54 protein-coding genes and 1 tRNA gene (2 of these 55 cut by a window edge) are annotated in these 56900 nt (G+C 62.8%); 41 read left to right on the top strand and 14 right to left on the bottom strand.

Translation table 11 applies throughout. From position 1 onward, the window contains the following. The 20 genes in view from KIH45_RS02675 to KIH45_RS02770 are tightly spaced (at most 24 nt apart) and all read left to right on the top strand, a layout consistent with a single transcriptional unit that may run on beyond the window. On the top strand, positions 1–415 hold the 3' portion of the coding sequence (locus KIH45_RS02675) for a hypothetical protein (RefSeq protein ID WP_213174426.1). Its footprint begins 122 nt before the window's first position; the window shows 415 of its 537 coding nt (coding positions 123–537); the start codon falls outside the window, past its left edge; its stop codon occupies positions 413–415. Then, a complete protein-coding gene (locus tag KIH45_RS02680; RefSeq protein ID WP_213174427.1) occupies positions 412–1623 on the top strand; it encodes an NADH-quinone oxidoreductase subunit D in 1212 nt (403 codons plus the stop codon). Before KIH45_RS02675 ends, KIH45_RS02680 begins: the two co-directional genes overlap by 4 nt. Next, positions 1620–1844 (top strand): hypothetical protein, encoded by a 225-nt coding sequence (locus KIH45_RS02685; RefSeq protein WP_213174428.1) that lies wholly within the window; start codon positions 1620–1622, stop codon positions 1842–1844. The genes KIH45_RS02680 and KIH45_RS02685 overlap by 4 nt, the downstream gene beginning before the upstream one ends. 10 nt (positions 1845–1854) lie before the next feature. Then, positions 1855–2208 carry a nuclear transport factor 2 family protein gene (locus KIH45_RS02690; protein ID WP_273544027.1) on the top strand — a complete coding sequence of 118 codons (354 nt, stop codon included), beginning with the start codon at positions 1855–1857 and terminating at the stop codon, positions 2206–2208. After that, positions 2208–2876 carry a complex I 24 kDa subunit family protein gene (locus KIH45_RS02695; RefSeq protein WP_213174429.1) on the top strand — a complete coding sequence of 223 codons (669 nt, stop codon included), beginning with the start codon at positions 2208–2210 and terminating at the stop codon, positions 2874–2876. Before KIH45_RS02690 ends, KIH45_RS02695 begins: the two co-directional genes overlap by 1 nt. Further along, positions 2870–3040 (top strand): hypothetical protein, encoded by a 171-nt coding sequence (locus KIH45_RS02700; protein WP_213174430.1) that lies wholly within the window; start codon positions 2870–2872, stop codon positions 3038–3040. Before KIH45_RS02695 ends, KIH45_RS02700 begins: the two co-directional genes overlap by 7 nt. Continuing rightward, positions 3040–3177 (top strand): hypothetical protein, encoded by a 138-nt coding sequence (locus KIH45_RS02705; RefSeq protein WP_213174431.1) that lies wholly within the window; start codon positions 3040–3042, stop codon positions 3175–3177. Before KIH45_RS02700 ends, KIH45_RS02705 begins: the two co-directional genes overlap by 1 nt. Continuing rightward, positions 3177–4466: an NADH-quinone oxidoreductase subunit NuoF gene (gene nuoF, locus KIH45_RS02710; RefSeq protein ID WP_213174432.1), complete on the top strand. Its 1290-nt coding sequence runs from the start codon at positions 3177–3179 to the stop codon at positions 4464–4466. The genes KIH45_RS02705 and nuoF overlap by 1 nt, the downstream gene beginning before the upstream one ends. Continuing rightward, entirely contained in the window at positions 4466–6472 is a 2007-nt protein-coding gene (gene nuoG / locus KIH45_RS02715) for an NADH-quinone oxidoreductase subunit NuoG (protein WP_213174433.1), read from the top strand. The genes nuoF and nuoG overlap by 1 nt, the downstream gene beginning before the upstream one ends. Further along, the gene (gene nuoH, locus KIH45_RS02720; RefSeq protein WP_213174434.1) at positions 6469–7512 is read left to right on the top strand and encodes an NADH-quinone oxidoreductase subunit NuoH; all 1044 of its coding nucleotides are present in this window, start codon (positions 6469–6471) and stop codon (positions 7510–7512) included. Before nuoG ends, nuoH begins: the two co-directional genes overlap by 4 nt. After that, positions 7509–7994 (top strand): NADH-quinone oxidoreductase subunit NuoI, encoded by a 486-nt coding sequence (gene nuoI / locus KIH45_RS02725; protein WP_066762016.1) that lies wholly within the window; start codon positions 7509–7511, stop codon positions 7992–7994. The genes nuoH and nuoI overlap by 4 nt, the downstream gene beginning before the upstream one ends. A gap of 24 nt (positions 7995–8018) precedes the next feature. Beyond that, entirely contained in the window at positions 8019–8636 is a 618-nt protein-coding gene (locus tag KIH45_RS02730; protein ID WP_213174435.1) for an NADH-quinone oxidoreductase subunit J, read from the top strand. Then, positions 8633–8938 carry an NADH-quinone oxidoreductase subunit NuoK gene (nuoK, locus tag KIH45_RS02735; RefSeq protein WP_213174436.1) on the top strand — a complete coding sequence of 102 codons (306 nt, stop codon included), beginning with the start codon at positions 8633–8635 and terminating at the stop codon, positions 8936–8938. Before KIH45_RS02730 ends, nuoK begins: the two co-directional genes overlap by 4 nt. Then, entirely contained in the window at positions 8938–10932 is a 1995-nt protein-coding gene (nuoL, locus tag KIH45_RS02740) for an NADH-quinone oxidoreductase subunit L (RefSeq protein WP_213174676.1), read from the top strand. The genes nuoK and nuoL overlap by 1 nt, the downstream gene beginning before the upstream one ends. Positions 10933–10953: 21 nt before the next feature. Continuing rightward, complete coding sequence (locus KIH45_RS02745; RefSeq protein ID WP_213174437.1) at positions 10954–12501, top strand: NADH-quinone oxidoreductase subunit M; 1548 nt, start codon at positions 10954–10956, stop codon at positions 12499–12501. Continuing rightward, positions 12501–13982 carry an NADH-quinone oxidoreductase subunit NuoN gene (gene nuoN, locus KIH45_RS02750; protein ID WP_213174438.1) on the top strand — a complete coding sequence of 494 codons (1482 nt, stop codon included), beginning with the start codon at positions 12501–12503 and terminating at the stop codon, positions 13980–13982. The genes KIH45_RS02745 and nuoN overlap by 1 nt, the downstream gene beginning before the upstream one ends. Positions 13983–13994: 12 nt before the next feature. Beyond that, positions 13995–14735, top strand: a complete 741-nt coding sequence (locus KIH45_RS02755; RefSeq protein ID WP_213174439.1) for a biotin--[acetyl-CoA-carboxylase] ligase — start codon at positions 13995–13997, stop codon at positions 14733–14735. A 1-nt stretch (position 14736) separates the two neighbouring features. Next, positions 14737–15525, top strand: a complete 789-nt coding sequence (locus KIH45_RS02760) for a type III pantothenate kinase (RefSeq protein ID WP_213174440.1) — start codon at positions 14737–14739, stop codon at positions 15523–15525. Next, positions 15522–17171 carry a ribonuclease J gene (locus KIH45_RS02765; protein ID WP_213174441.1) on the top strand — a complete coding sequence of 550 codons (1650 nt, stop codon included), beginning with the start codon at positions 15522–15524 and terminating at the stop codon, positions 17169–17171. Before KIH45_RS02760 ends, KIH45_RS02765 begins: the two co-directional genes overlap by 4 nt. Positions 17172–17182: 11 nt before the next feature. Next, complete coding sequence (locus KIH45_RS02770) at positions 17183–17497, top strand: DUF1467 family protein (RefSeq protein WP_213174442.1); 315 nt, start codon at positions 17183–17185, stop codon at positions 17495–17497. Between the two features lie 10 nt (positions 17498–17507). Here the strand turns inward: KIH45_RS02770 and KIH45_RS02775 are convergent, their stop codons facing one another. Next, positions 17508–20732 carry a hypothetical protein gene (locus tag KIH45_RS02775; RefSeq protein ID WP_213174443.1) on the bottom strand — a complete coding sequence of 1075 codons (3225 nt, stop codon included), beginning with the start codon at positions 20730–20732 and terminating at the stop codon, positions 17508–17510. Positions 20733–20871: 139 nt separating this feature from the next. Between KIH45_RS02775 and KIH45_RS02780 the strand changes: the two genes are divergently transcribed. The 3 genes from KIH45_RS02780 to KIH45_RS02790 are packed head-to-tail and all read left to right on the top strand — an operon-like array spanning position 20872 to position 24482. Further along, positions 20872–22155 (top strand): hypothetical protein, encoded by a 1284-nt coding sequence (locus tag KIH45_RS02780; protein ID WP_213174444.1) that lies wholly within the window; start codon positions 20872–20874, stop codon positions 22153–22155. Between the two features lie 34 nt (positions 22156–22189). After that, complete coding sequence (locus KIH45_RS02785; protein ID WP_213174445.1) at positions 22190–23152, top strand: hypothetical protein; 963 nt, start codon at positions 22190–22192, stop codon at positions 23150–23152. After that, positions 23139–24482 carry a sensor histidine kinase gene (locus KIH45_RS02790; RefSeq protein ID WP_213174446.1) on the top strand — a complete coding sequence of 448 codons (1344 nt, stop codon included), beginning with the start codon at positions 23139–23141 and terminating at the stop codon, positions 24480–24482. The genes KIH45_RS02785 and KIH45_RS02790 overlap by 14 nt, the downstream gene beginning before the upstream one ends. Here KIH45_RS02790 and KIH45_RS02795 read toward each other — a convergent pair. The 3 genes from KIH45_RS02795 to gltX are packed head-to-tail and all read right to left on the bottom strand — an operon-like array spanning position 24479 to position 27513. Next, a complete protein-coding gene (locus KIH45_RS02795; protein ID WP_213174447.1) occupies positions 24479–24682 on the bottom strand; it encodes a hypothetical protein in 204 nt (67 codons plus the stop codon). The two genes, KIH45_RS02790 and KIH45_RS02795, sit on opposite strands and share 4 nt — an antisense overlap. Positions 24683–24708: 26 nt before the next feature. After that, entirely contained in the window at positions 24709–25983 is a 1275-nt protein-coding gene (locus KIH45_RS02800) for a citrate synthase (RefSeq protein ID WP_213174677.1), read from the bottom strand. Between the two features lie 30 nt (positions 25984–26013). Then, the gene (gene gltX, locus KIH45_RS02805) at positions 26014–27513 is read right to left on the bottom strand and encodes a glutamate--tRNA ligase (protein ID WP_213174448.1); all 1500 of its coding nucleotides are present in this window, start codon (positions 27511–27513) and stop codon (positions 26014–26016) included. Between the two features lie 228 nt (positions 27514–27741). On the opposite strand from gltX, the gene KIH45_RS02810 reads away from it, so the two are divergent. Beyond that, a complete protein-coding gene (locus tag KIH45_RS02810) occupies positions 27742–29742 on the top strand; it encodes a ComEC/Rec2 family competence protein (RefSeq protein WP_213174449.1) in 2001 nt (666 codons plus the stop codon). Between the two features lie 15 nt (positions 29743–29757). Here KIH45_RS02810 and lexA read toward each other — a convergent pair whose 3' ends face one another. The 9 genes from lexA to KIH45_RS02855 all read right to left on the bottom strand — a co-directional run bounded on the left by lexA (position 29758) and on the right by KIH45_RS02855 (position 39046). Then, positions 29758–30441, bottom strand: coding sequence for a transcriptional repressor LexA (gene lexA, locus KIH45_RS02815; protein WP_213174450.1), 684 nt, complete (start codon positions 30439–30441; stop codon positions 29758–29760). Between the two features lie 82 nt (positions 30442–30523). Beyond that, the gene (locus KIH45_RS02820; protein WP_213174451.1) at positions 30524–31711 is read right to left on the bottom strand and encodes a molybdopterin molybdotransferase MoeA; all 1188 of its coding nucleotides are present in this window, start codon (positions 31709–31711) and stop codon (positions 30524–30526) included. Further along, a complete protein-coding gene (moaC, locus tag KIH45_RS02825; protein WP_213174452.1) occupies positions 31708–32199 on the bottom strand; it encodes a cyclic pyranopterin monophosphate synthase MoaC in 492 nt (163 codons plus the stop codon). The genes KIH45_RS02820 and moaC overlap by 4 nt, the downstream gene beginning before the upstream one ends. Further along, a complete protein-coding gene (gene trpC / locus KIH45_RS02830) occupies positions 32199–33005 on the bottom strand; it encodes an indole-3-glycerol phosphate synthase TrpC (RefSeq protein ID WP_213174453.1) in 807 nt (268 codons plus the stop codon). The genes moaC and trpC overlap by 1 nt, the downstream gene beginning before the upstream one ends. Positions 33006–33013: 8 nt before the next feature. Continuing rightward, a complete protein-coding gene (trpD, locus tag KIH45_RS02835) occupies positions 33014–33979 on the bottom strand; it encodes an anthranilate phosphoribosyltransferase (protein ID WP_213174454.1) in 966 nt (321 codons plus the stop codon). Beyond that, positions 33976–34575, bottom strand: coding sequence for an anthranilate synthase component II (locus KIH45_RS02840; RefSeq protein ID WP_213174455.1), 600 nt, complete (start codon positions 34573–34575; stop codon positions 33976–33978). The genes trpD and KIH45_RS02840 overlap by 4 nt, the downstream gene beginning before the upstream one ends. Continuing rightward, positions 34572–35531 carry a prolyl aminopeptidase gene (gene pip, locus KIH45_RS02845; protein ID WP_213174678.1) on the bottom strand — a complete coding sequence of 320 codons (960 nt, stop codon included), beginning with the start codon at positions 35529–35531 and terminating at the stop codon, positions 34572–34574. Before pip ends, KIH45_RS02840 begins: the two co-directional genes overlap by 4 nt. 13 nt (positions 35532–35544) lie before the next feature. Further along, positions 35545–37074: an anthranilate synthase component I gene (gene trpE / locus KIH45_RS02850; protein ID WP_225899592.1), complete on the bottom strand. Its 1530-nt coding sequence runs from the start codon at positions 37072–37074 to the stop codon at positions 35545–35547. Positions 37075–37114: 40 nt separating this feature from the next. Further along, positions 37115–39046: a peptidylprolyl isomerase gene (locus KIH45_RS02855; RefSeq protein WP_213174457.1), complete on the bottom strand. Its 1932-nt coding sequence runs from the start codon at positions 39044–39046 to the stop codon at positions 37115–37117. 193 nt (positions 39047–39239) lie between these two features. Here KIH45_RS02855 and tpiA point away from each other — a divergent pair, with 193 nt between their 5' ends. The 3 genes from tpiA (at position 39240) to KIH45_RS02870 (ending at position 42214) form a co-directional block, all read left to right on the top strand. Further along, positions 39240–39983 (top strand): triose-phosphate isomerase, encoded by a 744-nt coding sequence (gene tpiA / locus KIH45_RS02860; RefSeq protein ID WP_213174458.1) that lies wholly within the window; start codon positions 39240–39242, stop codon positions 39981–39983. Positions 39984–40079: 96 nt separating this feature from the next. Then, complete coding sequence (secG, locus tag KIH45_RS02865) at positions 40080–40466, top strand: preprotein translocase subunit SecG (protein WP_213174459.1); 387 nt, start codon at positions 40080–40082, stop codon at positions 40464–40466. Between the two features lie 116 nt (positions 40467–40582). Next, positions 40583–42214: a CTP synthase gene (locus KIH45_RS02870; protein WP_213174460.1), complete on the top strand. Its 1632-nt coding sequence runs from the start codon at positions 40583–40585 to the stop codon at positions 42212–42214. A 767-nt stretch (positions 42215–42981) separates the two neighbouring features. Here KIH45_RS02870 and KIH45_RS02875 read toward each other — a convergent pair. Then, the gene (locus tag KIH45_RS02875) at positions 42982–43455 is read right to left on the bottom strand and encodes an Hsp20 family protein (RefSeq protein ID WP_213174461.1); all 474 of its coding nucleotides are present in this window, start codon (positions 43453–43455) and stop codon (positions 42982–42984) included. A 190-nt stretch (positions 43456–43645) separates the two neighbouring features. On the opposite strand from KIH45_RS02875, the gene grxC reads away from it, so the two are divergent. The 14 genes from grxC to nirB all read left to right on the top strand — a co-directional run. Beyond that, positions 43646–43918, top strand: coding sequence for a glutaredoxin 3 (gene grxC, locus KIH45_RS02880; protein ID WP_337925389.1), 273 nt, complete (start codon positions 43646–43648; stop codon positions 43916–43918). Positions 43919–43937: 19 nt separating this feature from the next. Next, on the top strand, positions 43938–44762 hold the full coding sequence (locus KIH45_RS02885; protein ID WP_213174680.1) for a carbon-nitrogen hydrolase family protein: 825 nt from the start codon (positions 43938–43940) through the stop codon (positions 44760–44762). Further along, positions 44759–45250, top strand: a complete 492-nt coding sequence (locus KIH45_RS02890; protein WP_213174462.1) for a DUF1178 family protein — start codon at positions 44759–44761, stop codon at positions 45248–45250. Before KIH45_RS02885 ends, KIH45_RS02890 begins: the two co-directional genes overlap by 4 nt. 73 nt (positions 45251–45323) lie before the next feature. Next, positions 45324–45400: transfer RNA gene (locus tag KIH45_RS02895), tRNA-Arg, on the top strand. 209 nt (positions 45401–45609) lie between these two features. After that, the gene (locus KIH45_RS02900; RefSeq protein ID WP_213174463.1) at positions 45610–46191 is read left to right on the top strand and encodes an ANTAR domain-containing response regulator; all 582 of its coding nucleotides are present in this window, start codon (positions 45610–45612) and stop codon (positions 46189–46191) included. Beyond that, positions 46188–47390: an ABC transporter substrate-binding protein gene (locus KIH45_RS02905; protein WP_213174464.1), complete on the top strand. Its 1203-nt coding sequence runs from the start codon at positions 46188–46190 to the stop codon at positions 47388–47390. Before KIH45_RS02900 ends, KIH45_RS02905 begins: the two co-directional genes overlap by 4 nt. Before the next feature lie 223 nt (positions 47391–47613). Further along, entirely contained in the window at positions 47614–49044 is a 1431-nt protein-coding gene (locus KIH45_RS02910) for a CmpA/NrtA family ABC transporter substrate-binding protein (protein WP_213174465.1), read from the top strand. Between the two features lie 39 nt (positions 49045–49083). Beyond that, complete coding sequence (locus KIH45_RS02915) at positions 49084–50139, top strand: ABC transporter permease (protein ID WP_213174466.1); 1056 nt, start codon at positions 49084–49086, stop codon at positions 50137–50139. A 29-nt stretch (positions 50140–50168) separates the two neighbouring features. Continuing rightward, positions 50169–51854: an ABC transporter ATP-binding protein gene (locus tag KIH45_RS02920; RefSeq protein ID WP_213174467.1), complete on the top strand. Its 1686-nt coding sequence runs from the start codon at positions 50169–50171 to the stop codon at positions 51852–51854. A 292-nt stretch (positions 51855–52146) separates the two neighbouring features. Next, the gene (locus tag KIH45_RS02925) at positions 52147–53376 is read left to right on the top strand and encodes an alginate export family protein (protein WP_213174468.1); all 1230 of its coding nucleotides are present in this window, start codon (positions 52147–52149) and stop codon (positions 53374–53376) included. A 25-nt stretch (positions 53377–53401) separates the two neighbouring features. Further along, positions 53402–54232, top strand: coding sequence for a formate/nitrite transporter family protein (locus tag KIH45_RS02930; protein WP_213174469.1), 831 nt, complete (start codon positions 53402–53404; stop codon positions 54230–54232). Positions 54233–54275: 43 nt separating this feature from the next. Then, positions 54276–56066, top strand: a complete 1791-nt coding sequence (locus KIH45_RS02935) for a bifunctional protein-serine/threonine kinase/phosphatase (RefSeq protein WP_213174470.1) — start codon at positions 54276–54278, stop codon at positions 56064–56066. A 26-nt stretch (positions 56067–56092) separates the two neighbouring features. After that, a complete protein-coding gene (gene cynS, locus KIH45_RS02940) occupies positions 56093–56536 on the top strand; it encodes a cyanase (protein ID WP_213174471.1) in 444 nt (147 codons plus the stop codon). A 263-nt stretch (positions 56537–56799) separates the two neighbouring features. Further along, on the top strand, positions 56800–56900 hold the 5' portion of the coding sequence (nirB, locus tag KIH45_RS02945; protein ID WP_213174681.1) for a nitrite reductase large subunit NirB. 2386 nt of this gene lie beyond the right edge of the window; 101 of the gene's 2487 nt are visible here — the first part of the coding sequence; the start codon lies at positions 56800–56802; the stop codon falls past the right edge of the window.

A 56900-nucleotide genomic window follows, 5' to 3' on the forward strand; every position in this document is an offset into this window, starting at 1 on the left:
CCTTGACGAAACGCTTCCCGGTGCTGGCAGTGAATATGCCTATGCCGATCTTCTCGCGCTTGAGCCCGACGACGGTGTCGTCATTGCTGACAGCACGAAAGGCGCAGGGTTCTGTACGTTCACTGACGAAGGTGGCCGTGTAATCCTTTCCGCCGGCGCGCCGACCGAAGAGGAAAAGGCCGGTGCCGCCGTCGTACGCCCGAACGGCCAGCCCGCGACTGCGCTCTACGCACAGGCGGGTGGCAGCGAGTACATCACCACAGGACCCATCTTTGAACGTGAAGCCGTTGACGGCGCACTCGGCATGACCGTTACCATCGTGAAGGCCGACGATACGGGCGCTGCCACGCTGACGTTCGATGTCGCCGATGGCGAACGGGATCCGTACAACGGAACGTGGAGCTGTCAGGCATGACGATGCAGCTCGAACAGTCGCCGACTACCGGCGACGAAGTGATCACGAACTACACGATCAATTTCGGTCCGCAGCACCCTGCGGCGCACGGCGTTCTTCGCATGGTGATGGAGCTTGACGGCGAAATCATCGAACGCGTCGATCCGCACGTCGGCCTGCTGCACCGCGGCACCGAAAAACTGATCGAGTACAAGACCTATTTGCAGGCGCTGCCGTACTTCGACCGGCTCGACTACTGCTCGCCGCTGGCGCAGGAATACAGCTACGTTCTGGCGATCGAGAAGATGCTGAACGTCGAGGTTCCGGAGCGCGCACAGTACCTGCGCGTGCTGTTTGCCGAGCTGACGCGCATCTGCAACCACATGCTGAACCTGGGTTCGCACGTCATGGACGTCGGCGCGATGACGCCGAACCTGTGGATGTTCGAACTGCGCGAGGACTGCCTCAACTTCTTCGAACGCGCTTCGGGCGCGCGCATGCACAGCGCGTGGTTCCGTCCCGGCGGCGTCCACCAGGATGTTCCGCTCAAGCTGCTGACCGACATCGGTGACTGGGTTGATGGACGCCTGCCCGAACTGTTCGGCGACGCGATGAGCCTTGTTACCGGCAACCGCATCTTCAAGCAGCGCAATGTCGATATCGCGCATGTTTCGAAGGAAGACGCGCTGGCATGGGGCTTCTCGGGCCCGATGATCCGCGCGGCCGGCATCGCCTGGGACCTTCGCAAGAGCCAGCCTTACGACGTCTATGACCGTATGGACTTCGAAATTCCGGTCGGGACGAATTCTGACTGCTTCGACCGTTTCATGGTCCGCGTGCAGGAAGTCTACCAGTCGGCCAAGATCATCAAGCAGTGCATCGCCGAGATGCCCGAAGGGCCGATCGCGAGTACCGACCGTAAGGTCAGCCCGCCCAAGCGCGGCGAGATGAAGAGCTCGATGGAAGCGCTGATCCATCACTTCAAGCTCTACACCGAAGGCTTCCACGTGCCTGCGGGCGAGGTTTACGTCGCGACGGAAAGCCCCAAGGGCGAGTTCGGCGTCTATCTGGTCTCGGACGGTTCGAACAAGCCGTACCGCTGCAAGATCCGCCCCACCGCGTTCAGCCACCTTCAGGCGATGGACATGATGTGCAAGGGCCACATGCTGCCCGATGCCACCGCCATTCTGGGTGCCATCGACGTCGTGTTCGGGGAGTGTGACCGGTGAGGCTGACTGCGAACCAGCAGATGAGCGTCCTGGCCTCGGCAACGGGCCTGATCCTTATCGCCGTCTATTTTCTGGGACTTTACTTCGGTGCCGATACGGCCCGATGGTTGCCGGACATGATCGCGGGCATCGCCGGTTTCGAACTTTTCATGTTCGGCCAGGGCCAGTGGGAAGCATTCCGCCGCCGCCGCGCCAATGGGCAGGGAGGCGAACGTGGCTGACGCTGCCGTGATGATCGACCGGACCGCCATCGCCCGGGCCATGATCGACGCCTACAATGCTCAGGACGTGGACGCCTATGTCTCGTTCATGACCGACGATGCCTGCGAAGCGAACTATCGCGGCGAGGTCGTGCGTGAAGGCAAGGACGGCACGCACAGCGGCCTTTCCGCCGCGTTTGCACGCTGGCCGCAAAACCGCGCCGAAATCCGCGATGAGCAGGAAATCGGCAACTACGTCATTTTCCGCGAACACGTCACGCGGGGCCCCTCGACCGACGGCTCGCCGCTGGTCGAACCCTTCGACGTCGTCGCGATCTACACTTTCGAAGGCGACAAGTGCGCTCGAGTGGAGTTCGTCCGCTAATGGCTGACCGTTACATCGAACCCGTCACCGCCGAACTGCGCGAACGTTGGGGCGCTTTTGCCTTCACGCCCGCATGGGACAAAAAGGCGAAGGCGGCGATTGCCCGCTATCCCGATGGCCGCCAGAAGTCGGCCGTCATGGCCCTGCTCGACTTTGCGCAGCGCCAGGTGGGCGAAGAAACCAATACGCAAGGCTGGCTGCCGATTCCGGTCATGGAATACGTTGCCGGCTATCTCGACATGCCGGTCATCCGCGTGGTCGAGGTCGCGACCTTCTACACCATGTACAACCTCGTGCCGGTGGGCCGTTTCCACGTGCAGGTCTGCGGCACCACGCCGTGCTGGCTGCGCGGGTCTGACGAGGTCATGGAGACCTGCAAGAAGCGCGGGATGAAGAAGGGCCACACGACCGAGGATGGCCTCTGGACGCTGACCGAGGTCGAGTGCATGGGCAACTGCGCCAGCGCTCCCATGGTCCAGATCAACGACGACAACTTCGAGGACCTGACGGGTGAGCGCCTCGATGCCGTTCTCGACGCACTGGCCGAAGGCAAGTCGCCCAAGGCCGGGACGCAGGAACCGGGCCGTCACACGGTCGAGCCCGTTGGCGGACCGACCACGCTCACCGAGATGGTCGATGCCAACCATGACTATCGGGGCGAATGGTGATGCCGGTCACCGGACGCAACTTTGTGTTGGCAGGCGCGCTCTTCGTGATCGCGGCGCTGCTTTTCTACGCGACCGGTAACAGCGGTCCCGTCGGCGCGACGCTGCTGGCCGTGGGCATTGCCTTTCTCGCTTTCGGTCTGATCAAGCGGAAGGACCGCTCCTGATGGACTCGCTGCTGATCATCATCGTGGCGCTGGTCGCCGTTTTCATTGCCTGGAAGGTCCTGAAAGGCATCGTGAAGACGCTGGCGCTCGTCGCGATCCTGATCGTGGCTGCAATTTTCGTATTCGGAGTTTTGTGATGCTGGCTGACAAGGACCGCATCTTTACCAACGTCTACGGTTACCAGCCGTGGAACCTCGACGCGGCACGTGCGCGCGGCGACTGGGACAACACGAAGGACATTCTTGCCAAGGGGCAGGATGCCATCATCGACGAGATCAAGGCCTCGGGCCTGCGCGGTCGCGGCGGTGCGGGCTTCCCCACCGGCATGAAGTGGTCGTTCATGCCCAAGGAAAGCAAGGACGGTCGTCCCAGCTTCCTCGTCATCAACGCCGACGAATCCGAACCCGGTTCGTGCAAGGATCGCGAGATCATCCGCCATGATCCGCACAAGCTGATCGAGGGTGCACTGGTTGCAGGCTTCGCAATGCGTGCGCGGGCGGCCTACATCTACATCCGCGGCGAATACATACGCGAGGCAGAGACGCTGTTCGCTGCCGTGCAGGAAGCCTACGACGCGGGCCTGATCGGCAAGAACGCCTGCGGTTCGGGCTACGACTTCGACGTCTTCGTCCACCGCGGCGCGGGCGCCTACATCTGCGGTGAAGAAACCGCGATGATCGAAAGCCTTGAAGGCAAGAAGGGCCAGCCCCGCCTGAAGCCGCCGTTCCCGGCAGGCGCGGGCCTCTATGGCTGCCCGACCACCGTGAACAACGTCGAATCGATCGCAGTCGCGCCGACTATCATGCGTCGCGGCGGTGCCTGGTTCTCCAGCTTCGGGCGCGAGAACAACAAGGGTACCAAGCTGTTCCAGATCAGCGGGCATGTCGAAAAGCCCTGCGTGGTCGAGGAAGAGATGGGCATCCCGTTCAAGGATCTCATCGAGAAGCATTGCGGCGGCATTCGCGGCGGTTGGGACAACCTGCTGGCGGTGATCCCCGGCGGTTCGTCGGTTCCGCTGGTTCCGGCCTCGGAAATCATGGACGCGCCGATGGATTTCGACGGCCTCAAGGCTGTCGGCTCGGGCCTTGGCACCGCGGCGGTTATCGTCATGGACAAGTCCACCGACATCGTGAAGGCGATCAGCCGGATCAGCTACTTCTACAAGCACGAGAGCTGCGGCCAGTGCACGCCGTGCCGTGAAGGCACCGGGTGGATGTGGCGCATGATGGAACGCCTGCGCGTCGGCGATGCGCAGCCGGAAGAGATCGACATGCTGTTCCAGGTGACCAAGCAGGTCGAAGGTCACACGATCTGCGCCCTTGGCGACGCGGCCGCATGGCCGATCCAGGGCCTGATCAAGCACTTCCGCCCCGAACTCGAACGCCGCATCGCGGACGCTGGCAACATGGCAGAGGCAGCTGAGTAATGCCGACAGTTAAGGTAGACGGTCAGGAAATCGAGGTTCCCGCAGGCGCCACCGTCCTGCAGGCCTGCGAACTTGCAGGTAAAGAAATCCCGCGTTTCTGCTATCACGAACGCCTGAGCATTGCGGGCAACTGCCGCATGTGCCTCGTCGAGGTGAAGCCCGGACCGCCCAAGCCGCAGGCTTCGTGCGCGCTTCCGGCCACCGAAGGCCAGGAAATCCGCACCGACAGCGAGATGGTCAAGAAGGCGCGCGAAGGTGTGATGGAGTTTCTCCTCATCAACCACCCGCTCGACTGCCCGATCTGCGACCAGGGCGGCGAATGCGACCTCCAGGACCAGTCGATGGCCTATGGCCGCGGCGCGACGCGCTATGACGAGAACAAGCGCGCGGTCACTGAAAAGTACATGGGCCCGCTCATCAAGACGACGATGACGCGCTGCATTCACTGCACACGCTGCGTGCGTTTCTCCGAAGAGATCGCCGGCGTGGACGAGATCGGCGCGCTCTATCGCGGCGAGAACATGCAGATCACGACTTATCTCGAACACGCGGCCAAGCACGAGCTTTCGGCCAACGTGATCGACTTGTGCCCTGTCGGCGCGTTGACTTCGCGGCCCTATGCCTACGAAGCGCGTCCGTGGGAGTTGAAGAAGACGCTCGGCATTGACGTGATGGACGCGATGGGTGCGAACATCCGCATCGACAGCCGCGGCCGCGAAGTGCTTCGCGCGCTCCCCCGCGTGAACGACGACGTCAACGAGGAATGGCTGTCGGACAAGTCGCGCTATGCGGTCGATGGTCTTACCCGCCGCCGTCTCGACAAGGTCTGGATCCGCAAGCGCGGCAAGCTCGAAGCCGCGACCTGGGACGAGGCGTTCAAGAAGATCAAGGCGGCCAAGCCGGGCAAGGACATTGCCGCGGTCTATGGCGACCTGCTCGACTGCGAAACGATGTTCGCGGCCAAGGCGCTGCTCGGCGCGATGGGTTCGACCCTGATCGAAGGTCGCCAGACCGGCATGACCTACGACACGTCGAACCTTGCTGCGGTGAACTTCAACACGACGCTGTCAGAGATCGAGAACGCCGACGCGGTCCTGATCGTCGGCAGCCAGATCCGCCACGAAGCTCCGCTGCTCAACGTCCGCCTGCGCAAGGCGGCGAAGCGCGGCGCGAAAGTCTTCATCGTCGGGCCCGAGTGGGAAACGACTTATCCGGCGACTTTCCTCGGCAACGATCTCGCCGTTCTCAACTCGCTGTCGAGCGATGTGACCGATGCCTTCTCCAAGGCCGAGCGTCCGGCGATCATCGTCGGCGGTGCAGCTCTGGGTCGCGGCGCGCTGGGCAAGGCGCTCGCGCTCGCCAAGGAATGGAACGTCGTGAAGGACGGCTGGAACGGGTTCAACTCGCTCCACTTCTCGGCCTCGCGCATGGGCGGGCTGATGCTTGGGCTCGCGCAGAAGGGCGGCATGGCCGATCTCGCCGCGGCAAAGCCGAAGGTGCTTCTGGCTCTCGGCGCGGACGAGGTTGACTTCACGAAGTTCCCCGACGCGCTGAAGGTCTTCATCGGCCACCACGGTGACAAGGGCGCACACGCGGCGGACATCATCCTGCCGGCGGCGGCCTATACCGAGAAGGCGGGCACTTACGTCAACATCGAAGGCCGCGTGCAGCGTAGCGAAAAGGCCGTCTTCGCACCGGGCGATGCCCGCGAGGACTGGACGATCCTGCGCGCATTGGCCGATGCGCTTGGTGTGACCGTCGGTTTCGACAGCTTCGACCAGCTTCGCGCTGCCATGTTTGCCGACACTCCGGCGCTGGCGAACGAGGGCCTGGCCGATCTGGGCGGCGAGCTTCCGGCAGGCGGCGGTGACGCATCGGGCGTTATCGAGGCCTATCCTGTCGCCGACTTCTACCTGACCAACGCGATCTGCCGCGCGAGCCCGACGATGCAGCGCTGCTCGGCAGAATTGCTCCACGGCGAGGACCTTGCGGAGGCCGCGGAATGACTGCTTTCTTCCAATCGCTCGGCATGAATTACGAGTGGGCCTGGTTCATCGCCACGGTCTGCGGAATCCTGCTGATCGCGCTGCCGCTGATGCTGGCCGTTGCGATGATCATCTACGTCGACCGCAAGGTCTGGGCCGCGATCAACCTGCGGCGCGGCCCCAACGTGGTCGGTCCGTTCGGCCTGTTGCAATCGTTCGCTGACGGTCTGAAGGTTTTCCTGCAGGAAACCATCATTCCCTCGGCCGCGAACAAGGGCATCTTCATCCTCGCCCCCATCGTGACCTTCACGGTCGCACTGGGCGCATGGGCGGTTATCCCGTTCGATGCGGGCGTCGTGCTGGCGGACATCAACGTCGGCCTGCTCTACATCCTCGCGATCTCGTCGCTGTCGGTTTACGGCGTCGTCATGGCGGGCTGGGCTTCGAACTCGAAGTATCCGTTCTTTTCGGCCATGCGTGCATCGGCCCAGATGATCAGCTACGAAGTTTCTATTGGCTTCATCCTGATCTGCGTCGTGCTCTACGCAGGTTCGTTCAACCTGACCGAGATCGTGGTGTCGCAGAAGGGCCACGGCCTCGGCATCGTGAACGGCTATGTGTTCAACATCCTGCTGTTCCCGATGTGGGTGATGTTCTTCATCTCCTCGCTGGCGGAAACGCAGCGCGTTCCCTTCGACCTTACCGAGGCGGAATCTGAGCTCGTCGCAGGCTACCAGACCGAATACTCGTCGATGAGCTTCGCGCTCTTCTGGCTGGGTGAATACGCCAACATCCTGCTGATGTGCTCATTGAACACGATCCTGTTCTTCGGTGGCTGGCTGCCGCCGGTCGACTGGGCGCCGCTGTACTATGTGCCGGGCATCATCTGGTTCCTCCTGAAGACCTTCTTTTTCTTCTTCATGTTCAGCTGGGTCATGGCGACGGTGCCGCGTTACCGTTACGACCAGCTGATGCGGCTTGGCTGGAAGATCTTCCTGCCGATCTCGCTCCTGTTTGTCGTGCTGATCTCTGGTTGGCTTATGTTCACGAGGTACGCATGAGCGTCGCCCATCTCGTAAAGTCGTTCACCCTGTGGGAGTTCGTGAAAGCGCACGCCCTCACGCTGAAGTATTTCTTCAAACCGAAGGTGACGATCAACTACCCGTTCGAGAAAAACCCGCTGTCCCCGCGTTTCCGCGGTGAACATGCGCTGCGTCGCTATCCGAACGGCGAGGAACGCTGCATCGCGTGCAAGCTGTGCGAGGCCGTGTGCCCCGCGCAGGCGATCACGATCGAGGCCGAGCCGCGTGACGACGGTTCGCGCCGCACCACCCGCTACGATATCGACATGACCAAGTGCATCTTCTGCGGCTTCTGCCAGGAAGCGTGCCCGGTCGATGCAATCGTCGAAGGGCCGAACTTCGAATACGCGACCGAAACGCGTGAAGAACTGCTTTACGACAAGGCGAAACTGCTGGCGAACGGGGACAAGTGGGAGCGTGCGATTGCCGCGAACCTTGAAGCCGATGCGCCCTACCGCTAGGGGCCGCGCGCAGGGACATTATCCATGATCCATACCATCGCCTTCTATCTCTTCGCAGTGCTCCTGATCGCCAGCGCCGTTCTGGTCATCATGAGCCGCAACCCGGTTCACTCGGTGCTGTGGCTAATCCTCGCGTTCTTCAACGCGGCGGGCCTCATGGTCCTCGTCGGCGCCGAGTTCATCGCGATGCTGCTCGTCATCGTCTATGTCGGCGCGGTCGCGGTGCTGTTCCTGTTCGTGGTCATGATGCTCGACATCGACTTTGCCGAACTGCGCGCAGGCTTCGTGAAGAACTTCCCGCTGGGCATCCTGCTCGCCGTGATCCTTCTGGCCGAACTGGTTCTGGGCTTCGGCGCCTATCGCGCTGGCGCGCTGAAACTGGGCGAGGCGGATGGCACTGCCGGCGTCATCGCGGGCCGCTCCAACATCGATAGCATCGGTGCGCTGCTCTACGGCGAATACCTGTTCCTGTTCGAGGCTGCGGGCCTGGTCCTGCTGGTCGCCATGATCGGTGCGATCGTGCTGACGCATCGTGAGCGTACGGACACGCGCGGTCAGAACGTTTCGAAGCAGAACAAGCGCCGCGCCGAAGACGCGACGGTGAATGTGAAGCCGGAAGTGGGCAAGGGGGTCACGCTGTGATCGGTATCGAACACTATGTCGTCGTCAGCTCGATCCTCTTCGTGCTGGGTGTGCTGGGCATCTTCCTCAACCGCAAGAACGTCATCGTCATCCTGATGGCGATCGAACTGATCCTGCTGTCGGTGAACATCAACCTCGTCGCGTTCAGCGCCTTCCTCGGCGATCTCGTCGGACAGGTCTTCGCGATGTTCGTCCTGACCGTCGCAGCCGGCGAGGCCGCTATCGGGCTTGCCATTCTCGTCATCTACTTCCGTGGCCGCGGTACTATCGCGGTTGACGACATCCATCGCATGAGGGGCTGATCCAAGTGATCGAGATCATCGTCTTCGCGCCCCTTCTGGCGGCCATCATTGCCGGTCTAGGCAATCGCATGATCGGCAATATGCCGGCCAAGATCGTGACGACCGGCGCGCTCTTCCTTTCCTGCGCGCTGTCGTGGCCGATCTTCCTCGGCTTCATGACGGGCTCGGAAACGGCGTATGTCGACCCGGTGCTCAAGTGGGTGCAGTCGGGCGGCATGAACTTCGACTGGTCGCTGCGCGTCGATACACTGACCGCCGTCATGCTCGTCGTCATCACCAGCGTCTCGGCGCTCGTCCACCTCTATTCGTGGGGCTACATGGACGAGGATCCGGACCAGCCGCGCTTCTTCGCCTACCTCTCGCTGTTCACTTTCGCGATGCTCATGCTCGTGACGGCGGACAACCTCGTCCAGATGTTCTTCGGTTGGGAAGGCGTGGGCCTTGCCTCGTACCTGCTGATCGGTTTCTGGTTCAAGAAGCCCAGCGCAAGCGCCGCCGCGATCAAGGCCTTCGTGGTCAATCGCGTGGGCGACCTCGGCTTCATGATGGGCATCTTCGGCGTGTTTCTCGTGTTCGGCACGACCTCGATCCCCGAAATCCTCGACCGCGCGCCCGAAATGGCGGGCAGCACGATCGGCTTCCTCGGCATGCGCGTCGATACAATGACCGTCCTGTGCCTGCTGCTGTTTGTCGGAGCCATGGGCAAGTCGGCGCAGCTTGGCCTACACACCTGGCTGCCCGACGCGATGGAAGGCCCGACCCCGGTTTCGGCGCTGATCCACGCGGCGACGATGGTTACCGCGGGCGTCTTCATGGTCTGCCGCCTCTCGCCCCTGTTCGAGACCAGCCAGACCGCGCTAACGTTCGTCACCTTCATCGGTGCCGCAACCTGCTTCTTTGCCGCCACGATCGGCACGACGCAGACCGACATCAAGCGCGTGATCGCCTATTCGACCTGCTCGCAGCTGGGCTACATGTTCTTTGCAGCAGGCGTCGGCGCCTATGGCGCTGCGATGTTCCACCTGTTTACGCACGCCTTCTTCAAGGCGCTGCTGTTCCTCGGTGCCGGTTCGGTCATCCACGCGATGCACCACGAACAGGACATGCGTTACTATGGCGGCCTGCGTAAGCAGATCCCGATCACCTTCTGGGCGATGATGGCCGGTACACTGGCGATCACCGGCGTTGGTATCTGGTTCCTGCATGTCGGGTTCGCGGGCTTCTACTCAAAGGACGCCATCCTCGAGAGCGCGTTTGCCAGTGGCAGCGAGATGGGGCAGTTCGCCTTCTTCATGGGCATCGTCGCTGCGCTGCTGACCAGCTTCTATTCTTGGCGCCTGATGTTCCTCACTTTCTGGGGCAAGCCGCGCTGGATCGAGAGCGAGCACATCCAGCACTCGGTCCACAAGACGCCGGAAGAAGCGGGCGAGGACACGACGGGCGGCTATCATCCGCATGAAAGCCCGTGGGTCATGCTGACCCCGCTGGTTGTCCTGTCGCTCGGCGCAGTCTTTGCCGGCGCGATCTGGAGCCACTCGTTCCTCGACAGCGCGGAATTCTGGAACGGCTCGATCTTCTATAACGAGCATCTGATCCACGCGATGCACAACGTGCCCGCATGGGTGAAGATCGCTCCGGGCGCCGTCATGCTGATCGGCCTTGCCATCGCATGGAACAACTACATCCGTGATCCGGGCGCTCCGGCCCGTTTCGTGGGCATGTTCGGCGGGATCTACACGTTCCTCAAGAACAAGTGGTACTTTGACGAGCTCTACAACGTGATCTTCGTGAAGCCTGCCTTCTGGCTGGGCCGCAAGTTCTGGAAGTGGGGCGATGTCGGCACGATCGACCGGTTCGGCCCCGATGGCGCCGCATGGGTCGTCGCTCAGGGGTCTCGCTACGCGCAGAAAGTGCAGACCGGTTATCTCTACAGCTACGCGCTGGTCATGCTGCTCGGGCTTCTTGCCGCGATCAGCTGGATCATGGTTCGATAAGGGCGGGGCAGGTTTAAAGACATGGACGGCTTTCCGATCCTTTCGCTGATGCTGCTGGTACCGCTGGTCGGTGCTGCCATCTGTTTCTTCGTCCCGGCCCAGACGGCGCGCATGGTCGCGCTCGTCGCGACGCTGGTCGATCTGGCGCTGGGCGTGGTCCTGTGGGCCAGCTTCGACATCGGCGGCGCGCAGTGGCAGTTCGTCGAGCGGGCAGAGCTTTTCGCTGGCTTCTCCTACGCGCTGGGCATCGACGGCATCGCGCTGATGCTGATCATGCTGTCGGTCTTCCTGATGCCGATCTGTATCGGGGCGAGCTGGAATTCGGTGACCAAGCGCGTCGGCGAATACATGGCCGCCTTCCTGATGATGGAAACGCTGATGATCGGCGTGTTCGCAGCGCAGGACCTGTTCCTATTCTACATCTTCTTCGAAGCAGGCCTGATCCCGATGTACCTGATCATCGGCATATGGGGCGGCGACAACCGCATCTACGCTTCGTACAAGTTCTTCCTCTACACGCTGATCGGCTCGGTCCTGATGCTGATCGCGATGTTCTGGATGGTCCGCGAAGCGGGCACGACCGACATTCCGACGCTGATGGCAACCGACTTCCCGGCGGGGGCGCAGAACTGGCTCTGGCTGGCATTCTTCGCCAGCTTTGCGGTGAAGATGCCGATGTGGCCGGTCCACACCTGGCTGCCCGACGCGCACGTTCAGGCACCGACCGCCGGTTCGGTCATCCTGGCTGGCGTCCTGCTGAAGATGGGTGGCTACGGCTTCATCCGTTTCAGCCTGCCGATGTTCCCGGAGGCCTCGGCGAATCTTGCGTGGGTCGTTTTCACGATGTCGATGATCGCGGTGGTCTACACCTCGCTCGTCGCGCTGGTTCAGCACGACATGAAGAAGCTGATCGCCTATTCGTCAGTCGCCCACATGGCGATCGTGTGCATGGCACTGTTCAGCTTCAACGTGCAGGGCCTTGAAGGCTCGATGATCGTGATGCTGAGCCACGGGCTCGTCTCGGGCGCGCTGTTCCTTGCTGTCGGCGTGATCTACGATCGTCTGCACACCCGCGAGATCGACCGTTACGGCGGCCTTGCAATCAACATGCCGAAGTATTCGCTCTTCTTCCTGCTGTTCACGATGGCCTCGATCGGCCTTCCGGGCACCAGCGGTTTCGTTGGCGAATTCCTGTCGCTTGCGGGCGTCTACCAGATCTCCAGCTGGGTCGCGCTGATCGGCACGACCGGCATTATCCTTGGCGCTGCCTACATGCTCTACCTCTACCGCCGCGTGGCCTTTGGCGATCAGAAGAACGCTGACGCCGCTGCTATGCCCGATCTCGACAAGCGCGAATGGGCGATGATGCTTCCGCTTGCAGCCGCGGTGTTGTGGATGGGCGTCTATCCCGAAAGCTTCCTTGCGCCGATGCGCGCCGACATCGAATGGCTGGACCAGCGGCTTGCCGCTGCGGCACCGGCCGGTGACGCGCACTTGTCCGAACCCAATCCGGAGGCTGTTGCCGAGCATCACGGCGAAGAAGCCGCTGCGGAAGGAGGGTCGTACTGATGACCGATTTCTCCCAGTCGCTGGCGCTGATCGCCGCCGAGGAACTGCTGACCGTCGTCGGCCTCGTCCTGCTGCTTTGCGCGGCATGGATGGGCGACAAGGCATCGCGCCTGATCTCGATCGTTGCGGTTGCCGCACTGGTCGCTTGCGCCTTCATCGCCGCTCCCGCGCTGTGCGGCGGCCTGATGGGCCCGGAACGCGTGGCGTTCTCGGGCCAGTACACGGCTGACGCCTTCTCGGCCTTTGCCAAGCTGCTCATCTATGCCTCGGGCATTGCCTCGCTGATCGTTGCGCCGCGCTTCTTTGGCCGTGTCGGTGCGATGCGGGCCGAGTACCCGATCCTCGTCCTGTTCGCCGTCCTCGGCATGAACATGATGGTTTCGGCGACCGACTTCCTGTCGCTTTATATCGGCCTCGAACTGAACAGTCTTGCCGCATACGTGCTCGCCTCGTTCCTGCGTACGGACGAACGGTCTGCCGAAGCGGGTCTCAAGTACTTCGTGCTGGGCGCGCTGGCATCGGGTATCATCCTGTTCGGCATGAGCCTGACTTACGGCTTCACCGGCTCGACCAACTTCGCCGCCGTCGCGCTGGCGATGGACGGGACGCTGGCCACAGGCGCTCTCGTCGGCCTGATCTTCGTGCTCGCAGGTCTGGCCTTCAAGATCAGCGCCGTGCCGTTCCACATGTGGACGCCCGACGTTTACGAGGGCGCGCCGACGCCGGTGACGACCTTCTTCGCCACCGCGCCCAAGGTTGCCGCTCTCGCGCTTACCATGCGCGTTGCGCTGGGTGCTTTTGGCACGCAGGTCGATGCGTGGCAGCAGATCGTTATCTTCGTTTCGCTGGCCTCGATCGTAGTCGGTGCGCTGGGGGCGATCGGCCAGTCGAACATCAAGCGCCTGCTTGCCTATTCGTCGATCAACAACGTCGGCTTCCTGCTGATCGGCCTTGCCGCCGCCACGCAGGAAGGTGCGTCGGCCATGCTCGTCTATCTCGCGATCTACGTCGCGATGAGCGTTGCGGGCTTCGTCGTCGTGCTCATGCTGCGTGATGCCGAAGGGCGTCCGGTTGAGGCGATCGCCGACATGGCTGGCCTCTCGCGCACGCGTCCGGCACTGGCTTGGGCACTGGCCGCGGTCATGTTCAGCCTTGCCGGCATTCCGCCGCTGTTCGGCTTCTGGGGCAAGTTCGTGGTCTTCCAGGCCGCAGTGAACGCCGACCTCGTCGCGCTGGCGGCGATCGGTATCGCGGCCTCGGTCATCGGCGCGTTCTACTACCTCAAGGTCGTGAAGATTGTGTTCTTCGATGAACCGGCGAATGTGGTGGCAGAGGGCAGCGAAAGCGGCGTCGACGCGCTTGCGCACAAGGTCGTCCTGCTGATCGCTAGCCTGTTCATCTCGCCGCTTGGCTACCTTCTCACGCCCTGGCTGGGCGACCTTGCCGACAAGGCAGCGGCCGCCCTCTACTTCGTAGGCTAAGGGGCGCGCCGCATGACCAGCGGCCATCGCATCGAAACGGTCGAGCAGATTGGCTCGACCAATGCGGAACTTCTCCGCCGCCTCGCTTCGTGTGAGACGGCGGAAGAAGGCGCATGGCTTGTCGCTGACCGGCAGGGCGAAGGCAGGGGCCGACTGGGCCGCGAATGGTCAGACGGCGCGGGCAATTTCATGGGCTCGACGCTCGTGCACTTGCGCAGTTCCGATCCTGCTCCGCAGACGCTCGCGCTTGTCGCAGGCGTCGCGCTCTACGAGGCGATCTCGAAATTCATCGGCAACGCACAGGGGCTCCTGCTCAAGTGGCCGAATGACGTCCTGCTTGACGGGGCGAAGCTGGCGGGCATCCTGCTTGAGCGTTCTGGCGATGCAGTCGTGATCGGGATCGGCGTGAACCTGTTGAAGGCGCCCGATCTGCCTGACCGCGCAACGGCGGCACTCGCCTCACGCGGGCTGTCCGTGGATCGCGACGACTTCGCCGGTGAACTCGCGCATTGCCTGGCTTCGGAACTGTCGTCGTGGCGCAAATCGGGCCTTGCCGAGACGATCTCACGCTGGACGATCCGCGGCCCGCACATCGGTGCGCCGCTACGCTATCTCGGTGTGACCGATACGACCGAAGACGGCACTTTCGCCGGGATAGATCAGGACGGCGCGCTGATGATGCGCTTGGCCAACGGCACCATGCGTGTCATTCACGCGGGCGAAGTCTCACTGATAGGCGAAGAGGGAGCCTGACATGCTGCTGGCGTGCGACGTTGGAAACACGAACATCGTCTTCGCCCTCATGGAAGGTCGCGAAGTACGCACACGCTGGCGGATCGCCACCGATGCGCGCCGCACGGCCGACGAGTATGCCGTCTGGCTGATGCAGCTCTTCACCCTTGAAGGACTGACGTTCGAGGTTGTCGAGGAAGTCATCGTCTCGACCGTGGTCCCGCGCGCGCGGCACAATCTGCAGGTACTGGGCGAAAAATACTTCGGCAAAGCGCCGATCTTCGCGGGCGAAGGCGGGGCCGGTTGGGGTATTGCCATCGACGTGGACGAACCGGCGTCACTGGGCGCTGACCGTGCGGTAAACACGATCGCGGCGCATGACGGTCACCCCGAAGACCTTATCGTTATCGATTTCGGAACGGCGACGACATTTGACGTGGTCGACTTCAACGGCGCCTACAAAGGCGGCATCATTGCGCCGGGCATCAACCTCTCACTCGACGCTCTGGTAAGTGCCGCGGCCAAGTTGCCGCGCATCGCGATCGAGGCACCCACGGGCACCCAGACGCTGATCGGCCGCAATACCGAGGCGCAGATGCATATCGGCGTCTTCTGGGGCTATATCTCGATGATTGAGGGGCTGGTCTCTCGCCTCAAGGCAGAGATCGGACGGCCTGCGAAGGTAATCGCAACAGGCGGGCTTGCGCTACTTTTCGACAAGCATACCGATGCCTTTGACCAGATCGACGTCGACCTCACACTAAAGGGACTGGCAATTCTCGCCGAAAAAGCCTCTACACGCGGGCGATGACTCCAGAAAAAGAACTGCTTTTCCTCGCGCTCGGCGGGTCGGGCGAGATCGGCATGAACGTCAACCTCTACGGGGCGGACGGCAAATGGCTGATGGTCGACCTTGGCATGAGCTTTGCTGATCCCGGTTATCCGGGCGTGGACCTCGTCTTCGCCGACCTTGAATTCATCGAGGAACGCTCAGACGATCTGCTCGGAATTGTGCTTACCCATGCACATGAGGATCACATCGGCGCGGTTCCGTATTTTGCTGCCGACCTTGGCGTGCCGCTCTACGCGACACCGTTCACCGCCGAACTCGTCCTGCGCAAGCTGGAAGAGGCGGATCTGACCGAAGCGGTCGAACTGCATGTCATCGATCACCTCGATGAATTTACGCCAGGCGGGGAGGGGCCTTTCAAGGTTCGCTACGTCCCGCTCGCCCACTCGATTGCCGAGGGTAACGCCGTGTTGATCGATACGCCTTACGGGCGGGTCTTCCACACTGGTGACTGGAAGCTCGATGACGATCCGCAAATCGGTGAGCCTAGCACGCCCGAGGAGCTGAGCGAGATCGGCGACGGGGGTGTTCTCGCGCTCGTCTGCGATTCCACCAATGTCTTCAACCCGGAGCCTTCGGGTTCCGAAGGGGCGGTCAGGCTCGCTCTCGATACCGAGATTGCGCGGCACAGCGGCAAGCGGGTTCTGGTGACCACGTTTGCCTCGAACGTCGCCCGACTTCAGACGCTGGGGCAGGTCGCCAAGGAAACCGGCCGCCAGCTTTGCGTTGCCGGCCGTTCGCTCGACCGCATCATCGCTGTGGCCAAGGACAACGGCTACCTTCAGAACTTCCCCGAGACCGTCGATTTCGACACCGCCATGCGCCTGCCGCGCGGCGATGTCCTGATCATCGCCACCGGCGGTCAGGGCGAACCGCGTGCCGCGCTGGCCCGTATCGCCTCGGAATCGCATCCGCTCGAACTCGACAAGGGCGACGTCGTTCTCTTTTCGAGCCGCCAGATTCCGGGTAACGAGCTACAGATCGGTCGCATCATGAACCAGCTGGCCGAGCGCGAGATCAAGATCGTGACCGACCGTCATGAACTGATCCACGTTTCCGGCCATCCGGGGCGTCCCGAATTGGAAGCACTCTATTCGTGGCTGCGGCCTGAAGTGCTCGTGCCGGTGCACGGCGAAGTGCGTCACATGCGCGAGCAGGCCAAGGTCGGCGCAGAGGCGGGCATTCCATCGCGAGTGTTCCAGAAGAACGGCGACATCGTGCGCCTTGCGCCGGGCAAGCCGGGCAAGATCGGCGAGACACGCACCGGGCGCCTTGTGCTCGACGGCGACATCATCGTGCCCGCCGATGGCGAGACGATTGTCGAGCGTCGTCGCCTTTCGCATAATGGCCATATCGTGGTGACCCTCCCGCCCGAAGTTTCGAAGGCTGACCCGATCATTCTACCTATCGGGTTGCCGTTGGACGAGGACGGGGCGGATTTCATTGCCGAGGCACAGGAAGACTTGTCCAAGGCCGTCAAACGGCTGAAGGGCGGACGCACGAAGGACCGCGATGCGGTTCATGAAGCAGTCCGGCTCGCTGTAAGGCGTGCGGCACGGCGCTGGTCGGGCAAGAACCCGCAAGTGACCGTGCAGGATTTCGACTAGGAGTTTGAACGATGCAGTGGACCTCGGTCCTTGCGATCTACCTGCTGTTCTGGGTGATGAGCGCGTTTATCGTCATGCCCTTCGGCATCCGAACGCACCGCGAGGCGGGTGAGGCACTGGTGCCCGGCCAGGCCGATTCCGCACCCAGCAACTTTCGCCCCGGCCGCGTCGCCGTACGTGCGACGATCCTTGCGGCAATCCTATGCGCGCTGTTCTACGCCAATTACGTCAACGGCTGGATCACTGTCGCCGATCTGAACTTCATCCACCCTCCGGAAGAGATCGTGGAAGAACAGATCTGGATGCGCGAAACCGCGAACGACTGAATGCCCGCGCTTAGCGGCGCAGGCGTTCGATCGCCTGCGCCAGCGCGACGTAGAGCTTGCCCATATCCGACGACAGCACCGTCACCGCCAGCGAATTGCCTTCGCGGGTGGCGAGCAGGTTGCGCAGCATGGCCTCGAAGTCGTGGATGTAACGGTTCACGTGTTCGCGGAACTCTTCCTCGGCTTCGTAATGCTCGACGATGTGCTTGGCATCGCCGGAATCGATCAGGCGCACTGCGCGGCGGGTAAAGATGCCGCGCTCACCCTTCAGATAGGCCTGCCATGACGCCTCGCTGACTTCGGCAGACAGGACCTTGTCGATGTCGATCGCGGTCGAGTTGAGCGATTCGGTGATCTGCGAGACGCGGCGAGCGAAGTGATCGTCGATGTCTTCTTCGGCACGCTGGCGCGCAGCGACGATGCGGGCTTCGAGGTGTCCGGTAATCTCGTCGACACGGCCAAGTTGTTCGCGCAGTTCGGCAGCGGCTTCGCGTGCGGCCTCGGTCGCCTTGCTGACGGCGGTGTCGAGCCCTTCGAGCGCATCGCTGGTGCTTTCGCGCAGGGCTTCGGTGACGACGATGCCGCTTTCCTTGGCCAGCTTCTCCGCAATCGAGCGGACGGCGTCGGACGAAGTGCCTTCGATGTTGGCAACGGCCTCGCGGCTAGCCTCGGCAAGACGCGCGATCGCGCCGTTGAGCGTGGCCTCGGCAGCGGTCGCCATGGCTTCGCTGTCCGCACGCGCCTGCGAAAGCGTTTCGCGCAAGTCGCCAAGCTGGGTCGCATGAGCCGAACCGCGTTCATGCAGGGTGTCATGCAGCCCCTCGATCTCGGCAAGGGCGGAGCGGGTAGTCTCGCGCGTCGTGTCGACGGCGCGGCCAAGATCTTCCCCACGTTCCCCGGCTTGGGCGAGCATGAGGCGCATGGCTTCGATCCGGCCCGTCACATCGTCGAGGCGGCCTTCGGCTTCCGATAGCGCGCCAGGCAGTGCCTCGCGCGTGTGACGCGAACTTGCCTCGATCAGTTCGAGCAGGCGTACCGAACTGTCGGTCAGGCCGAGGATGGCGGTGTCCGTACCTGCCAGTGCCTCGCGGCTTGCAGTCAGCTTTTCCGAGAGAGTGTTGAGACCGTTGACGATGGCCTGCTCTGCCTCGCGGCCCTGTCCGGCTGCGGCATCCATGCGCGAGCCGTAGTCGCCAAGCTGGTCGGCAATACGCTGGGCGTGGCGGCCAAGCGCTTCGGTCGCTTCGAGATGGCGGGCGCGGCGGGCTTCGAACTCGTCGTCGAACTGGACCAGCAGGTCCTGCAACTTGCCCGAGAGATCGCGGCCCGCTTCCTCGTGCCGTTCGCGGCGTTCGGTAAGCTGGCGGTCGAGTTCGGCCAGTTCGTCGGCATAGCCTTCCGCCAGTTCGCGTGCCGCGTCGCGGCTGTGTGTACGGCGGCGGGCGATCTCGCTATCGAGCGCATCGAGCGCGGTGCGCAGGCATTCCGACATGAGCGACGCGGCTTCGCGTCCGCGTTCCTCGCGAATCTCGATCTCCCCGTCGAGCGAGGTGAGTGCGGTCGCAACGCCGGTCGTCATCGCGCGGCCAGCTTCCTCGCCGCGTTGCGCACGCTGCGCGATTTCTTCATCGAGCGATGCGAGGGTCGAAGTGATGCGGGCGGCCAGGGCATGGCTCTGCTGTTCGCCGCGTTCGCTACGGGCGTCGATCTGCGCATCGAGGCGGGCGAGGGCTTCGCCGATCTTTTCTGCCAGAATTCGGCTCGTTTCCTCACCCCGGGCAACGCGTTCCTGAATGCCGGTGTCGAGCTGAGCGAATGTCGACGCCAGTTCCTCCACCAGTGCGCGGCTTGCTTGCGCGCCGCGGACACGGCGGGCCTCAATCTCGCTATCGAGCCCTGCGACAAGTGCGGAGAGACGTTCGGCAATCCCGCGGTTGGCGTCTTCGCTCTTGGCGTAGCGCTCCTCGATCTCGGTATCGAGCGTTTCGCCCTGACGGCGCAGGTCACCGTTGAGGCGGCTGATTTCGGACGACAGGGCAGCAACGCGCGCACCTGCGGCGTCCAGCGCTTCTGCGGAATTGTTGTCGAGTTGCGTGAACAGCGCGCGAGCATCGCTCTCGATCACGGCGATACGGTCGCGCCAGCCGTCGATCGCGCCGGTCTCGCCGCTCTTCAGGCGTTCGCCAAGGTCATCGGCGTCGGTTTCCAGCGTCGAAAGGCGCTCGCGCAGCGACTTGAGGGCGAAACCCTCTGCCTCGGCCAGCTTTCCGCGCGTGCTTTCCAGCATACCTTCAAGATCGTCCGCCCGCTTGCGCACGGCGGCGAGCGCGGCAATTTCCTGCTCGTCCATGCGTTCGCGAAGGGCCGCACCCTCGGCGTCGAGCGCTTCGAAGCGGTCCTTGGCGATCTGGCCGAGTTGTTCGGCGCAGCGATTGAATTCGCCCAGAACGTCGTTCACGCGTTCGCGCATCGCGTCGACCTTGAGCGTGCTGGCCTCGCCCGCCTCTCCGATCTTGCCAAAGCCTTCGGACAGACGCTCAAGCTGCGCACTCGCGCCCTGTCCGGCCTGTCCGATGTTGTTGGTGAGGTCGCGGGTTGCGTTGGTCACGACGGGAAGCTGACCGCGCAGCTTCTCCATGTTTTCCAGCGCAGCGGTGCTGACGGTCTGCAAACGGTCGACGCGTTCGGAATTGTCCGAAATCAGCGCCTCTAGCTTGTTCGCGCTTTCGCCAAGGCGTTCGCTGGCGATACGGCCAAGCGCCTCGAGGTCGCGGCCCTGTGCAATGATGAACTCGCGCGCGATGCTCAGTTCCGAGTTTACGTGGCCGAGCCGATCTTCAAGCGCGGCGGATTCGGCGCGAAGGCTGGCGGCGGCGTCGGCAAAGCGTCCGGCCTCGACCCGGCTGTGGCGCATGGCCAGCATCCAGAGCGTGACGACGAGTGCGGCAGGCATGGCCCACTGTGCAAGCAGGGCAGTCCATTCGCTGGGCGTCGATCCTGACAAGATTGCGGCCTGGTTGGCCCACCCGAAGAATGCAGTCCATGCGATCAAGACGACAGCGCCGATAGCAGGGACGATCCAGGCGAGATTGCGGGTCCGGACCGGTTCTTCGTACCAGTCCTCGCTTGCCGAGTACTCCTCTTCGATCGGTGCGGTTTCCGCCTCGACCGTTTCCACGAATTCTTCTTCGCTGCCCTGTCCGCCGAAGGGGACGATGTTCCGCCGCTTTGTCATGGCGTATGACTAACACCGAATGAACGCGCGCGCACGCGTGAAATGACCCGTTTTCCCCCGTGTCATCCACGGTTTTCCGAGGGTTAGGAACAATCCCCCTGTCCCGTCTTGCAGAGCGGCGCAGGGCGATCCATGAACCGTGCTGGAACTCGATAGCGAACGAGCTGCCCGGACCGATCTGGCAGCACAGGGGCCAAGACACTTGCGAATTGCCGTACTTTCCATGCTGGAGCCGCTGGCCGTCGACGGGCTGCTGACGCGTGCCGGATTGCGCGTGGGCGGACAAACCGTCGTCGAACGTCAGCTGGAACTGGCCCAGGCGACAGGCGTGCAACGGATACTCCTGCTTGCGGACAGGCGGGCAGTTGGCCTCGACGAACTTGTCGCATTGGCCGGCGAAATGAAGCTGGAAGCACGGGTCATCGCCGATGCTCCCGCGCTCTGTTCCGAAGTGACGGCGGCGGACGAACTCGTCGTATTCGGCGATGCGCTGCTGGCGGATCCGGTGTTGGCCGTTCCGCTATTGAAGCAGTCCGGCATCGCGACGCTTCCGGTGAAAGAAGGGCTTGAGGCCGGTTTTGAGCGAATCGACGCCGAACTCGCCTGGGGCGGCATTCTTGTCATTCCCGGCGCTTTGGCCGAGCGGCTTCGCCAGTTGCCGCGCGATTGCGATGTCGCGTCTTCGCTTCTGCGGATTGCCCTTATGGCCGGCGTTACGCAGCGGCCGGTCGATCCGCAGGCGCTGCCCGACAGGCGCTGGGTCATCGTGCGGAGCGAAACAGAGGGGCAGGCTATCGAGGCACACCGTTTGCGCCTCAGCCTTACCGAAGCGCGCGGCAAGACGCCCGGTGCCAAGCTTGCAAGCCTTATCGTCGGTAAATTCGGCAATCGCCTGTTCGAGGCGGATCGGTCGGCTATCCTCGTGTGGTGGGCTGCGATCCTGCCAGCCGCTGCAGCCGTGGCCCTGGCAGGGTTCGCGATGTTCGCGGCGGCTTTCTTCGCGGTAGCAGTGACATGGCTGGTCGTGCGCGGCGCAATTATCCTCGACAAGGCGGAGCGGCAGGGGCGTATCGATGCGGCCATGCCGGACCGGCGGCCGGTAATCGTGCATCTCGCCATCGACCTGCTCCTTCTGGTGGTTCTGGCACTGGCGCTGACCGGCTGGATCGAGGGCGAAAGGCTTGGCGCACTCGGGCCGTGGTTCGTATCGACCGTTTTCGTCTGCCTTGTCCGCATTGGAGCAGTGCTTTTCCCGGTCCCCCACGCACGTCCCTTCTTCGAGGACAGGGGGACACAGTGTGTCGTACTGGGGCTGGCCGTTCTTGCCGGTTGGACGGCGCCGATTGTCATGGCAGTGTCGATGGCTGTCATGGCCGGGTGGGCGGCATTTGTGACATTCCGCGCGAATCACGTGACAAGATAACGCGGCTTTAACCATGGGGTGTTAGTCCGTTCGCATGGGTGAACTGGAAAAGGCCACGGGCCTACAATCAGTTATGCGGGTTGAGCTGAAGCGGGGCGACCGCGTTCTCGGCGCGCGCGGCGTTGTCTTGCGTCAACTGATCGCGACCGAGGACCGCTCCATGTTCAGCGATGCGATCGTCGCTCGCGTGCGCGGAATGGCCGAAGATCTGGCTCGTCAGGTCGGTTACAAACTGGCGCAGGCGGCGGGTGAGCGCGATCCGCGCGGGTGGGCCAATTCGATCACGGAGCCGCTTTCGGGCGCTCTGATCGACGAACCTGTCATTGTCGATCACCTCCATTCGATTGCCCTTGAATGGCAACTTACCGAATCCATGCAGCGCCGCGCAGGTGTCGATCCCGCGCTTTCGCCGCTGCTTCAGGCGCTGATCGGCGCGGACGATCCGACCAGTTCGGCGCTTGCGATGGACCTTCTGACTTCGCAGGCAGCCTTTGCGCGGCATCAGCAGCGCATGAGCCTGCCGGTCAACGAACTTCCCGCAGAAGTGCTTCATTCGCTGCTCGAAACGCTGCGCCACGCGGTTGCCGGCGATCTTGCCTATGAGGCGCACGCGCGGAACACCGAACACGCGATCCGCGAGGGTTACGACGAATCCCAGTGCCGCATCTCGCTGGCCAACCGGCTGGTCGGCGCTCTGGGGGCAGGGGCCTTTGCCGCCCTGTCGATCACCCATGCAGGCGTTCCGGTATTCCTGTCGGCGCTGGCCGCGGCAACGGGCGATTCCCGAGATACCGTGGCCGTTGCGACGAGTGAGAGCCAGCTTGCCCGCCTTGCCCTGTCGCTGCGCGCGGCAGGCCTTGGCGACCGCGAGATCGAGCGCGAGTTCTACGCCATCCACCCCGAGATCACACTTCCCGAAGGCTTCGGACGCTTGCAGGGCGGCGACGCCCGTGCTCTGCTGACGGGGCAAGGGGTATCGGACAATGTCAGGGGCTGAAGCCATCACCGAGACGGCAGCGGTCGAACCGCTGATCGCGCGCAGCGATGCGGCGGACCGTCTCGTCGTGGCTGATGGCCCGCTGGCCGAAATGCAACTGGCCTGCGGTGGTGAAATCCCGGGCTTGATTGCCGCACCGAGCCTGCTTGAACTGGTCCGCAAATCGCGCGGTTTCGGTATGAAACTGGGGCGGCCGCTGGTCATGCGGCACAGCGAGGGAAGCCTCGAAGGCTGGGCCGAAGTCGAGCCTGATGGCGAAGGCTGCTCGATCCGCTTGTCCGACTGGCAGCAGACCAGCCACTGCACGGGCAGCGGTAATGGAGAGGCGACTCGCCTCGCGGTCGAGAATTTGTTGGCCGAAGGCGTGGTCTGGCTGGACGAAGGACAGCGTGTGGTCGCTGTAGAGAGCCAGGCGGCAGATCTGGCCCCACTGGTCGGGCAGGCGCGCGTGATGCGGGGGCAGCACTGGACGGGTCTTTTCGACTTTTCCGGTCACGATTCCGGCACGCCGCCGATTTGGCAGGCGCGCAGCGGCATGACTGTGCGGATCGCCGGCTCTTCGCGGGAATGGCACTTGCTGCTTGCTTCGGCCAATGTCGGTTTCCAGCTGCTTCTCCGCCCGGTTAGCGAGAACGAGTACGAGACCGAGGAAACCGACCTGCTTCCGCCGAACCTGCTTGGCGATGAATTGGCCCCGGCGATGCGTAATCCGGTGGCACGGATCATCCGTCAGGCCGAGGCGATCCGAGACAGATTGGCGGGTCCGCTACCGGCGGAATACCGCGAATATGCGCTCGACATGGTCAATGCGGGACGCCACCTCGGCGAACTTGCAGATGATCTTGGCGATGCCGAAGCGATAGAGCACGGAACGATCGCTATTTTCGCCGAACCTGTCGTCGTTTCGGATGTTGCGGAGATCGTTTGCCGCTTGCTTCAGGTGCGCGCCGATGCACGCTCGGTGACGTTTGAGCTGTCTAACAGCGATGCGGTTGCCATGGCGGATCGAAAGCGGGTGACGCAGATCCTGCTCAATATTGTTGGAAACGCGATTAGCTACGGCCCCGAAGGCGGGCGCATTGCGGTCGATATCGGGCGCAACGGCGTGAACGTCGTCGTTTCGGTCACGGACGAGGGCGAGAGCCTGTCTGCCGAGGAATTCATCCGCATGTTCGACAAGTTCGAACGGCTTGGCCGTAGCGGCGATGGTGGAAGCGGGCTGGGCCTCTACATCGCGCTGATGCTTGCCCGCGCGATGGGCGGTGACCTTGAAGGTTCGACCGGCGAGGGTGGCGGCAATCGCTTCACCCTGACGCTTCCCTCCGTTTAATTCCTTGGCCCGCGATTGCGGGTCAGCCAGATCAGCAGCAATCCGGCGCCAGCGGCAATCACGCCGTAAGTGGCCCATTCTTTTTCGCCGAGCATAAAGCTTTCGGCAGGCCACATGACGAGGCCCAAGCCCTGGAGAGTCCAGAGCATTCCGGAAAGAAAAAGGGCGACGCCGAAGATCCTGATGAGGAGTTTCGGCATCGCCCTGATCCTTACCTGTCAGCCGTTCAGCGCTTGTCGAACGGGACGTAGTCGCGCTGCGTCGGGCCGGTGTAAAGCTGACGCGGACGACCGATGCGCTGTGCGGGATCGGAGATCATTTCGTTCCACTGCGCGACCCAGCCGACGGTGCGGGCAAGGGCGAAGAGCGCGGTGAACATCGTGGTCGGGAAGCCGATCGCCGAAAGGATGACGCCCGAGTAGAAGTCGACGTTCGGGAAGAGCTTCTTCTCGACGAAGTAGTCGTCGTTGAGAGCCATTTCTTCCAGCTGAAGCGCGACTTCGAAGACCGGGTCGTTGACCTTGAGCGCGTCGAAAACCTCGCGAACGGTCTTCTGCATGACGGTCGCGCGCGGGTCGTAGTTCTTGTAGACGCGGTGGCCGAAGCCCATCAGGCGGAACGGATCGTCCTTGTTCTTCGCGCGTGCGATGTACTCGGGGATACGCTCCGGACGGCCGATTTCCTGCAGCATGTTGAGAGCCGCTTCGTTCGCGCCGCCGTGAGCCGGACCCCACAGGCAGGCAATGCCGGCCGCGATGCAAGCAAACGGGTTCGCGCCCGACGAACCTGCAAGACGCACGGTTGAGGTCGAGGCATTCTGTTCGTGGTCGGCGTGAAGGATGAAGATACGGTCCATCGCCTTTTCGACAGCCGGGATCACTTCGTATTCTTCCGCCGGCACGCCGAAGGTCATGCGCAGGAAGTTGCCGGTGTAGCTCAGCGAGTTGTCCGGATAGAGGAAGGGCTGACCGATCGAGTACTTGTAGGCCATGGCCGCGATCGTCGGCATCTTGGCGATCAGGCGGTGCGAGCTGATCTTGCGGTGCTCGGGATCGGAGATGTCGGTGCTGTCGTGATAAAACGCCGAAAGCGCGCCAACGATACCGCACATGATGGCCATCGGGTGGGCGTCACGGCGGAAGCCCTGATAGAAGCCGCGCAGCTGATCATGCAGCATGGTGTGGCGGCTGATGGTGTAGGTGAAGTTGTCGTATTCGTCCGTGCTGGGCAGTTCGCCGTTCAGCAGGAGATAGGCGACTTCCATGAAGCTGGAGTTTTCAGCCAGCTGGCCGATCGGGTAACCGCGGTGGAGAAGGACGCCTTCTTCGCCGTCGATGTAGGTCAGGCCGGAATCGCAGCTCGCCGTCGAGGTAAAGCCCGGGTCGTACGTGAACATACCCGACTTGCCGTAAAGCTTGCCGATGTCGACGACATCGGGGCCGATCGTCCCGCTCTTGACGGGAAATTCGTATTCGCCGCCCCCGGCGTTCAGCTTCGCCATGTTGTCAGCCACTACTCTGCCTCCATTACGTTAATTGGCTACCGCGCCGTCCGCCTTTGCCGCGTCGGTTGCCTGTGCGTCTATACGCGCCAGGCTCTCGTCGCGTCCAAGAAGAACGAGCACGTCGAAAATTCCAGGTGATGTCGCTTGACCGGTCAGCGCCGCACGAAGCGGCTGTGCCAGCTTGCCGAGCCCGAGTTCGCGCTCCTCCGCCATCGCCTTGAGTTCCGTTTCGAGCTGCTCGCTAGTCCAATCTGAACCAGCTTTCAACTTTTCGGAGATTTCACCGAGCAACGCGCGGGCATCGTCGGTGAGAAGCTTTTCCGCCTTCTCGTCCATGGGAAGCGGACGCTGACGGAACAGGAATAGGGCGCCTGCCGCCAGTTCGTCGAGATCCTTGGCGCGCGCCTTCAAAGAGGGCATCGCCTCGACCAGCACAGCCATGTGCCTGTCGGCATCGAAAGCGGGTTCCAGCTTTGCAATGCGCGGTGCAACGAGTTCTGCCAGACGGGCATCGTCGGCTTCGCGAATGTACTGACCGTTCATGTTGGCCAGCTTCTTGAAGTCGAAGCGCGACGCGCTTTTGCCGACGGCGGGCAGGTCGAAGAACTCGATCGCCTCGTCGATGGTGAAGAATTCCTGGTCGCCGTGGCCCCAGCCAAGCCGCAGCAGGTAGTTCACGACCGCTTCGGGCAGAAGGCCAAGCTCGTCGCGATAGGCATCGACGCCCATCGCGCCGTGGCGCTTGGAAAGCTTGGCGCCGTCGGCGCCGTGGATCAACGGGATGTGCGCATAAACCGGCTCTTCCCAGCCGCCCTCGATCTCCTGCATCGCCTTGTAGATCGGCAACTGCCGGAAAGCGTTGTTCAGGTGATCGTCGCCGCGAATGACGTGCGTGACACCCATGTCGTGATCGTCGACCACGACCGCCAGCATATAGGTCGGCGTGCCGTCAGAACGCAGCAGGATGTAATCGTCGATCTCGACATTCTTGACCTTCACGCGGCCCTGAACCGCATCCTCGATCACGGTCTCGCCGCCGGTCGGCGTCTTGAGGCGTACGACATAGGGCGCGCCTTCGGGCGCCTCTGACGGGTCGCGATCGCGCCAGCGGCCGTCGTAACGCATGGGCTGCTTGTTGGCGCGCTGTTCGGCCCGCATCGCTTCCAGTTCTTCGGCCGTGGCGAAACACTTGTAGGCGAAACCGGCGTCGAGCAGCATGTGCGCGACCTCGGCATGGCGTTCGGCCTGCGCGGACTGGAAAACCGGAGCCTCGTCATAATCGAAGCCGAGCCAGTTCAGCCCGTCGAGAATCGCGTCGATCGCTTCCTGGGTGGAGCGGGCGCGGTCGGTATCTTCGATACGAAGCAGTGCCTTGCCGCCGAAATGACGCGCATAGAGCCAGTTGAACAGCGCGGTACGTGCGCCGCCGATGTGCAGGAATCCCGTGGGAGAAGGCGCGAAACGGGTGACAACCGGGCGCTGGGCGTCGTTCGCGCCGTTGCCTTCCGCTGCCGAACCGCTTGCCATATTGCCTTGTTTCCTTTCAATAATGTCCGGGAGGGGCCGCAGACGGGGGAACGGCAAGACATGACAGGTGATGTCGCCATTCCGGTCGCGGATGGGGCACCAGATCGGGCCCCGCCACCTTCGCAGGTGCGGCAATGGGGAAGGTTGCGCGATTTGTCCAGTCTCCGATGGGTTGAAACGGCCCTTGGGACGCGACAGTTCGAAAAGATGCCGTGGCTTGCTGCTGCGATGCTGGTCGGAATTCTTGCGTGGTACGGCCTACTGTCGCCTGGCGAATGGCTTGTTTTTCTGGGGCTTTGCGGTCTGGCGGCAGCATTTTCTCTGCTCGCTTTGGATGAAGAGACCTATCCTTTTGTTCGGGCGGCTATCGTGTCGCTGGCGCTGATGATGGCGGCAGGTCTGCTGATCGCCTGGGCGCGCTCCACGCTGATTGGTACTCCGCCGATCGGGCGGCCGATGGTCAGTGAAATGACGGTGCGAGTTCTGGAACGCGACGACGCGGCCCGGGAGAGAAGCGCGCGGATCCTGGTTTCGACGCGTGAGGCGACCGGAGAGCCGATCAGGGCTCGCGTGACAGTGCCGGAGGAATACGACCTTCCGGCCATCGCGCCAGGCGCGCTCTTGCGGATGCGGATCAGGCTGATACCGCCATCGCGCGCGGTTGCGCCCGGTGGATATGACTACGCCAGGACTGCCTGGTTCGAAGGCGTGTCGGCAACCGGTTCGGTAATGTCGGATGTGGAGGTGTTCGAACAACCGAGAGACCGTAGCAAGTCGACTTTGCGTTCCGATCTTCATGATCTTGTCCTGCATCGGATCGACGAGGGCGGGGCAGCCGGTATTGCGGCAACCCTTGTCTCTGGCGATCGATCGGCCATCGCCGAACCTGATGCAGAAGCCATGCGGAATGCGGGCATGGCGCACCTCTTGTCGATCAGCGGCCTTCACGTCGGGGCGGTGATCGGTGTCGTCTGGTTCGTCAGCCTGCGATTGCTGGCTTTGTGGCCGGCGCTTGCGCTGCGCCTCCCTCTTCCTTTCGTTGCATCTGGGGCAGGGGCGTTTGCTGGTATTGGCTACACTCTTTTGACCGGGGCTGCCTTGCCGACTGTCAGGGCCTGTATCGCGGCACTTCTCGTTTTGGCCGCTATAGCTTTGGGCCGGCAAGCGTTGTCGATGCGGCTCGTGGCGATCGCAGCGATCGTGGTCATGCTTTTCTGGCCAGAGGCAGTTGTTGGCGCGAGCTTTCAATTGAGCTTCGCAGCAGTCATCGCGATCGTCGCATTTCACAATTGCGCCCCTGTGGCGCGGTTTCGAAAGGCTGGCCGCGACTTGGCTTGGCCACGACGCATATTACGTCATGCCTTTCTGCTGTTCCTGACTGGCCTTGTAATCGAGCTGAGCCTGCTCCCGATCGTCTTGATGCACTTTCACAAGGCGGGACTATATGGTGCGGCCGCTAATCTGTTCGCCATTCCGCTGACCACGCTCGTCGTAATGCCGATGTTGGGCCTTTCCTTACTGCTCGAAGGGCTCGACATTGGGGCGCCTGCATGGTCAATGACCGCGATTGCGGCCGACTGGTTGCTCAAGATCGCTCACGTCACGTCGAATGCGGCAGGCTCGGTCAAGTTATCGCCGATGGTGCCGACCTGGCTTGTCCTGTTCATTGCGGCCAGTGCCCTCTGGTTGGCATTCTGGAGCGGTAGGATGCGCCTGCTCGGCGTTCCAGGCATGGTCCTTGGCTTGTCTGTACTACTTGCTTTGTCCCCTCCCGATATGATCGTGGCGGGAAGCGGCCGACAGGTGGTGATCACAAAAGACAGACATTCTTACTGGCTGAGGCCGCAAGAGAGCTTCGAAAGCGATAGGCTTCTCGAACTCACCGGTAACGCTGTCATTTCCGACCATCATGACGAGGGCAAATCGGAGCGCCGGATTCACCAATTTCCCGAAGCAGTCTGCAACGACGCGTTTTGCAGGATCAGCGCGGACCGCGGAACGGAGATCCTGATCGGAAGCGGGCGGGTTTATGCCGAACCCAGCGAACTGGCCCAGGCCTGCGCCGCCAGCGACATCGTGATCGCGGAAAATGCTTTACCGGACCGTTGTGAGCCCAAGTGGCTCAAACTGGACGGGAGGACTTTGTCCCGAAGGGGCGGGGCGGCGATCGATTTCGATGCGCGAGTGGTCAGCTACGTACGCCCCGCCGGGGACGCTCACGGTTGGTAAGGCGTGTGCGGCTACTTAATGATAACGGCGCAGAAGGCCTGCAAGACGTCCCTGAACCTGCACTTCGTTGGCGGCGTAGACTTGCGGTTCGTAAGCCGCATTGGCCGGATCTAGACGAACCATTTTGCCCTCACGATGCAGGTATTTCAGCGTCGCCTCTTCCCCGCGGACGAGCGCCACGATGATCTCACCATCGCGGGCGACGTCGGTCTTGCGAACAAGGGCGAAATCGCCATCGAAAATCCCGGCCTCGACCATGGAGTCGCCTGACACCTCGAGCGCGTAATGTTCGCCCGATCCCAGAAGAGCTGCCGGAACTGGCAGGGTCTGACTATCTTCAAGCGCTTCTATCGGCACACCGGCCGCGATCCGGCCGTGCAGCGGAATCTCGATCACGTCGTTGGCCGGGGCCGGAGCGGGAGGTGCCTTTGCCTTAGGCATCTCCACGACGTTCGACGGAACCGGCCGGGCCGAGCCACTGACATCGTCAGGCTGTCGCAGGATTTCCAGAGCGCGCGCCCGGTTGGGCAGGCGGCGAATGAAGCCGCGTTCCTCAAGCGCCGAGATAAGCCGGTGCACGCCCGACTTCGACTTTAGGTCGAGCGCTTCCTTCATCTCTTCAAACGAGGGAGAGATGCCCGATTCCTCGAGCCTGCGCTGAATGAACAGGAGCAATTCGTGTTGCTTGCGGGTGAGCATGACCTGATCCCTTATTCGCCGTTCTATCGTGAACGAATAAGGAACAATTAGAAAACAAAGTTAGTCCCGTCAAGCGGGCGACTTATCCGATGCGGATAAATTGAATTTCGGTTCCTGCACATGCGGCTTTGCTGAAAGGCGCGCGAAAAATCAGCGCATCGGCCCGGGCCAAGGGCAGCAATGCTCCGCTGTCCTGTACACTGACCGGCTCGACACCATCGTGCTTCTGTGTTGCTCTCAGGAACTCTGCCCGTTTCCCCGTCGAAGGAAGGTCCGACAGCACCCTTGCAATCGAGTAGGTTGGCAGCGCTCTGGAGGCCCCCAGCAGGGCTCGCACGAAGGGCAGGGCGAACAGATGTGCCGTGACGAAACTGGAAACTGGATTGCCGGGAAGGCCGATAATCGTCTGGTCGCCGCGCTGTCCGACCATGATCGGCTTGCCGGGCTTCATGGCGACGCTCCAAAAGTCGAGCGCCGCACCGACTTTCTCAAGAGCAGGGCGCATCAGATCGTGATCTCCGACTGATGCACCGCCGCTGGTGACGATCAGGTCGGCGTCCCTTGCACTCTCCAAGGTCGCGACAATAGTTTCGAGATCATCCGGAACCGGTCCTGCAAGCGTAACGTCGCAAGGCATCACTGACAGCAAAGCGCAAAGCATCGGTCCATTGCTGGCCGGGATCTGCCCGTCAACAAGCGGATCGCCGGCGGCGACAAGCTCATCGCCGCTGTCGATGACCACGATCTTGGGCTTTCGGAAGACCGGTAGCTTTGCGTACCCGCTGCTGATGGCGAGTGCGAGTGCTGCGGGTGTCACCTTCGCACCGGCGTGAAGAACCTCGGCTCCCTCCTCGAAGTCCAATCCTCGTTGCCGGACATGGCGGCCGAGTGGGCTCGGCGGCTCTCCGTGGAAGGACAACGTGGTCCCGTCAACCGTACAGTCCTCTTGCACTACAACCATGTCGGAGCCTTGAGGAAGAATTGCTCCGGTAGAAATGCGGGCAGCCTCACTGGCTTCCACCGCGACATGTGCCGGATGGCCAGCCGCGCTTTCGCCGATCACTTTCCACGGGCCTGGCATATCGGCCTGGCGTACGGCCCAGCCATCCATCGCGGAGAGGGGGTATGCAGGCTGCGTGCGCAGCGCGGGAAGGGGGCTGGCAAGGTAGCGGTTCAGCGCATCTGCGACTGGCACCGTCTCGACTTCGCCCGGTTTGACTAGCGCGAGGAGTCGCTCCTGCGCATCTTCCAGCGCGAGAAGTGGCTTCAAAGCTCTAGGTCCTCGTAACCTTGCGCGCGCCACCGGCCTGACTTGCCGCCATCCTTGGCGATCACGCGAATGTCGCCGATTACCATGGACTTGTCGATCGCCTTGGCCATGTCATAGATTGTGAGAAGTGCCACGGAAGTCGCTGTTATTGCTTCCATTTCGACGCCAGTCTTTGCGGACAGCGCAGCCGTGGCGGTGGCGCTGATTGCACCGTCTTCGAAACCGAAATCGATCGATACGCTGTCGAGCCCAAGCGGATGGCAAAGCGGTATCAATTCGCCTGTCCGCTTTGCCGCCATGATGCCCGCGATGCGCGCCGTGGCGAGTACGTCGCCTTTCTTGACCAGACCGTCACGGATCGCGTTGAGGGCCTTAGCGGACATCGTGATCTTGCCGGTTGCGACCGCTATCCGGCGGGTGACCTGCTTCGCGCCCACGTCGACCATGCGGGCGGCACCGTCTTCATCGAGATGGGTCAGGCTGCTCACTACGCGCTGGCCTTGCCAGTCAGCAGGTTTCGTGTGGCGCTTTCGACGTCGGCCTGCCGCATGAGGCTTTCGCCGACGAGGAACGTGCGTACACCGTGGGCGGCCAGACGCTCGCAATCGGAGTGGCTGTTGATCCCGCTTTCGCCCACCAGCAGCGACCCTTCGGGCGCGAGCGGGGCGAGGCGTTCGGTATTGGCCAGATCAGTGACGAACGTCCGAAGATCGCGGTTGTTGACACCGATGAGGCGCGACTTGAGCCGCGCTGCGCGCTCCATCTCGATCTCGTCGTGAACCTCGACGAGGACATCCATGCCGCGTTCGATGGCCGCAGCCTCGATCTCGGCCATCTGGGCGTCCGCAAGTGCAGCGACGATGATCAGGATTGCGTCCGCCCCGATCGAGCGGGCTTCCGCGACCTGCCAGGGATCGACCATGAAATCTTTGCGTAGCACCGGAAGGGTGCAGGCCTTGCGGGCGGCGAGCAGGTAATCCTCGTGCCCCTGGAAATAGGGTGCATCGGTCAGGACCGAGAGACAGGTCGCCCCGCCAGCAGCGTAGTCGCGTGCGTGGTTTTCAGGATTGAAATCCTCTCGGATCAATCCCTTGGAAGGCGAAGCTCGCTTGATTTCTGCGATCAGGCCGAAGCCCGTTGCAGATGCCTCGCGCAGGCGCGCCTCGAACCCGCGGACCGGTTCGCGCGCCAGTTCGGCGGCTTCGAGATCGGCCAGCGAGAACTTCGCCTTGCGCTCGGCGACTTCACCACGCTTGGTGTCGCAAATCTCGATAAGCTTGTTGGGTGCCGTCATGCCAGCCTTCATGCCTTGACCGTGGCGATCCAGCAATCGAGCAGCGCCTTCGCCAGCCCCTTGTCGATCACTTCGCCCGCTTCTTCGGCGCCCGATGCCAGATCATCCGCTTCGCCCGCCAGCCACAGGGCAGCAGCGGAATTGAGCACGACCGCATCGCGGTAGGCCCCCGTTTCGCCCATGAGCAGACGGCGCAGAGCATCTGCATTGTATTCGGGATCTCCGCCCTTGATCGCGTCCAGCGAATGCGCGGGAAGGCCCGCATCGCCTGGCGACAATTCGGCAGGAACGTCGATGCCGATGCCTTCGATGCGCGTCGGGCCAGCGATCGACATTTCGTCGAGGCCTTCCATGCCCGAGACGACCAGCGCCCGCTCGGTCCCGAGGAGGCGCATCGCCTCTGCATAGAGCGGCACGAGGTCGGGGCTGGCCACACCGACAAGCTGGCGCTTGACACCTGCCGGATTGGCAAGCGGTCCGGTCAGGTTGAAAATCGTGCGCCGTCCCAGCGACTTGCGGATCGGGGCGATGCGGGCAAGTGCCGGGTGGTGCGACTGCGCAAAGAGGAATGCGATGCCTAGATCGGGCAGCGTTTCTTCCGCCTTGATCCCGGCGCGCGCAAGGTCGAGACCCAACGTTTCGAGCGTATCAGCACCGCCAGCCTTGCTGGAGGCGGCGCGATTGCCGTGCTTGGCCACCGGCACGCCGCAAGCCGCGACGACAAGCGCCACCGCGGTCGAAACGTTGAGGCTGTGCTGTCCGTCGCCCCCGGTGCCGCATACGTCGATCGCGTTGTCAGGAGCCGCGATCGTCAGCATCCGGGCCCGCATTGCGCGGACGGCTCCGGCGATTTCCTCAGCCGTTTCGCCGCGCTCAGCCAGTTCAACCAGAAGGCCCGCAATCGCCTCGTCGGTCATCTGGCCGTCGAGCATCTGCCCGAACAGAGCCTCGGTTTCTGTCATCGAGTAGCTCATGCCGGCACCTTTGCGTCGATGCCGCAGATCTTAAGGAAGTTGGCGAGCAGCGCATGGCCATGTTCTGTCGCGATGCTTTCCGGATGGAACTGGACGCCATGGATCGGCAATTCGGCATGGCGGAAGCCCATCGCATGGGTGCCGTCTTCGCCGGGGCGCGGCGTTGTCGCGTTCACCAGCAGGCTGGCGGGGATGTCTTCTACCACCAGCGAGTGATAGCGCGTCGCGAGATAGGGCGAGGGGATGCCCTCGAAAACGCCGGTATTGTCGTGGTCGACGGGGCTGGTCTTGCCGTGCATCAGGCCGCCCTGGACGACCTTGCCGCCGAAATACTGGCCGATCGATTGGTGGCCAAGGCAGACGCCCAGCAGGGGCTTGCCCGCATCGGCGCAGGCTCCGACCAGATCGAGGCTGATGCCTGCCTCGTTCGGTGTGCAAGGGCCGGGCGAGAGCAGGAAGCCTTCGGCACCCGTGGCAATAGCCTCGGCCGCAGTCATCGCGTCGTTACGCACGACGTCGACCTTGGCACCCATTTCCATCAGGTAGTGGACGAGGTTCCAAGTGAAGCTGTCGTAATTGTCGATGACGAGGATCATGCATCGCCCCCGGCGAATTGGTCGGTAGCGCGGACCAGACCGTCGATGATACCCGGCTCGCTTGCCGAGTGACCGGCATCGGGCACGATCCACAACTCCGCCTCGGGCCAGGCCTTCTTAACTTCCCAAGCCGAAGTCGGCGGAGTGCAGATGTCGTAGCGGCCTTGGACCATCACGGTCGGAATGTGGCGGATGCGGTCAATATTGGCGAGCAGCTGACCTTCTTCCAGATAGAACCGGTCGCGGAAGAACCGCACGCAGATGCGCGCGAAGGGGAGTGCCTTCGAAGGATCGGCGAATTCCTCAAGCAAGTCGGGGTTTGGCAGAAGGGTCGCGACATTGGCTTCCCAAAGCGACCATTCACGGGCGGCAGCCAGGGCTACGGCTTCGTCATCGCTATTGAGGCGGCGTTCGTAGGCGGTGACCAGATCGCCGCGTTCGTCCTCGGGGATGAGGCCGGTGAAGGCGTCCCACTGTTCGGGCATGATCTCGCTCGCGCCCCGGCCATAGAGCCATTCGTCCTCTTTCTCGCGGGCAAGGAAAATGCCGCGCAGGACGAGTTCGGTCACGCGTTCGGGATGGGCCTGCGCATAGGCGAGCGCGAGGGTCGAGCCCCAGCTTCCGCCGAATGCCTGCCATGCCTCGTGCCCGCACATTTCGCGCAAGGCCTCGATATCGGCGACGATGCGCCAGGTATCGTTGTTCTCGATCTCGGCAAAGGGCTTCGACTTGCCGCAGCCGCGCTGGTCGAACAGCAGCACGTCATAGCGCGCCGGGTCCCACTGGCGGCGATGGCTGGGCGACATTCCGCCGCCGGGTCCGCCGTGAAGGAATACCGCAGGCTTCGCGCCGGGCGTGCCGACACGCTCGTAATAGAGCGAATGGCCTTCGCCCACGTCCAGCCAGCCGCTCTCGTAAGGCTCGATTTCCGGGTAGAGAGTGCGTCGTTCGGTCATATCCGTCATGATCCTACTGGCCGTAACCCGGCTCGCGCGCGACGCGAAGCGCCTCGCGCGCTGCGGCGACGAGGGCGCCGGCCTTGGCCTCGCACTCACGCTGCTCGTAGGCGGGATCGCTGTCCGCGACGATACCGGCACCGGCTTGCACGTGCATCGTGCCGTCCTTCACCAGCGCCGTGCGCAGGACGATGCAGCTGTCGACCGAACCGTCGGGCGAGAAATAGCCGACGCCGCCTGCATAGGCACCGCGGGTTTCCGGCTCCAGCTCGGCGATGATCTGGCAGGCGCGGACTTTGGGCGCGCCGCTGACGGTGCCCGCGGGGAAGCCTGCGAACAAGGCATCGATCGCATCGCGCGCCGGATCAAGCGCGCCGACCACGTTCGAGACGATGTGCATGACGTGGCTGTAGTTCTCGACCGTGTAGCTGTCGGTGACGCGCACGGTTCCGGCCTCTGCGACGCGGCCCACGTCGTTGCGGCCAAGGTCGAGGAGCATGAGGTGCTCGGCCCGTTCCTTGGGATCTTCGAGCAGGCTTTCGCGGTTCGCGCGGTCTTCTTCCGGCGTCTTGCCACGAGGGCGCGTGCCCGCGATCGGGCGGATCGTCACTTCGGGCTTGCCGTCGGCATCGTTGCGCACGCGCACGAGGATTTCGGGGCTCGACCCCGTCAGCGCAAAGCCCGGAAGATCGAGGAAATAGAGAAACGGCGACGGGTTCACACGGCGCAATGCGCGATAGAGATCGAGCGGAGGTAGCGGAAACGGCGTCGAAAACCGCTGGGCCAGCACGACCTGGAAGATGTCGCCTGCGGTGATGTAGTCCTTCGCCTTCAGCACCATCTCGCGGTAGCGGCCCGGCTCAAGGTTCGGGTTGAGCGCCGGTTCGGGCACGTCGTCGGGATAGGGCTGCGAAGGCAGGCGCGCCGCGCTCAGCCGCGCAAGGCAGTCGTCGATACGGCCGCGCGCCTTGGCAACAGCGTTGCTCGCAGCCTCATCGCCCGGCCAGACCGGTGCGACGCAGAACAGCGCGTCCTGAAGCCGGTCGAACACCAGAACCAGCGCGGGGCGCGTGAACAGCATGTCCGGCACGTCGAGCGGATTTGCCGGCGGGCGCGAGATCGTCTCCACCAGTCCGATAGTCTCGTACCCGAAATAACCGACGAGGCAGGCGAGGGCAGGGGGCAGGCCTTCGGGAATGTCGAAGCGGCATTCCTCGACCAGCGCACGCAACGAGGTCAGCGGGTCGCTGCCCGTGTCCTCGAACGTATCGCGATCGCGCCGCCACTGGCGGTTGATCTCGGCCTTCGTGCCTTGCGCGCGATAGACGAGATCGGGGTCGAGCCCGACGAGGCTGTATCGCCCGCGAACTTCACCGCCCTCGACCGATTCCAGCAGGAAATCACCGCGGCCCGGTTCGATCAGCTTTACCGCGGCGGCAACCGGCGTGTCGCAATCGGCAATGACCTTGCGCCACACGACGCCCGGACGCCCTGCGGCCAGTTCGCTCTCGGCCAGCCTGTCGCGGGTGGCCTCATCACTCAAAGCGGCGGCACTCAAAGCGGTAGGGGCCCCCATGCCGTTATCAGCGGTTGCCGGTAAGCTGAGCCACGACCGCGTCGATCGCGGTCTGGTTCTTCGTCACGCCGACATCGGCCTGGATCGCGCGGGTGAGCTGTTCGCCCATTTCGCCACCGATCGCAGGGCCAAGCTGACGTACCGTGGCGGCAACAAGCGGATCGTCTTCTGCAATGTCCTTGGTCTCGATCCGGTCGAGATCGACGATGAACCAGCCGGCCTTCTGCGGTGCTTCCAGCTTCTTGGTCGAGCCCTTAGCCATCGAGAACATGAGTGCGAGCGGAGGCGGGACCTGCTGCTGCGCACCGACCAGTTCCTGGCGGCTCATGTCGACCGGGCTGACGGGCGGAGTGGTCTTCTCGATCAGCTTCATCGCCTCTGCCGGGGTCTGGCCCTTGCGGATTGCCGCAAGCACCTTGTCGGCAGCCGCGTTGGCCTTCTTCGAGCCCTGCTCCTGCTTGTAGGCAGCTTCAATCGCGGGCTTGATCTGTTCAAACGGCGGCGGGGCCGAAGCGGTGATCTTGCCCGGTTCGTAGAGGATGTACGATTCGCCATCGGCCGCAATGGCGATCTGGGCGTCGCTACCCGAATCCATGGCGAACAGGTTTTGCACCACGCGCTGAACCTGTGCCGGGACTTCTGCACCGGCCTGATCAAAGGGCTGGCCATTTTCAAGCAGCGGGCCAGTCGTCTTGACCTCGGCGTTCAGCGAAGCTGCGACTTCCTGAAGGCTGGCGCCGCTATTCAGCTGGTCCTCGGCTTCTGATGCGCGCTCGGCAAGAGCCTGGCGGCGCTTGTCCTCGGTGACGGTGGCGGCGATCTCGTCGCGCACTTCGGCAAGCGAACGATCATTGGTGCGCGTGATCGAATCGACGCGCATCAGGTACCAGCCAAGCGGTCCGCGAACCGGACCTGCGATCGAGCCTTCGGCAGCATCATAGACGGCCTGGGTCACGGCAGGCGAAGTTTTGGCCGACAGATCGGAACGGCTGTCAGCCGAAACCTGCGTGGTCGACAAACCCTTCTCGCGCGCGACAGCAGCCATGCGTGACGGGTTGGCTAGGTCGGCAAGGACAGCATTGGCCGCGGCCTCGGTCGGCATGACGAGCTGGGTCATCACGCGTTCTTCCGATCCGGCAAATTCGTCGCGATTGCTTTCATAATAGGCCGAGACGTCTGCGTCGGTCGCGACGATATCGGCAACGCCGGCGCGGTCGATGATCGCATAGCGGACCGTCCGGCGCTCAGGCAGCGAATAGCGGCTGCGATTGGTCGCGAGATAGCTCTTCAGCTGGTCGTCGGTCACCTCGACATCGGATGCGAAGATCGAGGAGGGCACGAATGCCACCGAACCGTGACGCGTCTCGTTCAGCAGGCGCGCGTACTGGCGGGCCATCTTCTCGGGGAACTGCGTGCCGATCTGCGCTGGGATCAGCATCATGCGGGCAGCAAGACCCTGTTCGAGATCTTCACGAACCAGCTTTTCCGAAAGGCCGCGCTGCTGCAGCGCCGCCTGGTACATTTCCTGGCTGAACTGGCCGTCGGGGCCCTGGAACGCCGGGATCTGCGTCAGTTCGCTGCCGACCAGCGAATCGCCGATGCGAATGCCGTTTTCCTTGGCGAAGGCATAGACGGACAGCCGCTCGGTCATCTGGTCGAGGACGCCGTCGGTGCCGCCGCCGTCGAGGAATTCCTCCCACGTCAGACCCGGATTTTCACCGCGGGCCCGTTCGTAGGCACCATTAAGTGTTTCACGGTAAGTACTTGTGGAAATCCGCTCGCTACCGACCGTGGCGACGCGTTCGCCGCCAGCGATGCCGCCGAAGCCGGATCCGGTGATGTCGGCGCTGGCAAAGGCGAGGGCGATCAGCCCCACAAAGCCCAAGGTTACGGCAAGGCCGATAGGTGATTGGAAAAGCTTGCGAAAACCCTGGATCATGTCTTTCCGGCCTGTCAAAATTCAAGTGGGGCGGTCCTGCCGGGGATGCCCGTTTGCGCGGTGCTCTAAACGGCTAGAGGCAAGCCTGCAACCAATCGGCGTCTCGTGCTTTGACACGGTCGACCGCTTCGGCTAGCCGCCGCGCACTTCGCAAGTATTCGGTTAACAGGGCAAGGCAGGACCAGAGGGGCTCATGAGCCAACGCTACTACATCGTAGGCAATTGGAAGATGAACGGCATGCGTGCCGCCTTGTCGGAAGCACGCGCGATCGATCGCGCGGCTCAGCGCCTGCCCAAGGTCGAGGTCGCGATCGCGCCGCCGGTGACCCTGATCGCAGCCATGCGCGAGGGCCTGACCGGTACCGGCGTCGGCGCACAGAACTGTCATCACGCGGAAAAAGGCGCTCACACGGGTGATCTTTCTGCGCCGATGCTGCGTGAGGCCGGGGCCGACTTCGTGATCGTCGGTCACTCCGAACGCCGCGCCGACCACCACGAAACGAACGAGCAGGTGAAGGCCAAGGCCGAAGCCGCGCAGGCCGTCGACATGGGCGTGATCCTTTGCGTCGGCGAATCGGAAGCCGAACGCGATTCGGGCGAGGCCGAGGAAGTAGTCGCGCGCCAGCTGGCCGCTTCGCTTCCCGACACCGCACAGCGGCTTTCGGTCGCTTACGAACCCATATGGGCAATCGGCACGGGCCGCGTCCCGCAGGTCTCCGACGTCGCCGCCATGCACAAGCGCCTGCGCACGGTGCTGACCGACAAGTACGGCGATGAAGGCGCGGACGTGCGCATTCTCTATGGCGGTTCGGTCAAGGGCGAGAACGCCGAAGAACTGCTGGCCGTTGCCGAAGTCGGCGGCGCGCTGGTGGGCGGTGCCAGCCTTACCGCGGACGGTTTTGTACCCATCATTGCGGCTGCGGCCGAGCAGGACTGATAAATCGGCTGACCGTCCCGGTCCTTGCGCCGCGCAGGCCATGGGGCTAAGGGCGGCGACGATTTCAAGAGATACCAAACGGAAGTTTAGCAGGTCATGTCGCTTTTTCTGTTCCTGACCGTGGTCCAGGCGCTTGTCGGCGCGGGGCTCGTGGCGGTTGTCCTTATGCAGCGTTCCGAAGGCGGTGGCCTTGGCGTTGGCGGCAGCCCGTCGGGCCTGATGTCCGCGCGCGGCGCGGCTGACTTCCTGACCCGTGCGACGACGATTCTCGCGACGCTGTTCGTGATTCTCTCGATCGCTCTTGCTGCCGTTTCGGTGAACACCACTTCGGGCAGCGACGTCGATACCTCGCTCGATCGTACGGTTCCGGCCGATGTCGATCCGCTCGGCGCGCCTGCTGCCGCTCCGGCAGATACGGCTGCTCCGGCTCCGGCCGAAGCGCCTGCCAGCGACGATCCGCTTGCGGGTGCCGTCGGCGAATAAGGCACGCATGCCGTCGCGCGGTCAGGTGACCGCGCGAAAAAATGTCATCTATTTGTGCAAACCGGTGCTCGCATTGCTTGCGGCGACGCACCCTTATTGATTAAGGCCCGACTCCCATGGCGCGGTACATATTTATCACCGGCGGCGTGGTCTCCTCGCTCGGCAAAGGTCTCATGGCGGCAAGCCTCGCAGCATTGCTGCAGGCGCGCGGGTACAAGGTCCGCATCCGCAAGTTCGATCCCTACCTCAACGTCGATCCGGGGACGATGAGCCCCTATCAGCACGGCGAGGTATTCGTGACCGATGACGGCGCGGAAACCGACCTCGACCTCGGTCACTATGAACGCTTCACCGGCGTTTCGGCGCACCAGGGCGACAACATCACTTCGGGACGCATCTACCAGTCGATCATCGCGAAGGAACGCCGCGGCGACTACCTCGGCGCGACGGTGCAGGTGATCCCGCACGTCACCGACGCGATCAAGGAATTCGCGCTCGCTGATACCGAAGGGCTCGATTTCGTCCTTTGCGAATTCGGCGGCACGGTCGGTGACATCGAAGGCCTTCCCTTCATTGAGGCGATCCGCCAGCTGCGTAACGAGCTTCCGCGCGAGGATACTTGCGCGATCCACGTGACGCTGGTCCCCTACATAAAGGCCGCGGGCGAGCTTAAGACAAAGCCGACACAGCACTCGGTCCGCGAACTGACTTCGCTGGGCGTTCAGCCTGATGTCCTGCTCTGCCGCTGCGAACAGCCCCTGCCTGAGGGTGAGCGCCGCAAGATCGCGCAGTTCTGTAACGTTCGGCCCGAAGCGGTCATTCCCGCGCTCGACGCAAGTTCGATCTATGCGGTGCCGCTGCAGTACCACGCCGAAGGGCTCGACAACGAAGTCCTGCGCCACTTCCGGCTTGAGGCTCCGAAGCCCGAACTGGCAACCTGGCACGACATCGTCGACCGGTATGAAAACCCCGAGAGCGAAGTCACGATCGCGGTCGTCGGCAAGTATGTCGGCCTGCCCGATGCCTACAAGTCGCTGAACGAGGCGCTGGTCCACGGCGGAATGGCGAACCGGGTGAAGGTCAATATCAACTGGATCGACGCCGAACTTTTCGAGCAGGACGACAGCGACATCATCGCCCAGCTCGAGCCGATGCACGGCATTCTCGTCCCCGGCGGCTTCGGCAACCGTGGCAGCGAGGGCAAGATCGAGAGCGTGCGTTTCGCGCGCGAGCGTGGCGTGCCGTTCCTCGGCATTTGCCTTGGCATGCAGATGGCCTGCATCGAAGGCGCGCGTAACACGGCCGGTATCGCGGGCGCTTCGTCGAGCGAGTTTGGTGAATCTTCCGAACCCGTCGTCGGCATCATCACCGAGTGGATGACGCCCGAAGGTCTCGAAACCCGTGCAGCGGGCGGCGACCTTGGCGGTACGATGCGCCTTGGCGCCTATGAGGCGAAGCTGGCTGGCAACAGCCGGGCCGCCTCGCTTTATGGCAGCACCGAGATTTCGGAACGTCACCGCCACCGCTACGAAGTGAACGTGGCCTACAAGGATCGCCTTGAAGACGGCGGGTTGATGTTCTCCGGCATGTCGCCCGACGGGCTGCTTCCCGAAATCGTCGAGCGTCCGGACCACCCGTGGTTTGTCGGCGTGCAGTTCCACCCGGAATACAAGAGCCGCCCGTTCGACCCGCACCCGCTGTTCGCCGGGTTTATCGGTGCCGCTCTGGAACAATCGCGCCTTATGTGACGCTTTAGTGGGGAAGGGGGTTGTCAAAGCCCCGTTCCCAAACGATAGCCATTTCCAGCGTTTAACATTTGTTAATCGCTGCGGGTCGTTTTATCCGGGCGGTGGTGGCCCGGACGGCGCGCCAAGGCGCGAGGCTGTCAACGTACCATGCCGTCTCTAGACGCACGCGAACTGTCCGGCCTGCCGCCGGCACGATGCCTGCCGATGCGCGGTCATGTCCGGACGGCAATTGCCAAATTGACTGCAACGACTTTGCGCATGACGCACGCATCCGCCGGGCGTTGGCGGCAAATCACAATGAGAATCGAGATCGGTAGCGCCAGTCCCTCGGGACTGCGGTTTCGCGCGTTTACGACGGCGCCTGCCGGTCACAGAATCTGGGAAAGTTGGGCGGACAAGATGAAACTTGCGCTCGGTCAAGGCGAGCGATGGAACATTGCTTGATTAGGCTCCGAGTAGGTCAATCGGAAGCTGTCTCGGTGGGTAATTTGCAACATTGTCTCCCGGAATCAGGGAAAACTAACAATTGTTGACATAAACACTCTTACCGATATCGCTGAAGAATGTTAGAAATGTTATAAGGGTTTGCTTCCCGGGGGTGACTGTCTTTCTGCGACCCGGATGGTCATTCTAGGGGGCAACGCGGCGGTGACGTCGCGGGGGTGAGCTTCGGCTCACCCCCAAATTACATAAAATAATCTAACTATACTAAAAAAGGCGCGCCCGGACTTACCGGACGCGCCCTTTTTATGTGTTTTTACCGAGAGTTAGGCGGCCTTGTCTTCTCCGCCATCCTCATTCTCAACGACGGAAAGCTGCTTGGCGCCGTTGATGGCGATCTTCTTCGGCTTCATCGCCTCGGGCACTTCGCGTTCGAGATCGATCACAAGCAGGCCATCAGCCAGCTTCGCGTCCTTCACCAGAACGAAATCGGCCAGTTCGAAGCGGCGCTCGAACCCGCGCTGGGCAATGCCGACGTGGAGGAATTCGCCCTTCTGGGCCTCCTCGGCCTTGCGGCCCTGCACGGTCAGCAGGTTCTGTTGCGCGGTGATCTCGATATCCTCAGGCTTGAAGCCGGCAAGGGCGAGAGTGATGCGATAGTTGTCTTCGCCGCGGCGCTCGATGTTGAAGGGCGGGTAGTTGTCGCCCGAATTCATCCGCGCATTGTTTTCGAGCAGGTCGAAAAGGCGGTCGAAACCGACGGTGGTGCGGCGATAGGGGGTGAAATCCATACGGTTCATCTTGCAAATCCTCCTCAAGAAGCAATTCACTGCAGGCGATGGTCCGGCCCATAGGGCGCCGGGTTTGCCCGCACTCGATATTGACATCGCACCCTTGCGGCATGCGGTGCCGACACACATCTGGGTACCCGAAATCCCTGCTTCAAGTACCTTGGGGCAGGCTGAAATGTCGTTATGGAAAGGAAATTGCGTGTCCGAAGACAACAAGCCGAAGGTCGAGATCTATACCCAGTTCGGCTGCCCCTACTGCCATCGCGCGGTTGCGCTGCTGAAGTCCAAGGACATCGAGTTCATCGAATATGATGTGACGATGGATAGCAAGAAGCGCGCCGAGATGGTCGAGCGCAAGCCGGGCGCGCGCACCGTGCCGCAGATTTTCATCGATAACGAAGCTGTCGGCGGTAGCGACGAACTGGCGGCGTTGGAACGCGCAGGCAAGCTAGACCCGATGCTGGGTCTCTGATCGTGGCGTGAGCGACACTGTGACCCGCATTGCCATATTTCAGGCGACGACCGGTATCGACCCCGATGCCAATGCCAAGGCGATCGTTACCGCGATCGCCGAAGCGGCGGCGGGCGGGGCGGCAATGCTGTTCACGCCCGAAATGTCGGGCCTGCTCGATCGGAACAGGGCGAGGGCAAGCGGTCATGTCGTGCCCGAAGCTGACAATCCGGTGCTTCAACAAGTGCGGGACGCAGCCAAGGCGCATGGCATCTGGGTCGCGCTCGGCTCTCTGGCTGTTGAGCGTGAGGATGGGAAATGGGCGAACCGCTCCCTTCTGATCGATGCCGATGGCGATGTTGTGGCGCGGTATGACAAGATGCACATGTTCGACGTCGACCTGGCGACGGGCGAAAGCTGGCGCGAATCCAATGCCTATGTCGCAGGTGATGCGGTCGTCACGGCGGAATGCCCGCTTGGCCGGCTTGGTCTCGCCATCTGTTATGACCTTCGCTTTCCCGCGCTGTTCGAAGCGCTTGGCAATGCGCGCTGCGATGCAATCGCGTTGCCGGCGGCTTTTACCGTGCCGACCGGTCGCGCGCATTGGGAAGTGATGATCCGCGCCCGCGCGATCGAGGCTAGCGCCTTCATGATCGCAACCGCGCAAGTCGGCTCGCACGAAGACGGGCGCAAGACCTATGGGCACAGCCTGGTCGTCGATCCATGGGGCGAAGTCCTGCTCGACATGGGCGACATGTCCGGTGTCGGTTTTGCCGAGATCGATCATGCACGCATCGCGGAGGTACGCCGCCAGCTTCCCAGTCTTGCCAATCGGCGGAAAATCCCTAATTCGCAGCGGCAATGATCGTATTCGACCTCTCCTGTCAGCCCAACGGCCACCGGTTCGAAGCCTGGTTCCGCTCGTCGGACGACTACGCGCGTCAGAAGGACGACGGACTGCTCGTGTGCCCGGAATGCGGCTCGCCGGAAATCGAGAAGGCGGTTATGGCCCCTTCCGTAGGCCGCAAGGGCAACCAGATGCCCGCGCGCGAAGTCCGCGTCGAAGCGCCGGTCGAGGGTGAGCCTGTACCCACAGCATCTGTCGCAAACGTCACGCCCAAGATGCGCGAGGCGCTGGTAAAGCTCGCCACTCTGCAGAAGGAAGCGCTGGAAAAGTCGCGCTGGGTCGGGGGTGACTTCGCGGACGAGGCCCGCGCCATGCATTACGGCGAGCGCGAAGCCGAGGCCATTCACGGCGAAGCCACGGGCGAAGAAGTCGAGGAATTGCTCGAAGAAGGCGTAGAGATCGCGCCCCTGCCGTTCCCGGTCGCGCCGCCCGACATCGTCAACTGACCTCGCTGGGGCGAGGGCAGGGCACTTAACGCATTGTCATCGCGGCAAGCCGCTTATAAACGAACCCCTGAGTGCGCCCGTAGCTCAGCAGGATAGAGCATCAGATTCCTAATCTGGGGGCCACAGGTTCGAATCCTGTCGGGCGCACCATTAGCGAAAATTCGCAGGTTTCTGCGGTTTCCGCGCTCACCCAACCTTACGGTAATGTGCACCCAGCGACGGCTGTTTGGCCGTTTGCGGACTGGCAGGTTTGAGGCGCGAGTAGCAGACAAGGCGAGCTGTCGCTTGAATCCCCTTCAAAGCATCGTGGCCCAGTCAACCCGCTTGCCAAGCGGCATTGTGCATTGCACAACGCGCGAATGCGAATTGCGATCGTCGATGAAAGTGAGATGCGCGCCTCGATTATCGAGGATGGTCTCGCCGATCTCCCCGATTGCGAAATTTTTGTCATAACACAGCGCCTTGGTCTCATGGCCCGGATGGATGAGATTCAGCCGGATGTCGTTCTTATTGATCTCGGCAATCCCTCGCGTGACGTTCTTGAAGAGTATTTCGCCGTAAGTCGCGCGCTCGCAAAGCCGATCGCCATGTTCGTCGATGAAAGCGACGATGATGCGATTGCAGCTTCGATTGACGCCGGTGTTTCGGCATATGTGGTTGATGGCCTTTCTACAGGTCGCATTCGTCCGCTGGTCGATGTCGCAGTTCGCCGGTTCAACGCCTTCTCACGCATGCAGAGTGACCTTGCCGAAGCGCGTGGGCAGCTAGCCGAGCGTGAAAACATCGATCGTGCAAAGCGGCTTTTGATGAACAGCAAGGGATTGTCGGAGCCCGAGGCCTATAAGGAATTGCGCAGTCAGGCGATGCGCAGCAGCAAGAGGATAGCGGAAGTGGCCGAAGCCCTTGTCATGGCTCAGGAATTGCTGGGAGGCGCAGCGTGACGGACAGGTTGACCATCGGCTTCCTGCCGCTTGTCGATGCGGCGCTGCCAATCCTCGCGAAGGAACATGGCTTTGCCGAGGACGTCGGCCTTGATCTGGAATTCCTTCGCGATGTCAGTTGGGCGACCGTTCTGGACCGGCTGCTTTACGGACATGCCGACGCCGCGCATCTGCTGGCCCCTCTGGCTATCGCCACCACGCTGGGCATCGGACGTCCTGCTCGGCCGTTGTCGGTGCCGTTCGTGTTGGGCCTTAATGGCAATGCCATCACTGTTTCGAACGACCTTGCCGACAAGCTTCAGCCCGAAGGCGGGCTTGGCAATGCGGAAGAGGTGGGCAAGCGTCTGGCCGATGTGGTTGCGTCTTCGGACCGCAGGCTCTGCTTCGGTGTGGTGCATCGCCATTCCAGCCATAACTACATGTTGCGGTATTGGCTCGCGGCCTGCGGCATCCGGCCCGATCGCGACATCGATATCGTCACCGTGGCCCCGCCTTTCGCGGCAGACGCGCTCGAATCGGGTGAGGTCGATGGCATCTGCGTGGGTGAGCCATGGAACTCGGTCGCGGTCGAGCGCGGGGTGGGGCGCATCGTGCTTACTACCGCGCAAATCTGGCGGCGCGGTGTCGAGAAAGTTCTCGCTGTGCCGACCGCCAAGCTTGAGGAAAAGCGGGATGCCTTCGAACGGCTGATCGTCGCCATGCGGCGCGCAGGCGAACACTTCGTCGATCCGGCAAACTGGGAAACCAACGCAGAAATCCTCGCCCGCCCCGAATATGTCGGCGCGGACCCGGCGCTGATCCTCCACGCCATCTCGGATCGCCTGCGCCTGCAGCAGGGCGGCGAGCTCATCCACTACCCCGATTTCATGTTCCAGTTCCGCGAGGCGGCGAACTTCCCGTGGGTCAGCCAGGCCGGCTGGCTCTATGCGCAGATGATGCGCTGGGAAGGGCGCGGGTTCGACCGCGAGGCATCGGAAAAGGCGATGGCGGTGTTCCGTCCCGACATCTATCGCGCGGCACTTTCGGGCCGGGATTCGCCGCTGCCTGGTGCCAGCTCCAAGGTCGAGGGCGGCATTGCCAGCCCGCTTGGCGTGAGCGCACAACAGGGCCGCCTGGTCCTTTCGCCCGACAATTTCTTTGACGGAAAAACCTTTGATCCTGAAAGGCTTGAGTCCTATCTTGCGAGCCTCGATCAATAGGAAAATGCTGCTGCACTGCAAAAACCGCTTTACGCAGGTGCGGCGAATCGCTTACTAAAGACGGGCAACGAGACGGTTCGCTTCCCAAGGTTGGGAAGCTTCCAGAACCCTCGTCGCATATTGCAGACATTGCGTGGCAACGGTGCCGCCCGATCTCCCTTTCCAGGGTTCGATCGTGGCGGCTTTTTTCGTTTTTGCGCTGGACGGAACGGAATGGGGAACAATGGCTGACTTCGGGTTCAAGGGAATGAAATTCGGTCGTCGCGGCGTCGTCGTGGCCATGCTGGCATCGGTGGCTCTCGCCGGTTGCGGGTCGAGCGGGTCGGAAGGCGCAGGCGAGGGTGCGGTCCAGGCCGCGTCCGCAGGCGGCGAGATTGAAAAGCCGAACCTGAAGCTGGGCTTCATCAAGCTCACCGACATGGCTCCGCTCGCCATTGCTAAGGAAAAGGGTTTCTTCGCCGAAGAAGGCCTCAACGTCACTCTCGAGGCGCAGGCGAACTGGAAGGTCCTGCTCGACGGCGTGATCGGCGGCCAGCTTGACGGTGCGCACATGCTTGCCGGCCAGCCGATCGCGGCGACCATCGGTTACGGCACCAAGGCCGAACTGATCGCCCCGCTCTCGATGGACCTCAACGGCAACGCCATTACCGTGTCGAACAAGGTCTGGGACGAGATCAAGGGCGACCTTCCGATGGAAGGCGGCAAGGTTAAGCACCCGATCAGCGCCAGCGCGCTGAAGCCCGTCGTCGCCTCGCGCAACGAACAGGGCAAGCCGTTCAAGATGGGCATGGTCTTCCCGGTCTCGACCCATAACTACGAGCTTCGCTACTGGCTCGCGGCCGGCGGTCTCAACCCCGGTTACTACACCGACGGCGACGTGACCGGCGTTGTCGATGCCGACGTTCAGCTGTCCGTCACCCCGCCGCCGCAGATGCCCGCCACGATGGAAGCCGGCACGATCGAAGGTTACTGCGTGGGTGAACCGTGGAACCAGGCCGCGGTCTTCAAGAAGATCGGCGTTCCCGTCATCACCGACGATGAAATCTGGAACGACAACCCCGAAAAGGTCTTCGGCATCCGCAAGGACTTTGCCGAGAAATATCCGGCCACGACCGCCGCGATCCTGCGCGCCATGATCCGTGCGCAGCAGTGGCTCGATGCCGACAACGGTGCGAACCGTCCCGAAGCGGTGAAGATCCTGTCGCAGTCGAACTACGTCGGCGCCGACTATGACGTTATCGCCGCCTCGATGACCGGCAAGTTCACCTTCGCGCCGGGCGATACCCGCGACGCGCCGGGCTTCAACATCTTCTTCGACAAGTTCGCAGGCTATCCGTACTACTCGGACGCGATCTGGTATCTCACGCAGATGCGCCGCTGGGGCCAGATCCCGGCCGATCACGAAGACCAGTGGTACTTCGACCAGGCCAAGGCCGTCTATCGCCCCGACCTCTACCTCGCGGCTGCCAACAAGCTCGTCGAAGACGGCGTGATCCCGGCCGGCTCGGTTCCCGAAACCGACGGTTTCCGCGGCGAACAGGGCGGCTTCATCGATGGCATCACCTTCGATGGCAAGACGCCTAACGCCTACCTCGCCAAGTTCCCGATCGGCCTGAAGAAGGGCCAGACCGTGAGCGCGGCTGGCGTCAAGTAAGCACGCCCGACTAACGCCCCCCCATTCGGAGTATCGATCATGGCAACCGTATTCGCAGACGCGCACGACGCTGAGACCCCGACCATAGAAGCCGCAGCCGGCTCGGTCGCTGGCAAGGTCGCCGTGCCAGAAGCGGAAACCGAAACCGAGAAAAAGCCGAACCAGGCTGTTTCCAAGGCGGTGGCCTTTGCCAAGGGGCTTATCGCCCCGACGCTCGGCATCCTCGGTTTCCTCGCGCTGTGGGCCGTGCTCGCACCGCAGGTCGATACTTCGCTGGGGGCGCTTCCCGGGCCGGTCGAGGTCTTCGAACAGGGCATCGCCCTGACCGAGGAGTGGTCGGCCGCCAAGGAAGCAGAAGGCCAGTTCTACGCCGATCAGGATGCCCGTAATGCCGCAGCCATCGCTGCGGGCAATCCGGGCGCCGTGCGTGACTTTACCTATGCGGGTCCGCCGACCTTCCTCGACCAGATCTTCACTTCGCTGAAGACCGTGGCGCTGGGCTTTATCCTCGCAACGCTGGTCGCCGTGCCGATCGGCCTTGCCGCGGGCCTTTCGCCGAAGTTCAACGCCGCCATCAACCCGCTGATCCAGATCATGAAGCCGGTCAGCCCGCTGGCATGGCTGCCGATCGTGACGATGGTCATCTCGGCCATGATCACCAGCGCCGATCCGCTGCTGCCCAAGGCTTTCGTGATCTCGGCTCTGGTCGTCATGCTCTGCTCGCTCTGGCCGACGCTGATCAACACCGCCGTCGGCACCGCCAGCATCGACAAGGACCTGCTGGCCGTGGGCCGCGTGCTGAAGCTGGGCACGTTTGCCAAGCTGACGAAGCTCGTCCTGCCTGCTTCGCTGCCCTACATCTTCACCGGTATGCGCCTTTCGCTGGGCGTGGGCTGGATGGTGCTGATCGCGGCTGAAATGCTCGCCCAGAACCCCGGTCTCGGCAAGTTCGTGTGGGACGAGTTCCAGAACGGTTCTTCCCAGTCGCTCGCCCGCATCATGTTCGCCGTCGTCGTCATCGGCTTCATCGGCTTCGGTCTCGACCGCATCATGATGAGCCTGCAGGCGCTGGTTTCCAAGAACCGCACGATCTGATCGCTGCAATCCGGACAGGAGCAAAAGCCATGGAACATCAGCCGATCCTTTCGCTTCAGGGCGTGAAGAAGAGCTATACCGGCAAGTCCGGCGGCACGACCGACGTGCTGGGCGGTATCGAGCTGGACGTTGCCGAAGGCGAGTTTATCGCCATCCTCGGATTCTCCGGCGCGGGCAAGACGACGCTGATCTCGACCGTTGCAGGTCTGGTAAAACCGGACGAGGGCCGGATCCTGCTTCGCGGCAAGGAAATCGACGGGCCGGACCGTGACCGCGGTCTCGTGTTCCAGTCCTACTCGCTGTTTCCGTGGCTGACGGTGAAGCAGAACGTCGAACTGGCCGTCGATGCGGTCCACAAGGACCGTTCGAAGGCAGAGCGCGCCGCGCTGGTGAAGCAGAAGGTCGAACTTGTCGGCCTGGGCCATGCGATGGACCGCAAGCCCGCCCAGCTTTCGGGCGGCATGCGCCAGCGCGTCTCGGTCGCCCGCGCACTGGCAATGGAGCCGGAGATCCTCCTGCTAGACGAACCGCTCTCGGCCCTCGACGCGCTCACCCGTGCCAAGCTGCAGGACGAGATCGAGCGTATCCGCGAAGAGGAGAAGCGCACGATTATCCTCGTCACCAATGACGTGGACGAGGCCCTTCTTCTTGCCGACCGGGTCGCGGTGCTCACCCCTTCGCCCGCTGCCCGGATCGGCAAGATCTTCGAAGTCGACGTCGAACGCCCGCGCGACCGCGAGGCGGTGAACGACGACGAGCATTTCAAGGCCCTGCGCGGGCGGATCGTGAACTACCTGTCCACGCTGAACGCCGAAAGCTCGACGGTGGGCGAAAGCGCGGCGCAGCTGCCGGGCGTTACCCCGCTCGACCTCGCGCCGCCGCCCAAGGCTTATCAGGAAGCGGGCAAGACCAATGTCGAGAACCGCTATCTGGAATTCTTCAAGCTCGACAAGGTTTACCCGACGCCGAACGGCCCGCTGAAGGTCGTCGACGATTTCAACCTGATCATGGACAAGGGCGAATTCGTCTCGCTCATCGGCCACTCGGGCTGCGGCAAGTCGACCGTGCTGACGATGGCCGCCGGTCTCAACGAGATCAGCGGCGGCGGCATCGTGCTCGACAACCGCGAGATTTCGGCCGCTGGTCCCGACAAGGCCGTCGTCTTTCAGGCACCCAGCCTGATGCCCTGGCTGACGGCCCGCCAGAACGTGGCGCTTGGCGTGGAACGAGTGTACCCCCACGCCTCGCGCGCCGAGCGCCGCGACATTGTCGACTACTATCTCGACCGGGTCGGCCTTGCCGATGCGAAAGAGAAGATGGCGGCGGAAATGTCGAACGGCATGCGCCAGCGCGTCGGCATCGCCCGCGCCTTTGCGCTCAGCCCGCGCCTCCTGCTGCTCGACGAACCGTTCGGGATGCTGGACTCGCTGACCCGCTGGGACCTTCAGGACGTTCTGGTCGAAGTGTGGAACCGCACCAAGGTCACGGCGATCATGGTCACCCACGACGTGGACGAGGCGATCCTGCTGGCCGACCGCGTCGTCATGATGACCATTGGGCCGAACGCCACGATCGGCAAGGTGCTGAAGGTCGACCTGCCGCGCCCGCGCGACCGCAAGGCGCTGCTGGAGCATCCCAAGTTCTACCAGTACCGCCAGGAAGTCCTGCACTTCCTTGCCGAGTATGATCACGGGCCCGCTGCCAAGGCGGCCTGACCCCGAAGGGCCGCGCAAGACGGCCTGACACGACAGGAAATTCGGCCGGGCGCCTCTTCCAGCCCGGCCTCGGGCCGCGCCGTCATCGCGGCCCGGACAACAAAGCTGCGCCCCGCCATTTGCGGGGCAGGGACAGGCAATGGCGCCTGCCTCCACGCGGCCCTGAACAGACGCGCGGCGATGCTGCCCGCGCTCTCACCCACATCGCGCGGGGCAACGATGCCTTGCACCCAGTTTCAGGACCCACGCCGGGCAATGAGGGAATGTGCCCGGCTTCATGGAGGTAAGTGCAATGAGGAAACAGGTACTTCTGCTTGCAGCCGTCTCGGGAGCGGCGCTGGGCATGGGCGGCACGGCCCACGCCAAGGCAGGCGATCCGGTCACCATCGGCGAGGGCGTGACGCTCGACCCGATCATCGGCGGTGTGCTGCGTTATGAAATGGTCGATCAGGACGATCTCGGCCTCGACGCCGACGCGCTGACCATCGGCATGGTGGCAGGCGCAGAGCTGAAGGTCAGCGGCTTTTCGATCCTCGCCGAAGCCGAAGGCACGCTCGCGCTCATCGACGATTACAACGACACGATTGCGGGCAACAACGGCTACCTTGGTGCCGAACCCTATTCGGTCGTCGCCGATCCCGAAAGCGTCGAACTGAACCGCCTGCAGGTTGGCTATTCGGGCAAGTTCGGTTCGGTGACTGTCGGCCGCCAGCGCATCGTGCTGGGCAATTCGCGCTTCGTCGGCAACGTCGGCTGGCGCCAGAACGAGCAGACCTTCGACGCCGTGCGCGCCACTGCAAAGTTCGGTCCGGCCTATGTCGATGCGACCTACTCGATCTCGCAGCGCACGATCTTCGGCGCCGATGCAGGCGCGCGCACCGCGTTCGATGGTGACCACGTGTTCCTGAACGCAGGCGCCAAAGTCGCAGGCATCGATGTGACGGGCTTTGCCTATTTGCTCGACTACGACATCGACGAACCGACGCTTGGCGTGTCCAGCCAGACCTACGGCGCGATCGCCGCGGGCGCGCTTCCGCTCGGCCCCAAGGTGAAGCTGAACTTCACCGCAAGCTATGCCAAGCAGAGCGACTACGGCGACAACCTGGTCGACTACTCGGCAGACTACATCAACGCCGAACTTGGCACCGCGATCTCGGGCGTTTCGTTGAAGGCCGGCTATGAAAAGCTGGGCAGCGACGACGGCATCAAGGGCTTCAGCACACCGATGGCGACGCTGCACAAATTCAACGGTTTTGCCGATGCCTTCCTCAACACGCCGAACACCGGCATCGAGGATTACTACGGCTCGCTCGGCTTCGGCTTCAAGGGCGTGAAGGCCGGCGTGACCTACCACAAGTTCGAAAGCGATGTCGGCGGCCTTGATTACGGCCAGGAATGGGACGCGACGCTGGGCTTCAAGCTCGGCGGTTATCCCTTCCTCGTGAAGTACGCCAACTACGATGCCGAAGACTACGGCACCGATACCGAGAAGCTCTGGATCCAGGTGAGCTTCGCTTACTGAAAACTGAAGATAAGGAGTGAGTGAAATGTCCTACCTTGCGCCTTCGGAATTCGTGCCGAAGCTCATCGACAACGGCGAAGCCAAGATCATGATGTCCACCAAGGACACCCTGATCCGCGCCTACATGGCCGGTGCCATCCTGGCCCTTGCCGCGGCATTTGCTGTCACCATCAACGTCCAGACCGGCCAGCCGCTGGCAGGCGCCGTCCTGTTCCCGGTCGGCTTCTGCATGCTCTACCTGCTGGGTTACGACCTGCTGACCGGCGTGATGGTCCTGGCCCCGCTCGCCGTCTGGGCCAAGCGTCCGGGCTGCACCTGGGGCGGCGTATTCCGCAACTGGGGCCTCGTGTTCACCGGCAACTTCGCCGGCGCGCTGACCACTGCCGTCATGATGGCGATCTACTGGACTTATGGCTTTGCGGCGGAAACCAACCCCGTCGGCCTCAAGTTCGCGACGATGGGCGAAGCCCGTACCGTCGGCTACGCCGCCTATGGCGCAGCCGGCTGGCTGACGATCTTCGTCCGCGCCATGATGTGCAACTGGATGGTCGCGACCGGCGTCGTCGGTGCCACGATCTCGACCTCGGTTTCGGGCAAGATTCTCGCGATGTGGATGCCGATCATGCTGTTCTTCTACATGGTCTTCGAACACTCGATCGTGAACATGTTCCTGTTCCCCTCGGGCCTGATGATGGGCGGCGACTTCTCGATCGCCGACTACCTGATCTGGAACGAGATTCCGGTCGTTCTGGGCAACCTCGTCGGCGGCCTGACCTTCGTCGGCCTGATGCTTTACTCGACGCACTACCGTACGTCGAAGTCGCGCCAGCCCGCCGACCTCAAGATCGCTGCCTAAGGGCGGCGTGTGGAATGGCGGGTAAGGTAGGGCGTTTTTCCGAATGGGCCTTTCCCGCCATTCCTTTGTCGATGCCGACCGAGTGATGGGCGATCACCTCGCCATATCGCTCGGCCAGCATTCGACCTCCGGTCCCAAGCCGGAGAACCAGGATTTCCACGGCGCGCTCGTGCCGACCGGTGAGGAACTCACCACCAAGGGGGCCGCCTTCGCGCTGGCCGACGGGATTTCCACCAGCAGGCTGGGCGCAGAAGCCGCCGAGACCGCGGTGAAGAGCTTCCTCAACGACTATTTCTCGACATCGGCGGCTTGGTTGGTTCGCACCTCGGGCGAACGCGTGATCGCGGCGACCAACGGCTGGATGTATTCGCGCAATCGCCGCGACATGAGGATCAGCGAGGAGACCCGCGAAAGCGGTCTTGTCTGCACGCTGTCGGCGCTGGTGCTCAAATCGCGCAGCGCGCACGTCTTTCACATCGGCGATTGCCAGGTCGCGCGGATATCCGGCGACGATCTGGAAGTCCTGACCGAGGCGCACCGCATTTCGATCGGTTCGAACCAGAGCTACCTTGCCCGCGCGATGGGCGTGGGGCGGCAAGTCGACATCGACTATCGCAAGGTGCCCGTGCAGGTCGGCGACGTCTTCGTGATGACGAGCGACGGTGTCCACGAAGTGCTTGATGCAGGCACCATCGTGCGGGTGATCCGGGGCGCGACCTCACTCGACAAGGCGGCATCGGCGCTGTGCGAAGCCGCGCTGGAACGGGGCGCCGACGACAACCTTACCGCGCAGGTCATCCGCATCGACGCATTGCCCGCGGGCGAGGTGGGCGATCTGGTGGGCGAACAGACCGCGCTGCCGCCCGCACCGCTGCTGGAGGCGGGGCAGAGCTTCGAGGGCTATCGCATCCTGCGCGTGCTTTATTCCGGTGCGCGCAGCCGGGTCTATCTCGCCCGCGACGAGGAAAAGGGCGAGCGGGTCACGATCAAGACGCCCACGACTGAAACCGCGACCGACAAGCGGCAGGTCGCCGCCCTCATGCTCGAGGAATGGGCGATCCGCCGCACCGCGCACCAGAACCTCGTCTCCGCGCCTTCGGGCAGCGGGCGGACGCGGGGCCATGTCTATGCGGTGTCGCGCTATGTCGAAGGGCAGTCGCTGGACGAGTGGCTGGCCGACAATCCCGAACCCGAACTGTCAGTCGTGCGCGACATCGTGCGCCAGATCGCATCGGGCCTGCTGGCGCTCCACCGCAAGGAAATGGTCCACCGCGACCTGCGCCCGCACAATGTCATGATCGACACCGACGGGACGGTGAAAATCATCGACTTCGGCTCGGTCGCGGTCGCGGGGCTTGAGGAAACGGCCCCCGGCACTGCGGGCGAGGCGGCCTATGCCGGGACGGTCCAGTTCGCCGCGCCCGAAGTCTATCGCGGCGAGGAAGCCAGTGCGCAGAGCGATATCTATTCGCTGGGCGCGATCGCCTATCACCTGCTGACGGGCGAATTGCCCTATGGCCCGCGCATCGCGAATGCGACCACCTGGGCCGAGCAGAAGAAGCTGCGCTACCGCCCGATCGCGGAAATTACCGAGCGCGTGCCCCGCTGGATGGACGCGGCCATTGCGAAGGCCTGCGCGATCGATCCGGCGAACCGCTATTCGGAATTGAGCGAGTTCACTTACGACCTTTCGCATCCCAATTCCGCGCTCGTCACCGACATGCGCCCGCTGATCGAGCGGGGGACGACGCGGCACTGGCGCATTGCGGCGATCCTGCTCGCCGTCGCGCTTGCCATTTCCATACTGACAAGGCCGGACATCGGCCTTTTCTGAAGACCACGGCTGAAAGGAAGAAGCACATGATGACCAAGGCAGACGTGACCGACATGATCCGCGCGGCAAAGCGCGAAAAGGGCGTGAAATGGGCCGAGATCGCCGCGGCGGCAGGGCTGTCGGAGGTGTTCTGCACCTCGGCCTGCCTCGGCATGAATTCGCTGCTGCCCGATGCGGCGGGCAAGGTGGTCGATTTCCTCGGCCTTCCTGCCGAAGCGGCGGTCGTGCTGGCCGAGTATCCGACCAAGATTTTCTCCCAGAAAGTCCCGACCGATCCGTGCATCTACCGCTGGTACGAGATCACCGGCGTCTTCGGCGAGGCATTCAAGGAACTGGTGCAGGAAAAGTTCGGCGACGGCATCATGAGCGCGATCGACTTCGACATGGATATCGAACGCATCGCTCACGAAAAGGGCGACCGCGTGCAAGTGGTGATGAGCGGCAAGTTCCTGCCCTACAAGAGCTGGTAGGGCCGGACGGGGCAGGCCGTTCTTGCTGCCCGTTATTGCTGCAATGCAAAAACGGCTTGCCGCCAGCACCGCGAATCGAGTATAGCTATCGAATTGCAGCGATTGCCCCGTCCAAGGTGGGACGTGAACACGGCAATCTCTCGCAGCTGAAATCACACATTGCGTGGCAACGGTGCCGCCCGAACCCTTCTTGGGATCGTGGCGGCTTTTTTGCGTGCGCGTTTGGAATGAGGACCAGGATGAACGTGACCGTAGCACCAGACATGAAGGGGACCACCGGCGTCCTTTCGCGTGGCCGAAAGCTGGTCGTCATCGGCAACGGCATGGCGGGTTGCCGCGCGGTGGAGGAAATCCTCTCGCGCGA

It is taken from the genome of Croceicoccus gelatinilyticus (assembly GCF_018398395.1).
Classification (GTDB): Bacteria; Pseudomonadota; Alphaproteobacteria; order Sphingomonadales; family Sphingomonadaceae; genus Croceicoccus; species Croceicoccus gelatinilyticus.

What these genes read in the sequence shown, in the direction of transcription:
- KIH45_RS02795 (WP_213174447.1), bottom strand. Translation starts at nt 24,682, where the DNA reads ATGCCGAAACTCCTCATCAGGATCTTCGGCGTCGCCCTTTTTCTTTCC.
- KIH45_RS02910 (WP_213174465.1), top strand. Translation starts at nt 47,614, where the DNA reads ATGGCTGACTTCGGGTTCAAGGGAATGAAATTCGGTCGTCGCGGCGTC.
- trpC (WP_213174453.1), bottom strand. Translation starts at nt 33,005, where the DNA reads ATGACGGCACCCAACAAGCTTATCGAGATTTGCGACACCAAGCGTGGT.
- KIH45_RS02915 (WP_213174466.1), top strand. Translation starts at nt 49,084, where the DNA reads ATGGCAACCGTATTCGCAGACGCGCACGACGCTGAGACCCCGACCATA.
- nuoH (WP_213174434.1), top strand. Translation starts at nt 6,469, where the DNA reads ATGACTGCTTTCTTCCAATCGCTCGGCATGAATTACGAGTGGGCCTGG.
- KIH45_RS02745 (WP_213174437.1), top strand. Translation starts at nt 10,954, where the DNA reads ATGGACGGCTTTCCGATCCTTTCGCTGATGCTGCTGGTACCGCTGGTC.
- lexA (WP_213174450.1), bottom strand. Translation starts at nt 30,441, where the DNA reads ATGCTCACCCGCAAGCAACACGAATTGCTCCTGTTCATTCAGCGCAGG.
- nuoG (WP_213174433.1), top strand. Translation starts at nt 4,466, where the DNA reads ATGCCGACAGTTAAGGTAGACGGTCAGGAAATCGAGGTTCCCGCAGGC.
- KIH45_RS02680 (WP_213174427.1), top strand. Translation starts at nt 412, where the DNA reads ATGACGATGCAGCTCGAACAGTCGCCGACTACCGGCGACGAAGTGATC.
- KIH45_RS02705 (WP_213174431.1), top strand. Translation starts at nt 3,040, where the DNA reads ATGGACTCGCTGCTGATCATCATCGTGGCGCTGGTCGCCGTTTTCATT.
- KIH45_RS02810 (WP_213174449.1), top strand. Translation starts at nt 27,742, where the DNA reads ATGCTGGTCGGAATTCTTGCGTGGTACGGCCTACTGTCGCCTGGCGAA.
- nuoN (WP_213174438.1), top strand. Translation starts at nt 12,501, where the DNA reads ATGACCGATTTCTCCCAGTCGCTGGCGCTGATCGCCGCCGAGGAACTG.
- KIH45_RS02760 (WP_213174440.1), top strand. Translation starts at nt 14,737, where the DNA reads ATGCTGCTGGCGTGCGACGTTGGAAACACGAACATCGTCTTCGCCCTC.
- KIH45_RS02925 (WP_213174468.1), top strand. Translation starts at nt 52,147, where the DNA reads ATGAGGAAACAGGTACTTCTGCTTGCAGCCGTCTCGGGAGCGGCGCTG.
- KIH45_RS02890 (WP_213174462.1), top strand. Translation starts at nt 44,759, where the DNA reads ATGATCGTATTCGACCTCTCCTGTCAGCCCAACGGCCACCGGTTCGAA.
- KIH45_RS02900 (WP_213174463.1), top strand. Translation starts at nt 45,610, where the DNA reads ATGCGAATTGCGATCGTCGATGAAAGTGAGATGCGCGCCTCGATTATC.
- KIH45_RS02730 (WP_213174435.1), top strand. Translation starts at nt 8,019, where the DNA reads ATGATCCATACCATCGCCTTCTATCTCTTCGCAGTGCTCCTGATCGCC.
- cynS (WP_213174471.1), top strand. Translation starts at nt 56,093, where the DNA reads ATGATGACCAAGGCAGACGTGACCGACATGATCCGCGCGGCAAAGCGC.
- pip (WP_213174678.1), bottom strand. Translation starts at nt 35,531, where the DNA reads ATGACCGAACGACGCACTCTCTACCCGGAAATCGAGCCTTACGAGAGC.
- KIH45_RS02690 (WP_273544027.1), top strand. Translation starts at nt 1,855, where the DNA reads ATGATCGACCGGACCGCCATCGCCCGGGCCATGATCGACGCCTACAAT.
- KIH45_RS02770 (WP_213174442.1), top strand. Translation starts at nt 17,183, where the DNA reads ATGCAGTGGACCTCGGTCCTTGCGATCTACCTGCTGTTCTGGGTGATG.
- KIH45_RS02790 (WP_213174446.1), top strand. Translation starts at nt 23,139, where the DNA reads ATGTCAGGGGCTGAAGCCATCACCGAGACGGCAGCGGTCGAACCGCTG.
- secG (WP_213174459.1), top strand. Translation starts at nt 40,080, where the DNA reads ATGTCGCTTTTTCTGTTCCTGACCGTGGTCCAGGCGCTTGTCGGCGCG.
- KIH45_RS02870 (WP_213174460.1), top strand. Translation starts at nt 40,583, where the DNA reads ATGGCGCGGTACATATTTATCACCGGCGGCGTGGTCTCCTCGCTCGGC.
- nuoF (WP_213174432.1), top strand. Translation starts at nt 3,177, where the DNA reads ATGCTGGCTGACAAGGACCGCATCTTTACCAACGTCTACGGTTACCAG.
- KIH45_RS02800 (WP_213174677.1), bottom strand. Translation starts at nt 25,983, where the DNA reads ATGGCGAAGCTGAACGCCGGGGGCGGCGAATACGAATTTCCCGTCAAG.
- KIH45_RS02855 (WP_213174457.1), bottom strand. Translation starts at nt 39,046, where the DNA reads ATGATCCAGGGTTTTCGCAAGCTTTTCCAATCACCTATCGGCCTTGCC.
- KIH45_RS02785 (WP_213174445.1), top strand. Translation starts at nt 22,190, where the DNA reads ATGGGTGAACTGGAAAAGGCCACGGGCCTACAATCAGTTATGCGGGTT.
- trpD (WP_213174454.1), bottom strand. Translation starts at nt 33,979, where the DNA reads ATGAGCTACTCGATGACAGAAACCGAGGCTCTGTTCGGGCAGATGCTC.
- KIH45_RS02920 (WP_213174467.1), top strand. Translation starts at nt 50,169, where the DNA reads ATGGAACATCAGCCGATCCTTTCGCTTCAGGGCGTGAAGAAGAGCTAT.
- nuoI (WP_066762016.1), top strand. Translation starts at nt 7,509, where the DNA reads ATGAGCGTCGCCCATCTCGTAAAGTCGTTCACCCTGTGGGAGTTCGTG.
- KIH45_RS02935 (WP_213174470.1), top strand. Translation starts at nt 54,276, where the DNA reads ATGGGCCTTTCCCGCCATTCCTTTGTCGATGCCGACCGAGTGATGGGC.
- KIH45_RS02875 (WP_213174461.1), bottom strand. Translation starts at nt 43,455, where the DNA reads ATGAACCGTATGGATTTCACCCCCTATCGCCGCACCACCGTCGGTTTC.
- KIH45_RS02840 (WP_213174455.1), bottom strand. Translation starts at nt 34,575, where the DNA reads ATGATCCTCGTCATCGACAATTACGACAGCTTCACTTGGAACCTCGTC.
- KIH45_RS02695 (WP_213174429.1), top strand. Translation starts at nt 2,208, where the DNA reads ATGGCTGACCGTTACATCGAACCCGTCACCGCCGAACTGCGCGAACGT.
- KIH45_RS02755 (WP_213174439.1), top strand. Translation starts at nt 13,995, where the DNA reads ATGACCAGCGGCCATCGCATCGAAACGGTCGAGCAGATTGGCTCGACC.
- KIH45_RS02765 (WP_213174441.1), top strand. Translation starts at nt 15,522, where the DNA reads ATGACTCCAGAAAAAGAACTGCTTTTCCTCGCGCTCGGCGGGTCGGGC.
- KIH45_RS02775 (WP_213174443.1), bottom strand. Translation starts at nt 20,732, where the DNA reads ATGACAAAGCGGCGGAACATCGTCCCCTTCGGCGGACAGGGCAGCGAA.
- tpiA (WP_213174458.1), top strand. Translation starts at nt 39,240, where the DNA reads ATGAGCCAACGCTACTACATCGTAGGCAATTGGAAGATGAACGGCATG.
- KIH45_RS02700 (WP_213174430.1), top strand. Translation starts at nt 2,870, where the DNA reads ATGGTGATGCCGGTCACCGGACGCAACTTTGTGTTGGCAGGCGCGCTC.
- KIH45_RS02930 (WP_213174469.1), top strand. Translation starts at nt 53,402, where the DNA reads ATGTCCTACCTTGCGCCTTCGGAATTCGTGCCGAAGCTCATCGACAAC.
- gltX (WP_213174448.1), bottom strand. Translation starts at nt 27,513, where the DNA reads ATGGCAAGCGGTTCGGCAGCGGAAGGCAACGGCGCGAACGACGCCCAG.